This window comes from Saccharopolyspora halophila (assembly GCF_039531955.1).
Lineage (GTDB): Bacteria > Actinomycetota > Actinomycetes > Mycobacteriales > Pseudonocardiaceae > Saccharopolyspora > Saccharopolyspora halophila.
The window spans coordinates 1-55,725 of the sequence record NZ_BAAARA010000010.1; the positions used below are offsets into that span (position 1 = coordinate 1).

Here is a 55,725-nt window from a genome sequence, read left to right on the forward strand (position 1 = left end):
GGCCGAGTACATCGGTGTGGACGTCGAGGGCCCGTACAAGCCCGAGCACTACCGCTACTGAGCTGAGACCGGCCGTGCTCCTCTCCGGTCCTCCCACCACTCCCGGGGAGGAGCACGGCCGGTGCCGATCGCGCCGGCTGCGAAACGGCGCGGTACCCGTGCAAGGTAGGCGGTAGTAGGCACCCCGGCAATGGGGCCGGGGTGCCGCCGCTTGCCTCGTGCCGTCCTGGCAGGGGGCGCGAATTCGTTCGCGCGGAGGTGTCAGACCGCCGGGGTGCGCGCGGTGGACCCGCGGACGACGAGCTCGCTGGCGAAGCACCTCTTTCGCGCCGCGAGCCCGCGATCTTCGACCCGTTCGAGCAGCAGATCCACTGCGGCGCGGGCCATTTCGGCGATGGGCTGGCGGACCGTGGTGATGTCGTAGGAATCCCAGGCGGTCAGCGCGATGTCATCGTAGCCGACCACCCACACGTCGTCCGGGACCCGCTTGCCCGCGGACACCGCGCCGTCCACGGCGCCGAGCGCGGTGAGGTCGTTGGCGCAGAACACCGCGGTCGGCGGGTCGTCGAGCGCGAGCAGCCCGCGCATGGCGGCGCGCGCCATGTCGTGGGCGAAACCGCCCGGGACCACGAGGAATTCGTCCAGCGCCTGGCCGAGTTCGACCAGGCGGTCCCGGAACCCGTGCTCGCGGTGGCGCGCCGTGCTGGGTAGTTCCGGCCCCGCCAGGAAGCCGATCCGGCGGTGCCCGGCCGCGATCAGGTAGTCGGCCACCGCGCGGCCGCCCCCGGTGTTGTCGGTGGTGACCTGATCGCAGTCCAGCTCGTCGAGCCCCCGGTGCAGCAGCGCGATCGGCTCGCCGCGCTCCACCGCCTCGGCCAGCTGCGCGGAGGCCTCGGTGACCGTGGTGAAGATCAGCCCGTCCACCGTTCCCTCGTCCAGCGATTCCAGCGCGCCCGCGCCGTCCGGGCCGTTCCACAGCACCATGCGCTGGCCCGCCGACTTCAGCGCTGTCGAAACCGCTTCCAGCAGCTGCGGGTAGAAGGGGTTGGTGATGTCGGCGACCACCACGCCGATCGTCGAGGTGCGTCGAGTGCGCATGGTCCGGGCCGCGGCGTGCGGGCGGTAGCCGGCCTCGCGCATCGCCTCCAGCACCTTCTCGCGGGTCTGGGCGGCGACGCGGTCGCTGTCCTGCAGGACTCGCGAGACCGTCATCTGCGAGACGCCGGCCAGCCGCGCCACATCCCGGCTGGTGACCACCGGTGACCTCCAAGGGGTTCTGGATCGAGGGAGAGCGATCCGTGGGTTTACGTAAACATCGTAGCGCGCCTACCGTCTATGTGTACGTAAACATGATGGAGGTTTCAGCATGGCGTTCGCCCTCAAGGCCGCTCCGACGAGCTCTGCGGCCACGACCACGTCATCGCCCGATGTGCAGGAGAAGGTCGCGGCGATCGTCGAGGACGTCCGCACTCGCGGCGACGAAGCGGTGCGCGAGCACTCCGCCCGCTTCGACGACTGGGAACCCGAGTCCTTCCGGCTCTCGCGCGCGCAGATCGACGAGATCGTGGCGCGCGTTCCCGAGCAGGTCATCGCCGACATCGAGTTCGTCCAGCAGCAGGTGCGCGGATTCGCCGAGAAGCAGCTGGAATCGATGCGCGAGATCGAGGTGGAGACGTTGCCCGGAGTCGTGCTCGGGCACAAGCACGTCCCGGTGGCCGCGGCGGGCGCCTACGTCCCCGGCGGGCGCTACCCGCTGCTGGCCTCGGCGCACATGACGATCCTGACCGCCAAGGCCGCTGGCGTGCCCCGCGTAGTCGGCTGCACTCCGCCGATCCGCGGCGAGGTTCCCGACGCCACCGTCGCGGCCATGCACCTGGCGGGAGCCGACGAGATCTACCTGCTGGGCGGCGTTCAGGCGGTGGTCTCGATGGCACTGGGCACCGAGACGATCGAGCCGGTGGACATGCTCGCCGGCCCGGGCAACGCCTTCGTCGCCGAGGCCAAGCGTCAGCTCTACGGCGAGATCGGCATCGACCTGTTCGCGGGCCCGACCGAGATCCTCGTGGTCGCCGACGAGCACGCCGATCCGTTCGTGGTCGCGGTGGACCTGCTCAGCCAGGCCGAGCACGGGCCGGACTCGCCCGCGGTGCTGATCACCACCTCGGAGGGCCTGGGGCGCGCGGTGATCGAGCACGTCGACGCGCTGCTCCCGGGAATGCCCACCAAGGACAACGCGGAACCGGCCTGGCGCGACCACGGCGAGGTGCACGTGGTCGCCGACCTCGACGAGGCCTACCGGCTGGCCGACACCTACGCCAGCGAGCACGTGCAGATCCTCACCGAGCACCCGCGCGAAGCGCTGGAGAAGATGCGCAACTACGGCGCCCTCTTCCTCGGCGAGGGCACCTGCGTGTCCTACGGCGACAAGGTGATCGGCACCAACCACGTGCTGCCCACCCGCGGCGCCTCCCGCTACACCGGTGGTCTGTGGGTCGGCAAGTACCTCAAGACCGTGACCTACCAGGAGGTCACCGACCCGGCGGCCAGCGCCGACCTCGGCGAGGTCTGCGGCCGGGCGGCGCGCGTCGAGCTCTTCGAGGGGCACGCCCGCTCCGGCGACGTCCGCGCGGCGAAGTACGGCGAAGCCGAACTGCCCTGGGCGCCGGGCGTTCCGGCCGGATCCTGATCACGTCCGTTCGGCACCTTCGCGGCCGGGCTCATCGCCCGCCCGCTGGGCGGTTTCGCGGCCGGGCCCTTCGGTGACGCCGCTAATGGCGACCAGCCTGATCATGTGGTCCGGCGGGGCGTCCTGGAGCGCGGCGGTCCTGATCGCCGCCGCGCGCTGATCGCGGCCGCGTCGATGGCCGCCGCTCCGGAGACCCGTCGCCGCGATCTGGTCACTCCCCGGGAAGGAGAGCGCGAACCCGTGGCTAGTGCGTGAAGACGCCGATGCCGTTGGCGACCTGGCGCTGCTCGCCGTCCGAGGGGACGTTGCGAACGGTGGCCAGGTCGTCGCCGGGCGCGCGCACGGCCATGGTGCTCGAGCCGCCGCCGTCGAGGTTGACGCCGTCGGTGGCGCCGAAGGAGGTCAGCAGCTCGGCGACCTCTCGAAGGCTCATGCCGGTGCTGGCTTCCGAGCGGCCGTCGACGACCACCAGCCGGACCTGCCTGCCATCGGCGCTGATGCCCGCGGCCGTGCGCGGGGCGAGCTCGCCGTCGAGGCCGGGCAGCGGTGCGCCGTCGCGCAGGATCGGGGTGGCTCCGACGGCGAACTCCAGCTGGGGAGCTTCGGCGGGGACGAGCTTCGTGCGCACCGAGACCGGGTCGCCCGCGTCCAGCGTTTCCAGCTCGTCCGCGCCCTGTTCGCGTCCGACCAGCACCACTGAGTCCTCCGGGATCGGGCCGGTGCCCGGGCGGTCGGCCTCGGACTCGACCACGCCGCGGTGGACCACGACCTCCTCGGTGCGCTCGCTGCACGGGGCGGACCTGTCCTCATCGGTGCCGCAGACCGCGCGCGCCCGGGATGCGGTACCCCAATCATCGGTGAACGCCCCGACGCCGCCCACCGGCAACGCGTACTGGTTGAGCCCGGCGACACCGATGGTTCCGCGCGGGCCGACGGCGGTCCCGCTGAGATCCAGGTGCGCGATGCGGGCGCGGCCGTCCGCGCCGAGCGCGAGGACGTCTTCATTGGACGTTCCCGCGGGCAGTGCCGGACCGAAGCGCTGGCCGTCCGGCACAGCGCCCTTCAGGGCTCGTCCCTCGGCGATCTCCGGTCCGGTCGACGAGCTCGTCGGCCGGATTCCCGGGTGCTCCTCGGCGATGTTGAAGAAGTCCCCGTTGACACCGGCGACGGCGCCGCGGGCGTTGGTGAGGTCGGTTACCTCGTCCTTGGCGGCGACCGAACCCGGGTGCAGCAGGCCCAGATCGACGTGCGGGTCGGACAGGTCGACGCTGATCACGTGGCCGCGCACCGGACCGTGCGAAGTGGACAGATCGAACGGCCGGTAGGTGACACCGGCAGCGATGGGAACCGCCTCGTCGCCCGCCGAGGCCGCGGGCAGCGGGAGGACCGCGAAACCCACGGCCAGTGCCGCGGTGAACGCGCGAAGTCGAGCCGGGACGGAGCTCATCACCGGGATTTCCTTCCGCCGGGGGCATTCCGCGATCGATCGGACACACGCAATCACCCGGCGGTGAACGCGCGGTGTTCGCCGGACCAATGCCTCGTGCTCGTCGCGAACACGCTAGGCGACGGAGCGATGACCGTCCGGCACCGACCCGCGCCCGGAGCGCGTGCGGGCGCGAAGGTCCCAGGTGACCTGGCCCGCGAAGAGCGCAGCGGGCTTGATCTGGGCGGTGCGGGTCCGGCAAGCTTGGCTTGCAAAACGGGCGGGTCGGGGGTCCGGCGTTGAAATGCTGGGCAAGGCGTCCGAAGGGAAAGACGCGGACGTCCTGGAGGCCGTTAGAAGATGCTCACCCCTGATGACGTGCGCAATGTCGTCTTCAGCGGGGCGTGGCGCAAGGAGCGCGGCTACGACGAGGCAGAGGTCGACCGGTTCCTGGCACGTGTCGAGGCAACGCTGCGCGGCAAGCGGCTGGTCACCGCGCGCGACGTGCTGACCGCGGAGTTCAGCCCGCGCAAGAAGGGCGCCCGCGCCTACAAGAAGTCCCAGGTCGACCGGTTCCTCGACAAGGTCGCGCTGACCCTGATGAAGCTCGAGGTGCGCGACGAGGACGGAGCACCGCGCAGGCACCGCCTGGCCTCCGACGGCCACGAGCAGCCCTCCCGGGGTGAGAGCGCCGCGCCGCGGCGCCGGCAGGCCGATCCGCCGGCGGACGGCACCGAGCAGTTCGGGCCGGAGCCACCCGCTCCGGAACTGCCCGCCGCTGAGGAGGGCGCCGCGCGACCGCGCAGGCCGGAGCGGCCCGAGGCGGACACGCGCAGACAGCTGCCGCAACGCCGTTCGGCCCAGCCCCGGCAGTCCTCCGACAGCGGGCCGATGCCCGCGCAGCCGCCCACCGCCGCGCCGCCGGCGCAGCCACCTGCTGTCGCGCCCGCGCAGCCGCCCGCGCCCGCTGCGCCGGCGACGTCCTCCGGTCCGGCGCAGGCGCCCCCGGTTGCGCAGCCGCCCGCGGCAGGCGCGGCCTCCGCGAGCGAACTGGTCCGCGACCCCGCTCGATTCGGTGCGCTGGAGCCGGCCAAGTCGCCGAGCACCGCGCTGGACAAGGGGGAGGTCGACGCGTTCATGGACCGCGTGCAGGCGACGCTGCGCGGCGCGGACGCGATCAGCTCCAAGGACGTGCTCGGTGCCCGGTTCAACCCGCCCGCACCGGGCATGCCGGGCTACGACAAGGAAGGCGTGATCGCCTTCCTGAAGGTCATCTCGGTGAGCATCCAGAACCTGACCTCCCGCAACATGCGGCCGGTCGATCCGGCCGCGGGCGCAGCGCGGCAGAACGGCAGCGGTCAGGGGAGCGGACGTCCCCCGCCGCCCGCGGCCGATCAACGCCCCGCGTCGACGAACATGCGACCGGCGGCCGGTGCCGCGGCGCAGCAGGCGCCCGGGACGGGTCAGGCCGGCTCCGGGGCGTTCCCGGCGCAGATCAGCGGCAACCTGCGGACCGGGCAGCAGAACCCGGCGGGACGACGCGGCTGAACTCGCACGTCCGCGACCGCGAGCGGTAGCGTGGCGGCCGTGGACGGTGCGCGAACCAGCAAGCTGCGGCGCTATTGGGACCGGTCGGCGCCCTCCTACGATCGCGCGATGGCCTACTTCGAGCGCTTCCTGGCAGGCGACAGCCGCCAGTGGGTGTGCTCGCGGGCGCACGGCCGCGTGCTGGAGGTCGCGATCGGCACCGGCCTCAACCTGCCCGCCTATCCCGCCGAGGCGCGGCTGACCGGGGTGGAGTGGAGCGGGCAGATGCTCGAGCGCGCCGCGCGCCGCGCGCGCGACCTCGGGGTGGACGCGAACCTCCTGGAGGGCGACGCCCGAGCGCTTCCGCTCGCCGCCGACTCGTTCGACACCGCGGTCTGCACCTTCTCGCTGTGCGCGATCCCGGAACCCGAGCGGGCGATCGCGGAGCTGCACCGGGTGCTCAAACCCGGCGGAACTCTGCTGCTGGCCGATCACGTGGCGAGCACGGCCTGGCCGGTGCGCCTCGCGCAACGCGCCGCGGAACTCATCACGGTTCCGGTCGGCGGTGAGCACTTCCTGCGCCGTCCCTCGGCTCAGCTGCGATCCGCCGGGTTCGACATCGCCGAGGCGGAGCGCTTCAAGCTCGGCATCATCGAACGCCTCGCGGCCCGCAAGGCCGAGTGATCAGACGCTGATCTCGGTCTTCCAGGCGGCCTTCTGCCCCGCGGTCGCGAACGACGCGTCGAACGAGTTGCGCGCCAGGGTGGCGAACTGCTGCTCGGTCATGCCCAGCTCGCTGCGCAACGCGGCGAAGTTGTCGTCCAGGTAGCCGCCGAAGTAAGCGGGGTCGTCGCTGTTCACGCAGGCCAGCAGGCCCTCGTCGAGCATCTTCGGCAACACGTGCTCGGAGAGCCGGTCGATCGCGCGCAGCGCCACGTTCGACAGCGGGCACACGGTCAGCGGCACCTGCTCGTCGCGCAGCCGCGCCACCAGCTCGGGGTCCTCCATCGCGCGGATTCCGTGGTCGATGCGCTCGACTCCGAGCACGTCCAGCGCCTGGCGCACGTACTCCGGATCTCCCTCCTCGCCCGCGTGCGCGACCCGGTGCAGGCCCTCGGCGGCGGCCAGCTCGTAGACGTCCTTGAACGGTGCCGGTGGGAACCCGACCTCGGCCGAGTCCAGGCCGACGCCGATGAACCGGTCGCGGAAGGGCAGCGCCATGCGCAGCGTCTCCATCGCGGCGTCCGGCCCGAGATCGCGCACGAAGCACAGGATCAGCTCGGCCGAGATGTCCGAGTCGCCCAGGGCGCTGGTGATGCCGTCGAAGATCGCAGCCAGCGGAACGTCGTTGCGCAGGTGCACCTGCGGGTCGAAGAAGATCTCCGCCCGGCGCACCCCACCTCGCCCGGCCCGATCGAGGTAAGCGCTGGTGAGGTCGTAGAAGTCCTGGCTGGTGCGCAGCACCGGCAGGTTGTCGTAGTAGAGGTCGAGGAACGACTGCAGATCGGCGAAGGAGTACTTCGCGCGCAGCTCATCGAGGTCGCTCGTCGGCAGCGCGACGCCGTTGCGCCTGGCCAGCCCGACCAGCATTTCGGGTTCGAGCGTGCCTTCGATGTGGATGTGCAGTTCTGCCGTCGGCAGCATCGGTCCTCCCCTCGTCACCGGTTCGAACCTACCCGCCGACGTTTCGCATCGCGGTATCAGGGTTCCCCGCGGATCTCGGTGTAGGTCAGCCCGTCGCTGGTCGCGGGGTCGCCGACGAGCTCGCGGGCGCCGGTCTGATCGAGATCGGAGCAGGCCACGAACGCGCCGTCGACCAGGAGTGGACGGCGGATCTCGCCCTTGGCGGCGTAGGCGAGGACATCGCGGGCGAGGCCGCCGCCCTCCAGCTCGACGCGTTCGGGGCCGTGCAACCGGACGAGGCGGTAGCGGACGTCCCGGCCCTCGCACTCGTCGAGCGCGCGGCGTTGTTCCGGGGTGACGAGCCACACCGCGTGGTTCTCGACCACGCCGGGAGCCGAGACCAGCACCGCGGGGCGCTGGCCATCGCGGGCGCGGACACCGGAGGCCCAGACCGCGGACAGGCCCGTGCAGCGCGCGGCGAGCACCACCGCGGGGCCGGTGAGGCCGAGCTCCTCGCGCAACCAGGTGATCTTGCCGGGGCAGGCGTTGGAGCCGTAGGCCAGCACCGGGACTCGCCGCGACAGCGGCTCGGCGCGGTGCGCGGACAGCCAGTCGTCGAGGCACTCCGCCCCGACGCGCCACCCGGACGCGGTCGCGGCCGGGTGCGCGCGGTGGCCGGAACCGCCGAGCTCGACGAAGGAGTACCCGGGCCGCGCTCCGGGATAGGGGTCGGCCGGGTAGTCCGCGTCGGCGAAGTCGGCGGGGTTCGACATCGAGATCCGAGCATGCCCAGCGCGGTCTTGCGGTGCAACGGGTTTGGCGGGTTTTGCCGACGAGTTCGGTCGCTTAGGGTCCGAGCGGGGGAGCCGGTGCGACGAGGAGGTCGTTGGTGGCAGTGGTGGAGACGGTGCGCGGGCAGGTGCCGGTGGAAAGCCTGGGAACCGTGCTGATGCACGAGCACGTGTTCGTCCTCAACGAGGAGATCCGGCGCAACTACCCGGAGCTGTGGGACGAGGAGGAGCGCGTCGCCGACGCCGTCCGGAGGCTCACCGAGCTCAAGGAGCGCGGCGTGGACACCATCGTCGATCCGACCGTGCTGGGCCTGGGCCGCGACATCGAGCGCGTCGCTCGGGTGAACGCCCAGGTCGATCTCAACATCGTGCCCGCCGCGGGCCTCTACACCTACGACTCCGTGCCGTTTTTCTTCCGCATGCACGGCCCCGGCACCATGCTCGGTGGCGACGATCCGATGGTGGACATGTTCGTCAAGGACATCACCGAGGGCATCGCGGGCACCGGGATCAAGGCCGCGTTCCTCAAGTGCGCGATCGAGGAGGAGCTGACGCCGGGAGTCGAGCGGGTGCTGCACGCGGTCGCGGAGGCGCACCTGCGCACCGGCGCGCCGATCACGGTGCACACCAGTCCCGCGCACGGCACCGGGCTCACCGCCCAGCGGGTGCTGCGGGAGCGCGGCGTGGATCTCGGGCGGGTCGTGATCGGGCACAGCGGTGACACGACCGACACCGACTACCTGCGCGAGCTCGTCGACAACGGTTCCTACATCGGCATGGATCGCTTCGGGCTCGACGTGCTGCTGCCCACCGATGATCGCGTGGCGACCATCGCCCGGCTCGCAGGGGAGGGCCTGGCCGAGCGGATGGTCCTGGCGCACGACGCCTCCTGCCACATCGACTGGTTCCAGCCCGGAGTTCTCGAGCACGCGGCGCCGAACTGGCACTACACGCACATCCACGACGTGGTGCTGCCCGCGCTGCGCGAAGCGGGTGTGACCGAGCAGCAGCTGACCACGATGCTCGTGGACAACCCCCGCCGCTACTTCGGCTGAACCTGAGGGGATGTTTCGGTTCGGAGTTTGCGCGGCGGTGCGGCTGTCCTCGCCCGGCGATGTTCGAGAACCCGCGGCGGCTGAGTCCGTTCAATATGCAGCTGCCGCCGCGTGTTGAACGGCCCCCTTCGCGGAGCGCCCGCCGTCCGATGGGTGCTCCTCGCGCAGCCGCGCCGGCCGGAAACTAGGGTTCGGGTGGCGTGGTTGGAGGAAGCTGTTGATCGGTATCGATGAAATCGAGGCGGCGGCGGGACGCGTCGCGGACCAGGTGGTGCGCACCCCGGTGGTCGAAAGCCCCGGGCTGTCCGGTCTGCTGGGCGTTGCCGTGACGGCCAAGCTGGAGTTGCTGCAGCGCACGGGTTCGTTCAAGGCGCGTGGTGCGGTGGCGAAGCTGCGGGCGCTGAGCCCGGACGAGCGGGCCGCGGGAGTCGTCGCGGTCAGCGGTGGCAACCACGGCATCGCATTGGCCGTGATGGCCGGGGCGCTCGACGTCAAGGCGACCGTGGTGATGCCCCGGTCCGCGCCCGCGCGGGCGGTGCGCTTGGCCGAGGAGGCCGGTGCGACCGTGCGCGTCGCCGACGACATGGCCGAGGCGTTCTCGCTCACCGAGCGGTTGCGCGACGAGGGCAGCACCCTCGTGCACCCCTTCGACGACGAGGTCGTGATCGCCGGTCAGGGCACGGTCGGTCTCGAATTCGCCGACGACGCGGGCGAACTCACCGATGTGCTGGTCTCGATCGGCGGTGGCGGCCTGATCTCCGGCGTGGCCGCCGCGCTGCGCCACCTGCGCCCGGGAGTGCGGGTGTGGGGAGTGGAGACCGAAGGGGCCGAGGCGATGACCTCGGCGCTGCGGGCCGGGGGACCGGTCCCGGTGGAGCTGTCGTCCATCGTGTCCACGCTGAGCGCTCCGGCGGTCTCGGCGATCACGCACGAGCACGTGTCCACATTGGTCGAGGGCGTGGAGGTCGTCTCCGATGCCGACGCGGTGCGCGGAGTTCTCGAGCTCGCCGAGCACGCGAAGGTCTGGGCCGAACCCGCGGCGGGTTGTCTGCTGCCCGCCGCGCGCCGGGTCGTCGACTGGGTGGGGCCGCAAGCGCGCCTGGGCCTGGTCGTCTGCGGTGGCAACACCACGCCCGCGGACGTGCAGTCCTGGGCGCAGCGCTTCGACCTGACCTGAGCTCCCTTCAGGGGCTGACAGTTTTGCCTATAACTGTCCGGACATTTCGGGCGCCGAGAGCTTGCAGTTATAGGCAAAACTGTCAGTGCTCTCGGGTGGCGCCCGGTGGTGGGCGGGGCTAGGTCTCTTTCGGTTTGGCGCGGAGGTGGGCTCGTTCGCCCTGCTTGCCGAACAGGCTCAGGAACTCCACGGCCTGCGCGTCGGCGCAACCGAACCAGTGCGGAACCCGGGTGTCGAACTCGGCGGCCTCGCCGGGGGAGAGCAGCAGGTCGTGCTCGCCGAGCACGAGGCGCAGCCGTCCGTTGAGCACGTAGAGCCACTCGTAGCCCTCGTGCGTCTGCGGATCCGGTTCGCCGCGTTCGGCGTTCGCCGGAATGATCAGTTTGAAGGCTTGGATGCCGCCCGCGCGACGCGTCAGCGGCAGCATCGTCATGCCGTGCCGCTGCACCGGGCGCAGGTGGATGCGGGGATCGCCGGTCGGCGGCGCGTCGACCAGTTCGTCCAGGGTCACGCCGTGCGCCTTGGCCAGCGGCAGCAGCAGTTCCAGGGTCGGCTTGCGCGAGCCCGATTCCAATCTGGACAACGTGCTCACCGAGATGCCGGTCTCGCCGGACAGTTCCGTCAGGGTCGTCGCGCGTTGCTTGCGCAGTGCGCGCAACCTCGGACCGACGGCTTCGAGCGACTGCTCGGACTCGTCATCCATGCCGCCAGCTTGCCACCCCGGCAACCGGGATTGCCACTGCGGGCGAGCGGAGCCGGCCATCGGATCGGAGCCCCGGCCGAGAACGCCCGCGGACTCACGGATCGCGGTAGATCTCGTTGTAGCGCGAGCTCCTGCGCGCCCGTTCGTCGGCGTGCGCGGCCTCGCGGGTGGCCCTGCCGGTTCCCAGCGGATAGCCGTGCTTGTAGAGGCGGTACTCGCAGGTGTGCTCCATGTAGGACAGCGAGTACCACACCGCCAGGATCACCCCGCCCAGGATCGACATGGCCCGGATCCACAGCGGCCCCGGCAGCAGCAGGAACAGCAGCCCCGGGGAGATCTGCACCAGGCTCCGCGCGGTGTGCCGCAGCGCCCAGGTCCGGCAGGTGACGTCGTGCAGCACCCATTCGCGGAACCGCTCGGGGAGGCGGCCGCCGAACGCGTACCACAGCCAGCGCAGCGGGTCCGGGCGCTTGGGGCGACTACCGGTCACGGACGACTCCTCAGCTGGCTCGGCAGGGCGCGGCTCGACGGCATTGCTTAGCGCACTAACAATTAGCGTACCTGCGCTACGATGTCGACCGTGACCGACCTCGACCTGGGTGAAGACCCGCTGGCCCTGGACCGCCAAGTCTGCTTCGCGCTGTCGGTGGCCTCGCGCAACGTGATCGCGCTGTACCGGCCGCTGCTGGCTCCGATGGGCCTGACGCACCCGCAGTACCTCGTGATGCTGGCCCTGTGGGAGACCGCGCCGCGATCGGTCAAGGACCTCTGCGAGGTGCTGCACGCCGACGCCGCGACGCTCTCGCCGCTGCTCAAGCGCCTGGAAGCGATCGGCTACGTGGTCCGCGACCGCAGTCGCAGCGACGAGCGGCGCCTCGAGGTCGACCTCACCGGCAAGGGGCGCGAGCTGCGGGCGGAGGCGGAGAAGATCCCGTACCGGGTGGTCGAACTGCTCGGGATGGACCTCGCCGAGCTCGAGCAGCTCAACGCGGGTCTGACCCGGGTGATCGCGGCGTCGCGCACGGCGCTCGACGAGCGGTGACCGGCCCGGCCACCGCACGACCGGGCCGGTTCGGGCTCATCGCCGGAACGGGCCGGTGACCTCGTAGGTGATCCCGTCCTCGCTGCGCCCGGAAGGGCCGCGCTGCGAGGAGAAGTAGAGGCGCTCGCCTGCCGGGTCGAAGGCCACGCCGCAGAGCTCGGACTCGGACTGCCCGCCGACCCGCAGGAACGGAGCCACCACGTCCTCGGGCGTGATCACGCAGATCTCCATGTTGCCGCCGTCCTCGGCGACGTAGAGGTCACCCGCGGGAGTGCCGGTGATGTTGTCCACACCGGTCAGCGGGGCGTCGTCGGTGAGATCGTCGTCGTAGACGACCTGCAGGGCGTTGGCCGCCGCGTCGTAGGCCCAGACCCGGTTGTCGCCCTTGGTGGTGAAGAAGCAGGTGCCGTTGCGGTAGTAGGCGCCCTCGCCGCCGTCGAAGGTCTTGGCCTCGGCGACCTGGTGCCGGGTGCGCACCACCGCCGCGGTCGGGTCGGGCACCTCCACCCAGGCCAGGGCGCCGTCGGACTCGGTGAGCACCTGCAAGGTCCCCGCCGACATGGCCTCCCAGGTCTCGGGGACGAAGCGGTAGAAGTTGCCGTCCGGCTCGTCCTCGGTGAGGTAGACGACCCGGCGGTCCGGGTCGGCGGCAGCGGCCTCGTGCTTGAGCCTGCCCATCGCGTCGCGGCGGATCGCCTCACCGCCCCACGGGTCGGTTTCGAAGACGAAGCCCCGGTCGGTCTCCTCGCAGGACAACCAGGTGTTCCACGGCGTCGCGCCGCCCGAGCAGTTGTCCGTCGTACCGGACAGGATCGGGTAGGCGTCGGTGATCGTGCCGTCGGCGGCGAAGCGCACGGCGCTGACCCCGCCGGTTCCGGCGCCCATCTCGGAGTTGGAGACGTAGATCCAACCGTCGCCATCGGTGAAGCAGGCGCCGCCGTCCGGTGCGCCGTGCCAGACGTGCGGGGTGCCCTCTACGGCCTGACCGGTGCGGGCGATGACGCGGCTGGTGAAGCCCTCGGGCAGTTCGAGTCCGTTCGCGTCCGCGGGCAGCAGCGGGCCGTACGGGCTCGGCCCCGCCTCGGCGGGGTAGGCGATCGCTTCGCGGGTGACGCTGAAGCCGAAGGCGACGGCCGTGCCGCCGGCCACGGCGGCGCGCAGGAAAGTGCGGCGTTCCACGGGTTTCCTCCCGGTTTCGAGGTGGATCGACGTCGTTCGGGGGCGAGCGGGGTGACCGTATTGCGAACGCCCGTGCCCGATCACCGCGAATTCGATGAACAACATCTGTCCGATCGGCGAACCTGATCCCGTTTCCCGCGCGACCCGCGACATCCGCTCGCCCGGTACCGCCGGTTTCGTGGATGATCGGGAACAACCGCAGGTCGATTTGACAAGACCCTTCACCTGATCGGGAGCGGCGGTCAGGCGGGATTAGCCTTGCTGTCGACCGTGCGAGTTACCGGGAAACCGGTGAAGATCTCAAGGGGAGCTGACCCGAAGGGATGGCAATCAGGATGGACGAGGAGATCCGCAACCGGCTGAACGAGGTCCGGCAGCTGGCTGACGAGCTGCACCCGGAGAGCATCGAGGCCGAGATCGGGCGGGCGCGGGTGGAGGCCTACCAGGCAGGGATCAAGTTCGCCGCCGACTTCATCGAGCACGGTCCCCAGGAGCGCGAGCGTCCCCAGGCCGACATTCCGACGCCTCGGTACTAGGCTTCCGGTCCTGCCGGGTTGCGGCGATCGGTTTCGATCGGTTGGCCGCGCCCGAACGGCCGGAGGTAGAGTGCGGGGCCTGCTGCGGAGCGCGGGTTCGGGGCGAATGTGGGGTGCGGGCGATGGTCACCGGCAAGGTAATCCGGTTCGACGAGGTGCGCGGGTACGGCTTCGTCTCGCCGGACTCGGGCGGTGAGGACGTGTTCATCCACGTCAACGACTTGACCTTCGACAAGCGGCTGATCGCTCCCGGCGTGGTCGTCGAGTTCGACCCGGAGGACTCCGACCGCGGCCCGAAGGCCTCCAACGTGAGCATCGTGCGTTCCACGGCGACCGCCGGCGGCGCGCCCGAGGAAGACCTCTTCGACGTGCTGCCCGCCAAGGAGTTCCACGAGGTCATCACCGAAGCGCTGCTGACATCGGCGCCGAGCATGACCGCGGAGCAGATCCTGCAGGTGCGGCAGAAGCTCACCCAGATCGCAGTCCGGCACGGCTGGGTCGACGCCTGAACGGTCCGATGCGGACCGTCAGAACGCGGTGCGGAACACCCGCATCCAGTTCTCGATCGCGGCGACCTTGCCGAGCAGCCCGTAGTAGCGCCGCACCGAGGGATCCGGAGCTCGGTGCGTGTCGGTGAGCACCCCGACGTCGGTGATCTGCCGCAGGCCGGGGGTTTCGGCGATGATGCCGGGGTAGTCCCGCTGCGAGGTCAGGTAGGCGGGGGCGCGGTGCCACCGGGGGAAGCAACGCTTGAGCACCCGGGATTTGGCGGCCACCCACGGCGCGACCCCGTCGAAGACGATCTCGCCGGTGGTGCGGTGCTCCGTCAGGCGGCGGAACAGCTCCCGGTTGGCGGCGGGGGACAGGTACATCAGCAGGCCCTCGATGATGACGAGCGTGGGCCCATCCGACGGTAACTCGCGCAGCCAGCGCGGATCGGTCGCGGACCCGGCGAGCATCCGATACCCGTCACCGTCGGCGTAGAGCCTGCGCCGAAGTTCGACGACCTCCGGCAGGTCGATGTCGAACCAGCGCACCCCGGAGCCGGGGGCCAGGCGGAACGCGCGGCTGTCCAGTCCGCAGCCCAGGTCGATCACCGCGGCGTCCGCGTGCCGGCGCAGGAACCCCGCTGCGAGGTCGTCGAACCGGTTGGCGCGCAGGGCGACCGCGTAGCAGTCGTTGGCGAGCCCGCGCTTGGCGAGGCGGCCCCAGTCGTAGTCGATGCGCCGGACCGCCTCGGCGGCGTAGCGATCCCCGAGCACCGGGGCGGGCGAATTCGCGTCCAGCGCGCGCAGGTGCAGCGTCCTGAGCATGGTGGCGCGCACGTCGGTGAGATCCATTCCGCTGCTGGCCATCTCGCCCCCGCGTCCGGTGTCGGCCGATCGACGGTACGGCCGGGCACAGCGCGCGGGCAATGCTCAGCGGACGGCGAGCAGGGTTGCCGCGGTGATCTCGCGCAGCTCCTCGGCCGTGGTGGGGAAGACCGTGCGCGGCGTTCCGGCTGCGGCCCAGACGCGCGGGTGCTCGGCGAGGGCCGCGTCGACGACGGTGGGCAGCGGCCGCGGGTGGCCCACCGGCGCGACGCCGCCGATGACCTGCCCGGTGGCGTCGCGCACCTGCTCCGGGGTGGCGCGTTCGAGTTCGCCGCGCCCCCATCGCCGGGCCAGCGCCTTCTGGTCGACCCGGTGGGCGCCGCTGGTGAGCACCAGCACCGGTTCCTCGTCGGAGATGAAGACCAGGCTGTTGGCGATGGCGCCCACCTCGCAACCGAGCGCGGCGGCGGCGTCGGCGGCGGTGCGCGTGGAATCGGCGAGCTCGCGCACGGCGCCGCGCACTCCGGCGGCCCCGAGCACGGCGGCGACGTGTCGGCTTCGTTCGGGCGGGGAAGTGGTCATCGCGCCTCGCTCGTTCTGTTCGCGGAACGTCGCCGATGCTAGCGGTTCGGCGGCTTCGAGTCAGTCGGGCCGCGCGACCGTTCCCGAAATTTAGATAGCATCTATTGCTTCAGTGCGGAGTGAAATAAATCCCCGGTGCGCGGTGCGGGCAGAACGGCGGGGAGGGTCAGCTCGGCGACGGCAGCTGCTGCTCGACTCCGCGCAGCGCGGTGAAGGGGTCGCCGACGGTCGCGATGCGGTCCAGCACGGTGCGGATGGTCCAGCGGTCCGGTGCGAGCTCGGGATCGTCGAGCTCGTCCCACTCGAGCGGGACCGAGACCGGGGCTCCGCGGCGCGGGCGGGCGCTGTAGGGCGCGACCAGGGTCTTGCTCTGCACGTTCTGCGTGTAATCCAGCCTGGCCAGTCCGCGGCGCTGCGCTTTCGCCCACTGCCACGACACCAGCTCCGGCACGACGTCACCGACCGCGCGCGACACCTGCTCCACCCAGGCGCGGGTTTCGGCGTAGGTGTAGCGGGGTTCGACGGGTACCCAGATCTGGATGCCGCGTTGGCCGGTGACCTTCGGGCGTGCCGTGACGCCGAGGTGCTCCAGCGCGCTGCGGTGCAGCCGGGCCAGCACCAGCACGTCGTCGAAGCTGGTGTGCTCGCCCGGGTCGATGTCGAAGAGCGCCCAGGTCGGGTGGTCGATGTCGTCGATCTTCGAGGTCCACGCGTGCAGTTCCAGCGCCGCGTAGTTGGCCAGCCAGGCCAGGGCCTCCGGGCTGTCCGGAACGATGTAGGACTGGGCGTTGTCGGGGCCCGGGTCCGGGTGGTGCCAGCGGCGCAACCAGTCCGGGGCGTGGCTCGGGAACTCCTTGTGCCAGAAGCCGGACTCGCCCACGCCGTTGGGGAAGCGGTGCGAGTTCAGCGGCCGATCGACCAGATAGGGCAGCATCACCGGGGCGATCAGCGCGTGATAGCGGATCAGGTCCCGCTTGGTCACCGGTTCCTCGTCCGCGCGCCCGGCGAAGAGCACCTTGTCCAGGTTCGTCAGCGCCAGGTCTCGTCCGCTCAGCCGCCAGGTGCCCTTCTTCCCGAGAGCGCCGAGCGCGGCCAGCTCCTCGCCGCTCGGCCCTTGCCAGCGCAGCCGGACCTCGGCCCGTTCGGGTGGGAGCTCCGAATGCCACTGCGCGTCGGGATTCGGTGCGACCTCCTCGTTGGTGCGGCCGCTGCGGACGGACAGCGGGTGCTGCTCCGGGTCCCAGCCGGGCTCGGCGTGCTCGTCCTTCTTGTGCAGCAGCAGCCACTGCTGCTCGCCCCGCCGCACGAGCACGAACCGTCCGCTCAGCTTGCGGCCGTGCAGTTCGAAGTGCAGCGTGCCCTCGGCCAGGGCGGCGGCGGGATCGTCCTCGCCGGGAGTCCAGGTGCCGCGGTCCCACACGATCACGTCCCCGCCGCCGTACTCGCCCGCGGGGATGGTGCCTTCGAAATCGGCGTACTCGAGCGGATGGTCCTCGACGCGCACCGCCATCCGCCGCACCGCCGGGTCGAGCGTCGGGCCCTTCGGGACCGCCCAGCTCAGCAGCACGCCGTCGTGCTCGAGTCGGAGGTCGTAGTGCTTGCGGCTGGCGCGGTGGCGCTGCACCACGAAGCGGTTGCCGGGCCCGTCCGCCTCGCGGGTGCCGCGCGGCTCCGCGGTGCGGTCGAAGTCGCGCTTGCGCCGATACGGGGCCAGCCGCTCGGAGTGGGTCTCGGGCATGCGCCACCTCCAGTGCCGACAGCGTGGCACGGCCGGCAGGGCCGGTGCAGGTCATGGCGCTGACCGGCGAATCGGGCCGGGACGCGTGATGATCGACGCAGAATTTCCGGCCGCCGGTTGATTCGGGGATGCGCCGCCGTAGGGCAGAATTAGTTGAAAACGAAAGGAGTTTGCCGATGCCACAGCCAGAGGGCGCCGAGCTGGAAGCCATCCGGGCGCGTCGCGACAAGCTGCGCGAGCAGTACCTGCTGCCGGGGGCGAAGCGTCCGTCGCCCACCGTCGGAGGGTTTCACCACGTCGCGCTGATCTGCTCCGATGTCGAGCAGACGATTCGCTTCTACCAGGAGATCCTGGGATTTCCGCTGGTGGAGCTGGTGGAGAACCGGGACTACGCGGGATCGAGCCACTTCTTCTTCGACGTCGGCAACCGCAACCTGCTGGGCTTCTTCGACTTCCCGGGTCACCCGCACCCGGAGTTCTCCGAGACCATCGGTGCGGTCCAGCACATCGCGCTGTCGACGACTCCGGAGAACTTCGAGGCCGCCCGCAAGCGTCTCGACGGCAACGGGATCGAGTACATCGGTCCGGACCGGGGAGTGCACAACAGCCTCTACATCCGGGATCCCAACGGGGTGGGACTGGAGTTCTACCGCGAGGAGCTCGCGGTGTTCGAGGGGCACCGCCTGCTCGAGGAGTGACGTGCCGCCGCGTGCGGCGCGCGCCGCACGCGGCGTCCAGCGGTGATGCCACCGCTAGACTGGCGGCGTGAACTTGCTGCGCGGCGCGCTGGGCGTCGGAGAGGACCAGGCGCTGGAGGTCGCAACCGCGCACGCGATGCTGCGCCGCGTCAGCGATGGCGAAACGGGGCCCGCGTTGCGGGTGTACCGCCCGGAGGCCCGGGTGGTCGCGTTCGGGCGCCGGGACAGCTTGTTGTCCGGCTTCCCCGATGCGGTCGCCGCGGTGCGCGACGCCGGTTTCACCCCGGTGCTGCGCGCGCCCGGCGGTCGTGCCGTGGCCTACACCGAGCGTTCGCTGGTCGTCGACCACGCCGCCCCGGACGTCGAAGGGCTGGCGGCGATGGATCAGCGCTTCGTGGGTTACGCCGAGCTGTGGTCCGGGGTGCTGGCCCGCCACGGGGTCGACGCCCGGGTCGGCGCGGTGCCGGGGGAGTACTGCCCCGGCGCGCACAGCGTGAACGCTCGCGCGCGCGTGAAGCTCGTGGGCACGGCGCAGCGCATGATTCGGAAGGCGTGGTTGTTCAGCGCCGTGGCGATCTTCGACGACGCCGAGATCCTCCGCCCGCTGCTGGCCGAGGTCTACCGCGCTCTCGGGTTGCCGTTCGCCGGCGATTCGGTCGGTTCGGTGGCCGAGGAGGTTCCCGGCCTGACGTTCGACGCGTTCGAGCGCGATCTAGTCGACGCCTACGCCGGGCGCTTCGACCTGGTCCCCGCCGAGCTGCCCGAGGAGCTCCGCACCCGCGCCAAGGCCCTGGCCGACGATCACCGGGTCGACGCCTGAGCTGACCGCTGCGGCCTTCCGGGGCCGCCGGGGTGTGACGGGCATCGATGGTTTCCGGGCCCCTTGCGCCTGCGTGGACCCTACCCCCAGGGGGTAATACGATCCAGTGGGCGCGTTGCTTGCCCGGATACCCCATGGGGGTATATTTTCAAATGGTGTCGGCCCGTTGTCGGCGGGCCGCAGGGCTCGAGAAAGAGGTTCGGCGATGAGTGAGACGACCTACCAGGTGACCGGCATGACCTGCCAGCACTGCGTGGCCTCGGTGACCGAGGAGGTCGGCGAGATCGAGGGCGTGACCGAGGTGAAGGTGGACCTGCCCACCGGGGCGGTCACCGTCGTCGGTTACGCCGGGCGGGACCAGGTCCGGGCCGCGGTGCAGGAAGCCGGCTACGAGCTGGTCGCCTGAATCCCCCAGCGAGCTCGCCGCGCGCGATCACCCGCGGCGCGGCGGGCTCGCCCGATGAACGCGCACGAGGAAGGACCCGGGCATGAGCACTGCGCACGGCACGGAGCGGATCGCCGCAGCGCGGCCGATCGAGTTGGACATCACCGGCATGACCTGCGCTTCCTGCGCGAATCGGATCGAGCGCAAGCTCAACAAGGTCGGCGGTGTCTCGGCGAGCGTCAACTACGCCATGGCCAAGGCGCGGGTCAGCGCGCCGGATGACGTGGACCCGCAGCAGCTGGTCGAGGTCGTGGAGAAGGCGGGCTACGGCGCTGCGCTGCCCGCCGCGGAACCGGAGGAAGCCGCCGAGGAGCCCGCCGACGAGCTCAAGCGGCGACTGCTGGTGACCCTGGTGCTCACGGTGCCGGTCGTGGTGCTGGCGATGGTCCCGGTGCTGCAGTTCACCTACTGGCAGTGGATCTCGCTCGTGCTGGCCGCGCCGGTCGTGGTCTGGGGCGGCCTGCCGTTCCACCGCGCGGCGTGGACGAACCTGCGCCACGGGGCGGCCACCATGGACACCTTGGTGTCGATGGGCACCCTCGCGGCGTTCGTCTGGTCGCTGTACGCGCTGCTGCTCGGTGACGCGGGCATGCCCGGCATGACCCACTCGTTCTCGCTGATCGTCTCACGCGCGGAGGCCGCCGACTCGATCTACCTGGAGGTCGCGGCCGCGGTCACCGCCTTCATCCTGGCGGGCCGCTACTTCGAAGCCCGCGCCAAGCGGCGTGCGGGAGATGCGCTGCGCGCGCTGCTGGAACTGGGCGCCAAGGACGTGGCGGTGCTGCGCGACGGCCGCGAGGTCCGCGTCGGCACCGACGAACTCGTCGTCGGTGATCGTTTCGTGGTCCGGCCCGGCGAGAAGATCGCCACGGACGGCCTCGTCGAGGACGGCAGCTCCGCGGTGGACGCCAGCATGCTCACCGGCGAGTCCGTCCCGGTCGAGGTCGGGCCGGGCGAGTCCGTGGTCGGGGCGACCGTCAACGCGGGCGGTCGCCTGGTCGTGCGGGCGACGCAGGTGGGCTCGGGCACGCAGCTGGCGCAGATGGCGAGGCTGGTCGAGGAGGCGCAGGCCGGGAAGGCCCGGATCCAGCGGCTGGCCGACCGGGTGTCGGCGGTGTTCGTGCCGATCGTGATCGGCATCGCGCTGGTGTCCCTTGCGGGCTGGTTGCTGGCCGGGCAACCGGTGACCGCGGCGTTCACCGCGGCGGTCGCGGTGCTGATCATCGCTTGCCCGTGCGCGATGGGTCTGGCGACCCCGACGGCGCTGCTGGTCGGCACCGGGCGCGGTGCCCAGCTGGGCGTGCTGATCAAGGGTCCGCAGGCGTTGGAGTCGACGCGCAGGATCGACACCGTGGTGCTGGACAAGACCGGCACGGTCACCACCGGCCGGATGCAGCTGCTCGAGGTGCACACCGCCGATGGCGTGGAGCGGGCCGAGGCGCTGCGGGTGGCCGGAGCCGTGGAGGACGCCTCCGAGCACCCGATCGCTCGCGCGATCGCCGCGGGGGCCGAGCGGGAGATCGGCGAGCTGCCCGCGGTGTCGGGCTTCGGCAACCTCGAAGGGCTCGGGGTGCGCGGCACCGTCGACGGGCACGAGGTGCTCGCGGGCCGGGCCGCGCTGCTGGAGGAGCGCGAACTGGGACTGCCCGAGGGGCTCGGTGCGGCCAAGGCCGCCGCGGAGGCCGAGGGACGCACGGCGGTGGTGCTGGCCGTCGACGGCGCCGCGTGGGCGGTGCTCGTGGTGGCCGACACCGTCAAGGCGTCCTCGTCGCGAGCGATCGCGCAGCTGCGCGAGCTCGGGCTGACTCCGGTCCTGCTCACCGGGGACAACACCGCAGTGGCCCGCTCGGTGGCTGCCGAGGTGGGCATCGACGAGGTCGTCGCCGAGGTGCTGCCGAAGGACAAGGTCGATGTGATCACCCAGCTGCAGGGCCAGGGCAAGGCCGTGGCGATGGTCGGCGACGGGATCAACGACGCGGCCGCGCTGGCCCAGGCCGACCTGGGGATGGCGATGGGCACCGGCACCGATATCGCCATGGAGGCCGGTGATCTCACCCTGGTGCGCGGTGACCTGCGCGCGGTGGTCGACGCGATCCGGTTGTCCCGGCGGACGCTGGCCACGATCAAGGGGAACCTGTTCTGGGCGTTCGCCTACAACGTGGCGGCGCTGCCGCTGGCCGCCGCGGGCCTGCTCAACCCGATGATCGCCGGTGCGGCGATGGCCTGCAGCTCGTTGTTCGTGGTGGGAAACAGCCTGCGGTTGCGCGGTTTCCGCGCTGCGGCGCAGTAGCTCGCGCCTTCGAGGAATCGCCCCGGTCACGGCCGGGGCGATTTCTGCTGCCCGTCCTTCCCGAGTCCGGCGGGATGGGCGTACGGTGGCGATGAACGAACGAACAAAACGTTCATTGATTCACACCAGGAGGCGGGATGCCCGCGGCGTTCAGCGAGGAGGACAGGGAGCGGATCACCGAGCTGCTCCTGGAGCGCGGCCGTGAGCTGTTCACCACCCGAGGTCTGGGCAAAACATCCCTGGCCGAGCTCGTCGAGCCCGCCGGGATGGCCAAGACCAGCTTCTACGCCTTCTTCGACTCCAAGGAGGCGCTGTACCTGGAGCTGCTGATGCGGCAGGCGCCTGAGGTCACCCGCTCGTTCCGGGAAGCGCTCGCGGCGGCCGGAAGCGCCCGCGAAGGCGTCGAGAGCATCATCCGCGAGGGCGTGCGAACCGCCACCGGCGACCCGCTCTACCGCAGGCTGCTCAGCCACCCCGAGGAGCTCGCCGCGGTGACCCGCAAGGTCGGGCCGGAGGAGGCGGAACGGTCCCGGCCCTACGTCCTGGAACCGATGCTGGAGTTCATCCGGCGAGCCCAGGAGCGCGGGGACATGACCGATGCCGATCCGATGGTGATCGTCGGCGCGATCCAGGCGGTTTCCTACACGGTCGTGCACGCCGACGAACTCGGCCCGAACTACCCGCAGATCCTGGAGCTGCTGACCACCAGCATCGCCAAGGGCTTGACCACCGAGGAGTCGCGATGACCGACGTGATCGAGGTCGCCGGACTGGACTTCCGCTACTCCCGGGGCAAACCGCCCGCGGTGCGCGGGATGGAGTTCGCCGTCGGGAGCGGCGAGATCATGGGCTTCCTCGGCCCCAGCGGGGCGGGCAAGTCCACCACGCAGAAGATCCTCACCGGCCTGCTCGGCGGCTACCGCGGCGTGGCGGCGCTGTGGGGCAGGTCGCCGCGGCAGTGGGGCGACGAGCTCTACCAGCACATCGGTGTGTCCTTCGAACTGCCGAACCACTACCGCAAGCTCACCGCGCTGGAGAACCTGCGGTTCTTCGCCTCCCTGCACGATCGGCCGACCAGGAATCCGCTAGAGCTCCTGGAGGCCGTGGGATTGGCCGACGCCGGCGGCACGCGGGTGGGGGAATTCTCCAAGGGGATGCAGATGCGGCTGGGTTTCGTGCGCGCGCTGCTGCACGACCCCGGGTTGCTGTTCCTGGACGAACCGACCTCGGGGCTGGACCCGCGCAACGCGCGAGTGGTCAAGGACCTCGTGCTCGAGCACAAGGCCCGCGGCACCACGGTCTTCCTCAGCACCCACGACATGGCCACCGCCGACGAGCTCTGCGACCGGGTCGCGTTCGTCGTCGACGGGCACATCGCGGTGCTGGGCAGCCCCACCGAGCTCAAGATCGCCCGCAGCGAACGCCTGGTGCGCGCGGCCTACCGCGACGGGAACGGCCTGCGCGAGGTCGATTTCGACTTCGACGAGCTCGCCGATGACCCGGAGTTCCACCGGATGCTGCGCGAGGAGCGCGTGGAGACGCTGCACAGCCGGGAGGCCGACCTCGACGACGTGTTCCTGGAAACGACCGGACGGAGCCTGCGATGAGTCGACTGCCCGTCGCGCTGCGCATGGAAATGCTGCTGCAGCGGCGCTACAAGTTCCTGCACGCCGCGGCCTTCTCGGCCCTGCTGTGGATCGCGGTGCTGCTGCCAGTGCCGCCGGAGACCCGCGCGATCCTGGAGCCCTACATCGTCTTCGGCGACCTGGGCATCGTCGGGTTCTTCTTCATCGCGGCAGCGGTCTTCTTCGAGAAGGACGAGCGCACTCTCGGCGCGCTGGCCAACAGCCCACTGCGGTTCCGGGAGTACCTGGTGGCCAAGCTGATCACGCTCAGCGGGCTTTCCGTGCTGCTGTCGGTGCTGGTGGCCACCGCGACCCGCGGGCTGGACTACCACCTTCCGCTGCTCGTGCTCGGTTCGGCGCTGGGGGCGTTGCCGATGCTCGTCGCCGGGTTCTGCTCGGCGTTGCCGTTCGCCTCGGCCGGGGACTGGTTCCTGCTCGGGATGGTGCCGCTGACCGTGCTGATGGCCCCGGTGTTCCACTACGCGGGTGTGTTCGAGTGGCCGGTGTTCTACCTGCTGCCGACCCAGGGGCCGCTGCAACTCATCGGCGCGTCCTTCGGCCAGAACGGGATCAGCGGGCCGCAGCTGGCCTACGCCGTGGCCTATCCACTGCTGTTCTCGGCCGCGTGCCTGCCGCTCGCGCGGCGGATGTTCGTCCGCCACGCGCTGTCCGGTGCGGGGGTCGCGGCATGACGCGCGCGCTGGTGGGCAAGGATCTGCGCGGCCTGCTGCGCGAGCCGTTGCTGATCGGGCTGCTGATCGCCCCCGTGGCCTGGACCTTGATGGTCCGGCTGCCGTTGCCCGCGGTCTCGGTGATGGTGCGCGAGCGCTTCGGGCTCGAGCTCGGCGACTACCACGCGCTGATCCTCACCGGGTTCCTCGTGCTGACGGCTCCGGTGGTCACCGGCGGTCTCGCGGGGCTCATGGCCCTCGACGAGCGCGACGAGGGAACGCTGCAGGCGCTGCGGGTGAGTCCGCTGCCGATGTCGGTCTACGTGCGCTACCGCGCGGGCGCGGCGCTGGTGCTGACCACGGTCATCACGCTGCTGACCACGTGGGGCACCGGTTTGCTCCCGGCGGCGGCCGTGCCCGGCACGCTGCTGGTCGGCGTGCTCGGCGGGAGCTGCGCGCTGCTGGTGGCCTTGCTGCTGCTGGGCTTCGCGGGCAACAAGGTCGAGGGCGTCGCGATCATCCGCGCCCTCGGCCTGCTGCTGGCCGGCGTCCCGCTGGTGCCCTACTTCCTGGACCCGGCCTGGCAATGGCCGTTCGGGATCGTGCCCACCTACTGGCCGTCGAAGACGTTCTGGGTGGTCTTCGACGGTGGTACCTGGTGGCCGTACCTGGCCATCGGGCTGGCCTACAACGCGCTGCTGGTCTGGCCGCTCTACCGGCGCGTGCGAGGCCACCTCTAGGCATGTCCGGGAACTGCTCTGCTCGGTGCGCGGGCGGCGGAACCCGAGCGGCTCGGCGGAGCCGGTGGTGCGCGATGACGAGCGCGCCGGATGCGTAGCGAGTTCGGGGACTGCCATGGTGGCCTTCCTGCGCTACAACGAAGGCATGTCCAACATGGTTACGCTGCAACCGGGGCAGGTCGAATCCTCGGACAACGGTGAGCGCTTCGGTCGCTCGCAGGGCGGGCACCTGGTGCAGTTGCGCAGGCGCCGGTCCGAACGCGGATTCGTGGTCACCGTCGACGCCGATCCGCGGCCGGAGGTGCCCGCCGAACTGCTCACCCACGAGTGGGGTGCGGCCAACGCGGCCTTCGACCGGCTGATGCGCGAGTACTGACCCCTCGCGCGCGGTTTCGCCGCAGGAGCGTACGGGTACTCCGCTGAGGACCCGTAATCCGCGGTGAGAGGGGCGATCATGACTACTGCGCGCGACATCATGCACGCCGGTGCCGAATGCATCGGCGAGGACGAGTACCTGGACAAGGCCGCGCGGATGATGCGCGATCTGAACGTCGGTTCACTGCCCATCTGCGGTCGCGACGACCGGCTGCACGGCATCGTCACCGACCGCGACATCGTGCTGCGCTGCTGCGCCGAGAACCGTAACCCGGCCGAGGTGCCGGCATCCGAAATCGCCCAGGGGACACCGCACTGGGTGGACGCCCGCGCCGACGTCGGCGAAGTGCTCGAGACCATGGAGGGTCACCAGGTGCGTCGGGTACCGGTGATCTCCGAGCACCGGCTCGTCGGCATGATCAGCGAGGCCGACCTGGCCAGGGCGCTGACCGACGACCAGCTCGCGCACTTCGTCGAGAGCATCTACGCACGAGGCTAGCTGGATCCGGCGACCGCGCTCCCGGCCGCTTATCCTGCTCGGCAGGCGCAAGGATGACCGAGCGCGGGAGCTAGCAATGAGCACACGGGTGTTCGTGGTCGACGACCACGAGGTGATTCGACGCGGCGTCGCCGCGCTGATCGGAGCAGAGGACGACCTCGAACTGGTCGGCGAGGCGGGCACCATCGCCGAAACGCTGGCCCGGGTGCCCGGGCAGGAACCCGACGTAGCCGTGCTCGACGTGCGCCTGCCCGACGGCAACGGCGTCGAGCTGTGCCGCGAGCTGCGGTCTCGGATGCCGGAGCTGCGGTGCCTGATGCTGACCTCCTTCGACGACCACGAGGCGCTGATGGACGCGATTCTCGCCGGCGCCTCGGGGTTCGTGCTCAAGGGCGTGGTGGCCGAGGAACTGGTCGGGGCCATTCGCACGATCGGCGCGGGCCGGTCGCTGCTGAGCCAGCAGAAGACCCAGGCGATGCTGGACTGGCTGCGCCAGCAGCAGGAGCAGGCCGACCCGCTGCGAGAACTCACCGAGCGCGAGCGCGAGGTCTTCGAGCTCGTCGGCGAGGGCATGACCAACCGCGAGATCGCGGGGCGGATGTTCCTGGCGGAGAAGACGGTCAAGAACCACGTCTCGCAGGTGCTGGCCAAGCTCGCGATGCGGCACCGCAGCGAAGCCGCGGTGCTGGCCACCGAACTGCGCATGGATCGGGATTCGCGCAACCGCTGACCGAACTAGCCCGCGCGGCGGGAGGTCGTCATGTCGTCACAACCGCCGGAACGGGACGAGGCCGCCCAGGCGCTGGCCAGGCTCGTGCCCGCGTTGCGCGAGCTGCGCGATGGGAACTTCCGGCGGCGGCTGGTCGCTTCCGGGCCGGCCGCGGAGGCGGCCGAGGTCTTCAACGAGCTCGCCGAGCGAAACGGGCGCCTGCTCGCCGAGCTCGATCGCCTCGGCAGTGCCGTCGCGCGCGGGGAGTGGCAGGTCGAGCCGATCGACCTCGGTCCGGCGCACCAGGGCCGCTGGGGCGATGTCGCCGACGCGATCAACGACGTGGGTGCGGGAATCTCCGCTCAGCTGCGCGAGATCGCCGATGTCGCCAGGACGGTGGCCGCGGGAGATCTGAACCGGCAGATCACCGTCGAGGCCTATGGTGAGATGGGCGAGCTCAAGGACACCATCAACGGCATGGTCGACCGGTTGTCGGCCTTCGCGGGCGAGATCTCCCGGGTCTCCCGCGAGGTCGCCAGGGAGGGGCGGCTCGGCAGCCAGGCCGAGGTCCCGGGCGCCGAGGGCGTGTGGCGCGGGCTGGTGGACTCGGTGAACTACATGGCCGACAACCTCACCGTGCAGCTGCGCAGCATCGCTCAGGTCGCCACCGCGGTCGCGCGCGGCAACCTCACCCAGAAGATCGATGTGGACGCGCGCGGGGAGATCTTCGAGCTCAAGAGCACGATCAACACGATGGTCGACCAGCTCTCGGCGTTCGCCTCGGAGGTCACCCGCGTGGCCAGGGAGGTGGGCACCGAGGGCAAGCTGGGTGGTCAGGCTCGCGTGCACGGGGTCGCCGGAACCTGGCAGGACCTGACCGACAACGTGAACATCATGGCCGACAACCTCACCGGCCAGGTGCGCAACATCGCCGAGGTGACCAAGGCCGTGGCGCGCGGCGACCTGTCGAAGAAGATCGACGTGGACGCGCGCGGGGAGATCTTGGAGCTCAAGAGCACGATCAACACGATGGTCGACCAGCTCTCGGCGTTCGCCTCGGAGGTCACCCGAGTGGCCAAGGAGGTGGGCACCGAGGGCAAGCTGGGCGGTCAGGCCGAGGTGGCCGACGTCTCGGGCACCTGGCGGCGCCTGACCGAGAGCGTGAACAGCCTCGCGGGCAACCTCACCACGCAGGTCCGCGCGATCGCGCAGGTGGCCACCGCGGTCACCGATGGCGATCTGTCCCAGCAGATCACGGTGGACGCCTCCGGGGAGGTCGCCGAGCTCAAGGACAACGTCAACGCCATGATCGGCAACCTGCGGGAGACCACCAGGGCCAACCGGGACCAGGACTGGCTCAAGACCAATCTCGCCCGGCTGTCCGCGCTGATGAAGGGCCAGCGCGACCTGGTGGAGCTCGCGCAGCTGATCATGTCCGAGGTCGCGCCGCTGGTCTCGGCGCACGCCGGGGCGTTCTTCCTCGCGCGCACCACCGACGAGGGCAAGACCGTCCTCGAGCACGCCGCCGGCTACGGCCGCGTGGTCGACGAGCAGGAGCCGCTTCGATTCCGGCTGGGCGAATCACTGGTCGGCCAGGCGGCCGCGGACCGGCGCACCGTCGTCGTGCAGGAGGCTCCGCCGGATTACGTGCGCATCGGTTCCGGGCTCGGCTCGGCGTCCCCGAAGCAGCTGGTCCTCCTTCCGGTGCTGTTCGAGGGGGAGGTGCTCGGCGTCATCGAGCTGGCGACCATCGAGAGCTTCGGCCCGGTGCACCTGGACCTGCTCGAACGCCTCCGGGAGACCATCGGCATCGAGGCCAACACCATCATCGTCAACTCGCGCACCGAGGCGCTGCTGACCGAATCCCAGCACCTGACCAGCGAACTGCAGGCGCGTTCCGACCAGCTTCAGGAGCAGCGCAGCGAGTTGCAGCGCTCCAACGCCGAACTCGAGGACAAGGCCGCGCTGCTGGCCAGCCGCAATCGCGACATCGAGAACAAGAACCTCGAGATCGAACAGGCCCGCCAGGAGCTCGAGGACCGGGCCCGCCAGCTCTCGCTGGCGTCGGCCTACAAGTCCGAGTTCCTCGCGAACATGTCGCACGAACTGCGCACGCCGCTGAACAGCATCCTGATCCTCGCCAAGCTGCTGGCCGACAACATGGGAGGCAACCTCACCGAGGAGCAGGCCGATCTCGCCAGGACCGTCCACCAGGCGGGCAGCGACCTGCTGCAGCTGATCAACGATGTCCTCGATCTGTCCAAGGTGGAGGCAGGTCAGATGCGGCTGCTGTCCGAGGAGGTCGAAGTCGGCGAGCTGGCGGGCCAGCTCGAGCAGCTCTACCGGCCGCAGGCCGCGGACAAGGGGCTCGAGTTCAACGTGGTGGTCTCGGCGTCGCTGCCGCCGAGCCTGCGCACCGATCGCAACCGGCTGGAGCAGGTGCTGCGCAACCTGCTGTCCAACGCGATCAAGTTCACCGACACCGGCGTCGTCGAACTGCGCATCCGGCCCGCGCAGCCCACCGAGGTCCAGCTGCCCGAGCTCCGCGGAGCCCGGCAGCGAGTGGTGTTCACCGTTCGGGACACCGGCATCGGCATCGCGGCCGACAAGCTCGACCACATCTTCGAGGCCTTCCAGCAGGCCGACGGCACCACGGTCCGCAAGTACGGCGGCACCGGGTTGGGCCTGTCCATCAGCCGCGAGTTCAGCGAGCTGCTCGGCGGTGAGCTCCAGGTCCGCAGCGAGCCGGGCCAGGGCAGCAGCTTCAGCCTCTACCTGGCGAGCGAGCCGGGTCCATCCGGGGAAACCGAGGGCGAATCCGGCACCGGCTCGGGCGAGGTCGAACAGCCTCCGCTGCCGCGCGCGCCCACCGAGGCCGAAAGCAGCATGGACGTCGCCGTGGAGGGCATCGACCCCCCGCCGTCGGCCACTGAACCCAAGGCCCCGCCGGAGCGCCCGCGGCTGTCCGGCACCGCCCGGTTCAACGGGGAGAAGGTGCTGGTCGTCGACGACGACGAGCGCGGTCTGCGCGCGATGCGCACCCTGCTGGAGCAGCACGGCCTGCAGGTCGTGCACGCGGGCAACGCCGTCGACGGGCTGCAGGCGCTGCGCGAGCACGGCGACATCCTCGTCGTCCTGATGGACGTGATGATGCCGAGCCTGGACGGCAACGAAACCATCCGGCTCATCCGCGAGATGCCGCGCTACCGGGACCTCGCCATCATCGCCGTGACCGCCAAGGCGATGCAGATCGACCGGGAACGCAGCCTCGCCGCAGGAGCGACCGCTCACCTGACGAAACCCGTCGACGCGGACCGCCTGTTCGAGCTCCTCTCCGAGCACCTGCCTGCCGGCCTGGCCACCGAGGGCTGACGCGACTGCGGCCGAGTGCGCGTTGTGCACTTTCACGAACCGAGTATTGCGTGATTCGCGCAGACGTCACTATCGTGCTACCAGACCCGACGGAGGGTGGTTCGTCGGGTGGCCCGGCGAACAGAAGAGCAGGTGATCATGGGATCGCGAGTCCTGGTCGTGGCTGACGACCTCAGCGGTGCCGGTGATTCCGGAGTTCCGTTTGCGTTGCGCGAAATGCGCACCTTGTTGGCTCTGGACGACACCGGAGACGCCGAGGTGTTCGTCGCCGACACCGACAGCCGGCATCTCGAATCCGACCTGGCCGCCAAGCGCGTTCAGGAAGCGCTGCACGGGCACGCCGCAGGTCGTGTGCTGTTCAAGAAGCTCGATTCGACGTTGCGCGGCAACGTCGCGGCCGAACTCCGCGCGGTCCTGGAATGCGCGCCGAGCGCCGGGGTGCTGCTGTGCCCGGCCTCGCCGGCGACCGGCCGCACCGTGCTCGGCGGCGTCGTGCACATCGACGGAATTCCGTTGCACCACACCGATTCCTGGGCGCTGGAGAACGATCCCGCACCGGAGGACATCGCCTCCGCGCTGGACGGGCTGCGGGTGCGCCACGTCGCCCTGGCCTCGGTGCGCGGCAAGCCCGCGCAACTGCGCGCACGCGTGGCCGAGCTGCTGGGCGAGGCCGATGTCGTGGTCTGCGACGCGGTTTCGGAGGCAGATCTGCGGGCCGTGGTCGCGGCGGGTTCGTCGGCCCCGACGCAGCCGGTCTGGGCGGGATCGGCGGGATTGGCCGACGCCCTCGCCGAAGAGCTGCGCCCCGGTGGCGACATCGAACCGCCGCCGCCGATCGACGGCCCGGCGCTGGCCGTGGTCGGCAGCGCCCACCACGCCTCCCGCGAACAGGCGGACTACCTCGCCGAGCACTTCGCGCACACTCGCAGACTGGACGCGCGCGACCTGGTCGACGCCGATGCCGCCGCGCTGGCCCGGCTCGCCGAGTCGCTGGGGGAGGATCTGGCCACCGGCGACGTCCTGGTCACAGTGGACGGTCCGGTCGATGCGAGCCTTGCTCGCGGGCTGAACTCCGCGCTGGGCGAGGTCTGCGCCCCGGCAGCCGAGCGCGCCGGGTTGCTGGTGCTCACCGGCGGCGAGACGGCACGGGCGGTGCTGAGCCGCCGCGGCGTGAGCGGCCTGCGGCTGCTCAACGAGCTCGAACCCGGAGTGGTGCTCTCCCGGACGGTGGAGCCCCAGCCCGGCTACATCATCACCAAGGCGGGCGGTTTCGGGACGCCGGATTCGCTGCACCGCGCCGTGAACGCGGTGCGGGGAAAGGTGCTCGCCGCATGAGCCTTCCGACCATTGCCGTCACCATGGGCGATGCCGCAGGCGTCGGCCCGGAGATCGTCGTCCGGGCGCTGTCCTCGCCGGAGCTGGGCGGGCTCGCCCGTTGCGTCGTGATCGGCGATGCGGGCCGGCTGACCCGTGCCGCGGAGCTCTGCGGTGTCGACGCGCGGATCAAACCCGTCGCCGACCCCGCGGAGGCCACCGGCCAGCCGGACGTCATCGAGGTGCTGGATCTGGATGTCGTGCCCGGGGACCTCCCGTTCGGGCAGCTGTCCGAAGCCGCCGGTGAGGGCGCCTACCAGTACGTGGCCAAGGCCGCCGAGCTGGCGATGGCCGGTCGCGTGCAGGCGATCTGCACCGCGCCGCTGAACAAGGCGGCGCTGCACGCCGCCGGGCACCGCTACCCGGGTCACACCGAGCTGCTGGCCGAGCTGTGCGGTGTGCCCGAGGTGTCGATGATGCTCTCCACCGGGCAGGTGCGGGTGATCCACGTGACCACTCACGTCGGTCTGCTCGACGCGGTCGAGCGGATCGAACCCGGGCTGGTGGAGCGAACCGTGCGCCGCGGTCACCGCACTCTGGTCGACTCCGGTGTCGCCGCGCCGAGAATCGCGGTGTGCGGCATCAACCCGCACGCCGGGGAGAACGGGCTGTTCGGGCGCGGCGAGGAGGAGGACAAGATCGAGCCCGCTCTCGCGGAGTGCCGTGCCGACGGCATCGACGCGCAGGGGCCGCTGCCCGCCGACACGGTGTTCTTCCGCGCAGGTCGCGGTGATTTCGACCTGGTGGTGGCGATGTATCACGACCAGGGGCACGGGCCGGTGAAGATCCTCGGCCTGGAGGCCGGGGTGAACATCACCGTCGGACTGCCGGTCATCCGCACCTCGGTCGATCACGGAACGGCCTTCGACATCGCGGGTACGGGCGCTGCCGACGCGGGAAGCATGCTGGAGGCGCTGCGGCAGGCCGCGACCCTGGCCACCCGGCCCTGAAATCGCGCCCGGTTCTGGGAGGATCGCGGCGTGGGCACCGATTTCGGACACCGGATGACCGCGGGCAAACGGCGCGCGCTCATCGAGCGCCTGGTCACCGAGCAGGGCGCGGTGCAGGTCGAGGAGCTGGCCGACGCCCTGTCGGTCACGTCCTCGACGATCCGCCGCGACCTGTCGCTGCTGACCGAGCAGGGCAAGCTCGCCCGCACCTACGGCGGCGCGATGCCCGCCACGACCGGAGAGCCCTCGCTGGGCCAGCGAACCGCGCTGGCCAATGCCGAGAAGGACCGCATCGCGCGCTGGGCCGCGAAGCAGATCGCGCCCGGTGACACGGTGCTGCTCGATGCGGGAACGACGACCGGGCGGTTGGCGCACCACCTGCGCGAGCACTCCGGGCTCACCGTGGTGACCAACGGCATCTCCGTGCTCACCGAACTGGTCGATGCCGACGCGGTGCAGGTGATCGGTCTCGGTGGGGAGATGCGGCACATCAGCCAGGGCTTCGTCGGCCCGCTGGCCGAGCTGACGTTGTCGCGGATCTCTGCCGACAAGGTCTTCGTCGGCGCCGACGGTCTCGATGCCCGGCTGGGCATCTGCGAGGCCAGCCTGCTGCAGACCCGGCTCAAGGAGCAGATGATCGCGCGGGCTCGCGAGGTCTACGTGCTGGCCGATCGCAGCAAGCTCGGCGCGGCCCCGTTCAACGCCTGGGCGCCGTTACCTGCGACGTGGACCCTGGTCACCGACGATGAGGCACCCCCGGCGGCCCTAGCGCCCTTCCAAAGCCTCGCAGGCGCCGAACTCGTCACGGTCTGAAGCCTCTCGCGCCCCTGCGAGCCCGCAGCGGACGTGACAGTTTTACCTAAAACTGTGCGGGCATTTCGGGCGCCAGGGCGCACAGTTTTAGGCAAAACTGTCACGACTGAGCCCCATGTCCGGGTGATACCGTTCGGTCGGCTAATGGATCGTGGTTCGGGAGGTAGTCGGGTGAGGCGATGAACGGCCGGATCGCGCTCTACGTCGGCGGTCTGCTCGGCCCCTTCGGCGGTGGTGTCGTCGCGGCCATGCTGCCCGAGCTCGGTGGGACGTACGGCATCTCGCCAGGGCTGGCGGCCAGTTCGATGACCGCCTACCTGCTGCCGTTCGCGGCGATCATGCTCGTGTCCGGGAACCTGGGCGAGCGGTGGGGCACCGGTCGCACCATCCGCTGGGCGTACCTGGCCTACGGGGTGGCCGCGCTGCTCGGGGCGATCGCGCCGAGCTTCTGGCTGTTCCAGGGCGCCCGAGCGCTGCAGGGCGCGGCCAACGCCTTCACCACGCCGCTGCTGCTGGCCAAGGTCGCCGAAGGCACGCCCAAGCACCGCCTCGGGCGTGCGCTGGGAACCATGGGATCGATGCAGGCGATCGGGCAGACCTCGGCACCGCTGGTGGGTGGCCTGGCCGCCGAAAGCGCCTGGCAGCTGGCGTTCGTCGGCCTGGCCGTGGTCTCCGCCGGGCTGGCGCTGAACCCGCTGCCACCGGATCCGGCCGGGACCGCGCGGAGTCCCTCGACGCTGCGCGACGCGTGGCATCCGGTGGTCGTGCTGGCCGGAGCGGTCTGCGCGGTGGCCTGGATGTGCTCGGCCGGACTTCCGTTCCTGGTGTCGTTGCGCCTCGACGACGCCTTCGCGCTCTCCTCCGGCGCGCGCGGGCTCGTGCTGACCGGGTACGGCATCGCAGGTGTCCTGGCCGCCCGGCTGACCGGCGGTGCGGTGGACCGGTTCGGGGAACGCGCCGTGGTCATCACCGGGCTGTTGATGGCCGCGCTGGTGGTCGGTTCGGTCGGCGTGCTGACCTACCTGCCGCTGGTGGTGGCCGTCTGGGCGCTGGCCGGTGCGTGCGGACAGCTGATCCTGGTCGGGATCAACTCCACCGTCCTCGGCCGGGCCAGGGGCGGTGGTGGCGCGATCTCGGTGGTCACCGCGTGGCGCTTTCTCGGCATGGCCGCCGCCCCGGCGGCCTTCACCGCGCTGTATCGGTACGACGCCGCGCTCGGATTCGGTTTGCCGGCGCTGCTGATGGTGCTGACCATTCCCGTTGTTGCCGTTTTCTGGCCTGCGGCGAAACGGGAACGATGACCTCTGCAGGGTGTGTCGTCGAAGGTCGAGGCAGTCATCACGGGTTGATGAGAACGCAGTTCCAGCGAAATTCGTCGCGCACGGTTCATCGCGTCACCAGAATTGATTCACCAACTGGTGATCGGATTTGTGGCACCCTCCGACTCGTCCGCGAGAGCGAGAGGACGAGTCCATGCGCATTACCCGACGGAAACCCCTGGCACTGTTATGCGGAGCCGTGCTCGTGGCGGTGCCGACGACGGCCGCGGCGGCGGCACCGGCCCAGACGGCCGCGCCGGCCAGCGCTGCGGACTACTACCAGGACGCGGTCGGCAAGACCGGCCCGGAGCTGGAAGCCGCGCTGCACGGCATCATCAGCAGCGACGTCACGACGCTGAGCTATTCGGACGTCTGGGACGCGCTGCAGGTCACCGACGAGGACCCGAACAACAGCGGCAACGTCGTGCTGCTGTACTCCGGCCGGTCGCAGAGCAAGGCCGAACACGGCGGCGACGCGGACGAGTGGAACCGCGAGCACGTCTGGGCCAAGTCCCACGGCGACTTCGACACCGTGCCGGGCCCGGGCACCGACGTGCACCACCTGCGGCCCACCGACGTCACGGTCAACTCCGACCGCGGCAACAAGGACTTCGACGCGGGAGGGGCCGAGTCCGAGGAGGCACCGGGCAACTTCACCGATGACGACTCCTGGGAACCCCGCGACGAGGTCAAGGGCGATGTGGCCCGCATGATCTTCTACATGTCGGTGCGCTACGAGGGCGATGACGGGTTCGCCGACCTGGAGGTCAACGACCAGGTCGACAACGGCAGCGCCCCGAACATCGGCAAGGTCTCGGTGCTGAAGCAGTGGCACGAGCAGGACCCGCCGGACGCCTTCGAGCAGCGCCGCAACGAGGTCATCTACACCGACTTCCAGCACAACCGGAACCCGTTCATCGACCACCCGGAGTGGGTCGGCGAGATCTGGTGACCGGTAGCGCGACCGCAGGCCGGGTCGTCAGCCGACCACGCCGTCGGCGGCCAGACCCGCGTAGACGGCTTCGCTGACGGTCTGCAGCGACGACATCGGCCGGATCATCACGGTGAAGGTGGTGATCCGGTCGTTCTCGTCCAGGTGCAGCAGGTCGATGCCCTCGACCTGCTTGCCGTTGACCACCGTGCGGAAGTGCAGCACGTGAGCACCGGTCTCAGTCCCGTCGGGGGCCTCGCCGCGGCCGGGGAAGTCGCCGACGTAGCGGAAGTCCTCGAACGTGCGCTGCAGGACGCGGAACAGCGCCCGGACCGTGTCGATGCCCTCGAACGGCTTGAACTTCACCGGGCTGTAGAAGCGGATGTCCTCGGCGAACAACTCCACCGCGGCGTCGAAATCGCCCGCGTCGATGGCCGTCCGGAAGCGTGCTGCGGCGTTCACGATGCCTCTCCTCCGTCGTTCTCGAGCGCTTTGATCGACTCGTCGCACCACGACAGGAACGCCTCCTCGACGCGCATCCCGCCGAGCAGCACCAGGTACTGGTGCAGTTCCCTCCCGGTCAGCCGGGCGGGAACGGGGAAATCGCGCTGCTCGAGGGTGCGGTAGAGCTCCAGCCGTTCGGCGTGCATGTCGCGATGCCTGGTCATCTCGGCGATGACCTCGGCCGTGTTGCCGAAGGAGGCGCCGCGCAGCTTGACCGACAGGTCGTTGCGAGTCGTCGAGGAGGGCGTGGCCGGCTCGCCGATCCACCGGGCCAGCTCGGCGGCGCCGTCCTCGCTGACCCGGTAGACCTTCTTGTCCGGCCGCTTGTCCTGCGCGACCTCGTCGCAGTCGATCCAGCCCGCGTCGACCATCCGCTTGAGGCTGCGGTAGATCTGCTGATGGCTGGCCGCCCAGAAGTACCCGATGGACTTGTCGAAGCGCCGGGCCAGCTCGTAACCCGAGCCGGCTCGTTCGCGCAGCGACACCAGGATCGCGTACTCCAGGGACACCTTCCGGGCCTCCTTCTCGCGGCTCAGCTCGTGATCGTCCGCGCCAGCCGGTCGCCGATGAGCTCGCGCGCCTGCCCGGTGATCCGGGTGACCAGCTCGTCGACGGTCGGCACGTCGTCGATCAGGCCCTGGACCATACCCGCGCTCCAGATGCCCAGTTCGGTGTTGCCCCGCTCGTAGACCTCGCGGCCGCGCGCACCGGCGACCAGCTCGCGCACGTCCTCGAAACCGGCGCCCGCGTCGAGCTTCTCGACCACTTCGCGGCTGACCGAGTTGCTGGCCACGCGGGCGGTGTTGCGCAGCGGGCGGAAGATCAGCTCGGTGTCGCGCTCACCGGCCCGGGTGATGTGCTGCTTGACCTCGTCGTGAATCGGCGACTCGGCGGTGCACATGAAGCGGGTGCCCATGTTCACGCCGTCGGCGCCGAGCGCGAGCGCGGCGACCAGCCCGCGCGCATCGGCGAAGCCGCCGGAGGCGATGATCGGGATGCTCAGCTCGTCGGCGGCCCGGGGGATGAGCACCAGTCCCGGGATGTCGTCCTCGCCGGGGTGCCCGGCGCACTCGAAGCCGTCGATGCTGACGGCGTCCACGCCCAGCTGCTGCGCCTTGAGCGCGTGCCGGACGCTGGTGCACTTGTGGATGACCTTGACGCCCGCGGGCTGGAACGCGGCCAGCTGCTCGGCGGGGTTCGATCCGGCGGTCTCCACGATCCCGACGCCGGACTCGATGATCGCCTGCCGGTACTCGGCGTAGGGCGGGGGAGTGATCGTCGGCAGGATCGTCAGGTTCACGCCGAACGGCTTGTCGGTGCGGTCGCGGCACCGCTCGATCTCCTTGACCAGGTCCTCCGGAGTGGGCTGGGTCAACGCGGTGAGCATGCCCAGCGCACCGGCGTTGGCCACGGCGGCCACCAGCTCGGCGCGCCCGACCCATTGCATCCCGCCCTGCACGATCGGGTGCTCGACGCCGAACTCCTCGGTGAACCTGGTCCGAAGCACGATGCTCACTACCTTCCTCGCTCCTGCGCGGTGCTCGCCGACGCGAACCGGCGCCGGCGAGGCGGACGCTACTATGCACCTGGTTGCAATGCAACGTGTTGCATATCGTTCCCGTCGCTCACCCGCGCTGCGACGCGGGCCGGTCGGCCGGTCGGCGCGAGGCCTTCCACGAGCGCGCATCGTGCTGGACAGCTGGGACGGACCCGGCTCCTCGATCGGGAAGTGCCCGCGGCCCCCAGCGCAGCATCACCGGCCGGGTCGGTGCGGCCACGCGGCCGGGGCAGCGGATGCTGTTGGCTGGCGGCGTCCACTCGTCCGCGGCCGGATGCACCGGGGTGCGCGGAACCGCGTCGGCGCAGGACGCGGATTCTCCTGCCGCGCCAGCTCCACCAGGTCGAGCGCGGTGCGGTCACCGCCGCCCGATACCGCCCCGCCGGCAGGAATCGCGTAGTCCTCGATGTCCACCGCCGAGCGCCCAGCGACCGCGCCGGGCGGGCCGGGGGAGCGGGCCGGATTCGCCCGAATGGCGCTGAACGACTGCGGCAGCCCGTGTTTCGGTCGAAGGCGGGTAGCCGGGACCGCAACGGCGGCGTGCGCTGCTGTGGGGCGTGCCACTGCGCCCGCGTGGATGCGTGCTCCGCGCGCGGCCGGATGATCGAATGTTGCGAAATCCGCAGCAGGAAGGGGGAACTCGGTCGATGAGCAAGAAGACCTGGTCGTCGGTGGTGGCCGCGGCATTACTCGGGTTGATGTGGGTCGTCTTCGAGTCGGGCCTGTTCGACCAGGACGTCAGCTCGGCCAGCGGACCGGCCGCCGATCAGGTGGATCAGCTGAAGGTCGCACCGGCGGCATCGATGGACGGCTACTCGCGAGACCGGTTCGACCACTGGAACGCGCAACCCGAGGCGGGCAAGAACTGCAACACCCGGGAGGCGGTGCTGGCCCGCGACGGCGAGAACGTCCGGACCGACAACCGCTGCCAGCCGACCTCGGGATCCTGGACCAGCTCCTACACCGGCGAGAAGATCACCGACGACTCCGAGGTCGACATCGACCACATGGTTCCGCTGGCCAACGCCTGGCGCAGCGGTGCGAACGAGTGGACCGACGCCGAGCGCGAGAAGTTCGCCAACGACATGAACTCGCCGCAACTGGTGGCCGTGGACTCGAGTTCCAACCGCAGCAAGGGTGACCAGGACCCGTCGACCTGGAAGCCCTCGGCCGAGGGGCAGTGGTGCGACTACGCGGGCGATTGGGTCGAGGTCAAGAACACCTACGACCTCACCGTCACCCAGGCGGAAAAGCGGGCACTGCACGAAATGCTCGCGACCTGCGGCTGACGATCGGGCGCCCTCCGTCGAGGGCGCCCGTTTCTCGTCCGGCTAGCGGAATTCGGCGCACGACTCGCCGGGACGTCGAGGCGGGCGCGGGTCTGGTCAGGGCTCCTATCCTGTCCCGCATGGCGAAGTACTTCGACGTGCACCCGGAAAACCCGCAGCCGCGGTCGATCGGGAAGGTGGTCGACATCGTGCGCAACGACGGGTTGATCGCTTATCCGACCGACTCGTGCTTCGCGCTCGGCACTCAGCTGGGCAACAAGGAGGGGATGGAGCGGATCCGCACCATCCGCGACCTCGATGACCGGCACCACTTCACCCTGGTGTGCGAGAACTTCGCTCAGCTCGGCCAGTTCGTGATCATCAACAACGCGGTGTTCCGCGCGATCAAGGCCGCGACTCCGGGCGAGTACACCTTCATCCTGCCCGCCACCAAGGAAGTTCCGCGGCGGCTGATGCACCCGAAGAAGAAGACCGTCGGCGTGCGCATCCCCGATCACGTGGCCGCCCAGGCGCTGCTGGCCGAGCTCGGCGAGCCGATGCTGTCGAGCACCTTGCTGCTGCCCGGGGAGGAGGACCCGATGACCCAGGGATGGCAGATCAAGGACGAGCTCGACAACGTCCTGGACGCGGTCATCGACTCCGGCGACTGCGGTGTCGAACCGACCACCGTCATCGACTTCTCGGGCGATGAACCGGAGATCGTCCGCCGCGGCGCGGGGGACACCGCTCGGTTCGAATAGCCGCCCGGCGTGCGCGAATGCAAAAGATCGCCGAAAACGGCCGCGCGCGGGGTGCCGAACTCGTAGCTTGGCGCACCTGCACGGTCTAGCCAAGGAGTCCTGATGGCGCTTCGGGTGATCGACTGGACGGCGTTGGCCGTCGACGCGCGTTCCGGCCCGGCCGGTCTCGCCGCGCTGATCAGCGGGCTGCTGGTGCGCGGCGAGCTGCGCGCGGGCGACCGGCTGCCTTCCGAACGCGACTTCGCCGAGCTGCTCGGCGCCAGCCGCGCCACGGTGCGCGAGGCGATCCACGAACTCGAGCTCAAGGGGATCGTGGATCGGCGACGCGGTCGCGGCACGGTGATCGCCCCGGCGAGCGGTGTCGTCGACGGGCTGCTCGGCACGCTGGACACGGGGCAGCGCGGGTTGCACGACGTGCAGGACCTGCGCGCGACGGTCGAGCCCGCGATCGCCTCCCGCGCGGCCGCGCGGGCGACCAGGGCCGACCTCGCCCTGCTGCGCGAGATCCTCGAGGAGTGCGAAACCGGCCGCAGCGCCCGGCGGGCGGCCGAGCTCGACGAGCGGTTCCACTCCGGCGTGGCCCGCGCGGCGCGCAACCCGCTGCTCGCCGCGCTGGTGGAATCCGGTGCGGAGCGGATCAGGGAGGCGCGCGGTAGGGCGCACCGGATCGCGGTCGCCCGGCGCGACTCGCACGCCGGTCACCAGCAGGTGCTGCGCGCCATCGAGGCGGGTGATGCAGCGGCGGCCGCCGCTGCGATGAGCGCGCACCTGCGCTACGCCTCCACCCGGCTGGCCTGAGCCGATCAGTCGCGGGAGAGCCGGATGCCCTTGGCCTCCAGCCGCGGGATCACCTCGGCGGCGAAGTGCTCGAGTTCGTCGAGGTAATCGACGAACGACAGGGTCATGCCCGTCAGGCCGGCCGCGGCGTAGCGTTCGATCTGCTCGGCCACGTCGTCGGGCGAGCCGATCAGCGGACAGGTGCCGTGGCCGGCCGCGAAGCGCGGCCGGAAGCTCGCGAGGACCTCGTCGGTGAAGGCCTTGGAATACATCCCCTGCAACCTCATGAGCTCGTCGACGGCCTCCCAGTCGGCGTTCTCCTCGGCGTAGTGCCGCAGGTACTCCTCCGCCTCCGCGCGCGTGGGCCTGCACACCACGAAGGCCGGAGCGAGCACGCCGACCCGCCTGCCGTGGTCGCGCTTCGCGGCGGACTCGAGCTCGGCGACGACCCCGGCGCCGTCGTCGGGGTCGCGCAGACCGGTGAACACGAGGTCCGCGTTGCGCGAGGCGAACGCCCTGCCCTGCGGGCTGGTGCCCGCGTTGATCAGGGGGAGCGCGCCGCCGACCGGTTTCGGTGCCGATTCCACGCCCCGCAGGTCGAAGAACCGGCCGGGCAGGTCGAACCTGCCCTCCTCGGTCCACAGCGCGTACACGTGATCCCACCACTCCTGGGCCAGCGCGTAGCGCTCCTCGTGGGATTCCGGCAGTTCCAGGCCCATCGCCCGGTACTCGGGTTCGTTCCACCCGGCGACGATGTTCAGGCCCGTCCGCCCCTGTCCGATCTGATCGAGCGTGGCGAGCTGCTTCGCGCTGACCACCGGGTGGTTGAACGCGGTGTGCACGGTGGTGAAGATCGAGACTCGACTGGTCGCGGCCAGCAGGGCGGCGGCCCAGGGGATCGGCTCCAGCACGCTGTGGTGGAACTCGGAGCTGCCCTGGTACCCGATCCAGCGCGCGATCGGCAGGATGAAGTCGATGCCGGTGCGGTCGGCTAATCGCGCCAGTTCGAGATTGCCGGACCAGGTGGCCGGCCACCTCTCGGCGACCGTGGTGGCCGCGAGGCCGCCGGAGCAGTTGGGGGAGAACAGGCCGAGCTTGAAATCGCGTCCGTCGAGCAGGTTGTGGGACATGCGCCTCCCATCCGAGCTGGTGCGACCAGTGCACCTGGAGGGACGTGCGGCGACAAGATCCGTGGCACAAGCTTGACAAGATCACTTCCACACAGGACCGGATTTCGAGTCGGCGGCGACCAGCAATCTCGACGGAAAATGTGTCGCCGATCACGCCACGGCGGAGTGATCCTCGGCGACATCGGGCGCGCGGGCGTGTAGTGTTCAGGTTGGTCGTATTTTTCTGGGGTCGTGTTCGCGCACACTCGCAGGATGTTGATGCGAGCGTGCGCTTTCTGGTTGTAGCTGGACAAGTTGCCGCGTTCGATCAGCGGCCCGGGTGGTTGCGCAGTGTGATCGCTCGTTGTAGTACCGGCTCCCAGAAGGAGAGAGCAAGAATGGCACAGGGAACCGTGAAGTGGTTCAACTCGGAAAAGGGCTTCGGCTTCATCGCCCCCGATGACGGTGGCCCGGACGTTTTCGTCCACTACTCCGCCATCGACGCCCGTGGCTTCCGGAGCCTCGACGAGGACCAGAAGGTGAGCTACGAGGTCAGCCAGGGCCCGAAGGGCCCGCAGGCGGCCGACGTTCGCGTCATCTGAGGCACGGCGTCCACTTCTGTCTGACGGTCTCCTGCCGGTAGGCGCGAGCTCGAAGACAAGCAGTTGATTCCGGAGTGCTCCGCGCGGTTCGTCCGCGCGAAGGACTTCAACGCGAGGCTCCGCATCCGAGGGTGCGGAGCCTCTGCGCGTTCCGGGTGGGTTTCCCGCTGTCCGGACTAGGGCCTGCGCGCTCGTGAGGCACCGATCAGAGCTGTGACCAGGAGGAACAGCGCGATCACCGTGATCGTCGCGCCCATCCGGTGCAGGCCGGCGTCGGTCGGGGTCACGCCGAGCGTGAGGACCAGGACCGCGGCCGCCAGGTTGGCGCCCACGTACTGCGAGGTGCGGTAGAGGCCGGAGGCGGCGCCCATGTGCTCGGACGGCGCGAGCGCGTACATCGCGCGCTGGTTGCCCATGTTGTTGAACCCGTTGGGCAGGCCCAGCACCGCGGCGATGGCGAGCAGCAGCGGGATCGGCGATCGCACGTCGGGCACCACCAGCAGCAGGCCGCCCGCGCACAACGCCGCGCTGCCGATCACCAGCGACGCCCACGGCCCGCGCGTGCGCTGCAGCCGCGTGGACAGGATCGTGGAGAGCACACCGACGGCGGGGATCGGCAGCATCACCAGGCCCGCGCCCATCGGTCCCAGCTCGCGCGCTTCCTCGAGCCACTGCGGGATGCCGTAGAAGACGCAGTAGAACGCGGTGTAGGTGACGATCGTGCGCAGGTAGGTCAACGACAGCGCGCGCTGCCCCAGCAGGCGCATGTCCAGGAACGGCTCCTGCCTGCGCAGGCTCCACCACGCGGTGGCGATGCCCGCGGGCACCGCGACGATCAGCCACCACCACCGCACGACGTCGGCGAGCGAGAGCAGCCAGAACATCAGCGCGGTCAGCGCGACCGTGAACAGCAGCATGCCCACGGGGTCGATCCGCAGCAGCGCGCCGAGCCTGCCGGTGCGCTCCAGCGGCGGGTCGGCCGGCCCCCAGCGCAGCATCACCGCGATGCCGATGAGCACCATCGGCACGTTGATCCAGAACACGCCCGGCCAGCCGAGCGCGCCGACCAGCAGTCCGCCGAGCGTCGGCCCCAGCGCGACCGTGACCTGCGAGCACACCGCCAGGGTGGCCAGCGCGTTGCCGGATCGGGCGCGCAGCTCATCGGCGGCGCGGCGCACCATCGCCACCCCGCACGGGTACTGCGCCGCGGTACCGATGCCGATCAGCACGCGGCAGACCACCAGCAGGGGGATGTTCGGCGCGAACGGAGCGGCGACCGAGGCCAGGCCGACCAGGGCGAAGCCGGCGAGGCTGGCGCGGCGCGCCCCGAACACGTCGGCGATCCGGCCCATCGCCGGTGAGGCCACCGCGGTGGCCAGGTACAGCGCGGACACCAGCCAGGTCACCGAGGTCCCGGCGTCGAAGGCGCCGCGGATCCCCACCAGCGCGACCGCGATCATCGAGGAGTTCAGCGGTTGCAGGACGGTGCCGAACGCGATCGGCGTGATGAACCCGGACGGGAGCTCGCGCGAAGTCGTCGTGCGTTCAGCGTTGCTGTCGTTCTGAGCAGATGCTGTCGACATGGTTCGTCAGTCGAGCGCGCTCTCGGCGAGCCGGTCGTGCAGCCGAGCGGCCAGCACCAGCAGCTCCCGTTCCACGTCGGTGAGCTCGTCCATCGCCTGCGCGAGCCATGCCTCGTGCCTGCTGCGGTCGGCCAGCACCCGCTGCTGGCCCAGCTCGGTGATGCGGATCAGCGTCGCTCGCCGGTCCACCTGATCGGGGGTTCGCTCGGCCAAACCGGCGTCCAGCAGGTGCTGGACGATGCGTGCCATCGTCTGCGGCGCGACGCGCTCGGCGGAGGCCAGCGCGCTCGCGGTGGCCGGGCCATCCCGCTCGAGTCTGCCCAGCACCGCGAACCTGCTCGGCGTCAGCTCGCCGGGCTCCCGCTCCGCGCGCAGCCGCCGAGCCAGGCGCTGCACGCCCAGGCGAACCTCGGAAGCTTCCCGCGTGCGTTCCGAATCGGTGCTCACAAATTAAGCATAGCTGGCTAATGAGAGTGGTGAGGCCGCCCCGGGCGGCTTCGCGGGGCAGGGAGCGGTCAGGCGCGCACGCGTCGCAGTTCGGCGGAGACGTGCGGCGTCATCGGCTCACCGACCATCTCGCGGCTCTCGGCGTAGTCGAGGGCGTCGTCGTCGCGCAGCGCGTAGCTGCGACGCGCGGCGCTGACCTGCTTGGCGGTGTCGGTCGGCAGCACCGAATCGGTGGTGAACTCCCACCGCCGCTGATCGACGTGGCCGTAGAACACCTCGAGAATGCCGGTGGCGTGACTGAGCAGCAGTTCCAACCTGCCGTTCGCACCGGGACGCCACCAGCCGGTCTCCCACGCCGCCGGTCGCAGCACGTTGCCATCGGCGTCGAGCAGCCACGCCTTGGCCTGGTGCCGCAGGAACGGCCTGCCGTCGTGCGAGATGGTCACCTGCTGGCCGAAGCGGTACGGCCCGTTGATCGTCGGGTAGTCGACTTCGCCCCGGCCGCGCCAGATCCCGACGAGCTCGCCGATCGGCGAACAGGCCTCGTGCAGCGGCGGACCGCTGTTCGGGTCGGCGGTGTCGGCGGGGATCGGCGGTTCGGTGAACTCCTCGAAAGCAACCACGCCCGCAGCCTATGCGGTCCTCCGGGCCGAGCGCTGGAAATCCACAGTGGATGGTTGTGCCGCGCTGCGCGAGCACGTCGGCACCGGCGCGGTCGCCGGCGTTTCGGCCGCGAACATCGGGGGAGAGGTCTGTACCTGACCGCCGCGCGGCGGATCTCGCCGCCCGAGCGGGTGACTTTCGGTGGTGGATGCGAACTGTCGCTATGCGAGAACGGCGCCGGCCGGGTGAGCTGCATCATCGCCCGGTCGAGAGGACCAGGCGCTGCGTGCGCGCCATGACCGCGAGGGGTCCTTCCCGGGTGGGCGGTCGCTACGCCATTCGCGGGGACGACGGTGACTCCGCGTTACCATCCGTGGTCAGGGGGTGGCGTGGTGGCTCGAGTTACGGCCCGTTATTGTTGACGCAATAGCGCTGGTACCCGGCGAGTTCAGCATGGCTAGCGGACTCAAAAGTTCTGCCGGGGCCAATCGGTCGGGCGCTTTTCGGGAATGAGGGAACCTCCAATGCTGCGAGCTGTCGGAACGTTGGCCGTCGTCGGTGCCGGAGTCATCGGCTTTTGGGTCGGGTACTTCCTGGACGCTCGGCGCAACCCCGCCGAGCTGTTCGAAGGCGAGCCCGCGATGGCCGCTTGATCCGCGCTCGGCCCACGATCGCCCGGGCTGGAGCGACTCGGCGCGCCTGGTGCCGCGAGGTGCCGACGACTCGCTCCGGTTCGCGATCGACACGCCGGTTACCTCTCGTCGAGAGGTGGTCTTTAGGCTCTGCGGGGACTGTCCGGCGAGGTTGAGGTGGGCGAGCGCGTGGGTCGGCCTTCCACAGGGACGCAACGGCGACGAACCAGCGTGAGCGCGCGCCTCTGCGCCGCCGTGCTCGGTCTGATCTCGGCCGCGCTGGCCCTGGCGGTGCCGTTCCTACCGGTGAACTTCGACGTCAGCACGCTGCGCTGGCCCACCGCCGAGGGCACGCGGTCGGTATCCGCGCCGCTGGTGAGCCAGGCGCCGATGTGGCTCACCGCGAACGTGCCGTGCGCCTCCGCTCGCGATCTCGACCTGCGCAGCGAAGAGCCGGGCGTTCTGGTGGCGACCAACGCCCCCGAAGCCGATTACGGCCGGGCCACCGGGCTGAGCCTGCGCGTCGACGACGGGCAGCTGCAGGTCTGGTCGCGCGGTGAGGAGATCGGTGGTGGACCGGTCCCGGCGGGCGACTGCGCGATCACGCTGCGCGCGGACGCCGCGGGCACGCATGCCGAAGCGGGCGGAGCCCCGCTCGCCGCGGTCGAGGGCGATCAGCGGCCGCAGGTCACCGGCATCTACTCCGAGCTGGACGGGCGCACCGACGACGTGCGCGGCCTGGACGTGCAGATCCGCCCGGACAACCGGTTCGACAGCACGCCCACGCAGCTCAAGACCGCGGCGATGGTGCTGTCCGTGCTGTGCTTCCTGGGCTCGATGTTCGCCTTGCGCGGCTTCGAGGCTCGCAAGCCGGTGCGGTTGGCTCCGCGGAACTGGTGGCGTCCGGACGCGCGGGACGTCGTGGTGTTCGGCGGCTTGATCGCGTGGTGGCTGATCGGGGCGATGACCGCCGACGACGGTTACATCCTCACGATGCTCCGCGCGGCCGACGACGCCGGGTACGTCACCAACTACTTCCGCTGGTTCGGCAACCCCGAGTCCCCGTTCGGCTGGTTCTACGAGTTCTACGCGCTGTGGGTGCAGGTATCGAGCGCGACACCGTGGGTGCGATTGCCCGCGCTGTTCCTCGGTGCGACCAGCTGGCTGTTGCTCAGTCGCGGCGTGCTGCCCAGACTCGGCCAGCAGATCCGGCTGAGCCGCTCCGCGGGCTGGGCGGCGGCCGCGGCGTTCCTGGCGTTCTGGCTGCCGTACAACAACGGGCTGCGGCCAGAACCGGTCGTGGTGGCGTGCTTCCTCGCCTCGATGTGCCTGGTGGAGCGTTCGGTGGCGACCGGCAGGCTCACCCCGGCGGCGTGGGGTCTGCTCGTGGCCGGGCTGGGACTGGGCGCGAATCCGCACGGCATGGTCGCGGTGCTGCCGTTCCTGGTGGCCGCGAAACCGCTGCTGCGGATGGTGTGGCGGCGCATCCGCGAACGCGGTGCGCTGCCCGTGCTGGCCCCGCTGCTGGCCGCGGGGCTGCTGATCCTGATCGGGGTGTTCTTCGACCAGACGCTGCGCACGGTGCTGGACTCGGTCGCGCTCAAAACGGCGTTCGGTCCGGACAGCTCCTGGTACGAGGAGCTGACCCGCTACGAGAAGCTCTTCGACAAGTATCCGGACGGCTCGCTGACCAGGCGGTTCCCGGTGCTGCTGCTGATCCTGTGCATCGTGGGCAGTGGCGTGGTCCTGCTGCGGCGGCACCGCATCCGCGGCGCCGCGCTCGGTCCGAGTCGTCGGATGCTGAGCATCGCCGTGCTGTGCTTCGCGGTGCTGGCGGCCACGCCGACCAAGCACACCCACCACTTCGGCGTGCTGGCTGGCATCGGGGCGGTGCTGGCGGCGCTGACCGCCGTGGCCACCAGTGCCGCGGTGCTGCGATCCAGGCGGAACCGGGCGGCGTTCTTCGCCGGGCTGATGTCGGTGTGCGCTTTCTCGGTGACCGGGACGAACTCCTGGTGGTACGTCTCCGAGTGGGGCGTCCCGTGGTTCGACAAGGCACCCAGCATCGATGGCAGGCAGGCCAGCACGGCGTTCCTGCTCGCGGCTTTCGCCGCGTTCGTGGTGGCCGTCGTCGAGCACGTGCGCCACGACGAACCGCCGGTGCGCACGCCCGAGGCCCGGCGCCGGGCGCTGCGGTTCGGCGCGGCGCCGCTGACGCTGATCTGCGCGCTGTGCGTGGCCGGTGAGGTCGGGTTGTTCGTCAAGGGCATCGAATCCCAGCGCGGCACCTACAGCCTCGGTGCCGACAACATCGCGCAGCTGAGCGGCGAGAGCTGCGGTCTCAGCGATCACGTCCAGGTCGAGGCCGATCCGCGGCGCGGTCTCCTCGCGCCCGCGAGGGCGCAGCCGCGGGTGAGCACCGATATGTCGGTTCCCGCCGACTACCTGCGCTCGCGTTCGCACGGTTTCCACCGCTCCGGCTTCCCGGATGACCTCGCCCCGCGCTACGGGTACGGCGACGACGCCACTCCCATCTGGGGCACCTACGCCGAGGAGCCCTCGGCGACCGGTGAGATGCGCTCGGCCTGGTACGACGTCCCGCGGGGTGGTGATCGGCCGGTGGTGCTGCAGTTCGCGGGGTCTTCGTCCGGTGCCAACTCGCTGCGGGTCGAGCTGGGCGTGCAGGACGCCGGTGGATTCCGGGTGACCGGGCACCGCGATGTGGTGCGCAACGGCGGGTGGCAGGACGTCCGCCTGCAGGTGGGCGAGGTGAACCGGATGCGTGTGGTGGCCACCGACCACCGCACCGACGAGAACGGTTGGCTGGCCTTCAGCGTCCCGCGCGTTCCGGTGTTCGGGAACATGACCGACGTGATCGGTGCCGACCGGACGTTCGTGGAATGGCCGGCCGCGCTGGTGCACCCCTGCCTGGAACCGATGCGGTTGCACGACGGCGTGGCCGATCTGCCGAGGTTCCGCGTCGCGGGCGGCGGCATCATGCGCGACATGGGCCAGTCCTGGTCGGCGCCGTCCGGGGGTGGCCCGTTCGGCTGGCTCAACGTAGCGGCCAGCTACCGCGAGCTCCCGACCTACCTCGCGGGCGAGCCCTCCCGGGATTGGGGAGCTCTCTACGTCGTCGATCCCTACCACGCGCGGGCATTGCCCGCCCGGGCCGCGCTGCACACGCACCGGGAAACGAGGTGGGGCAACTGGCGAGCGGGTCCGCTCTACGATGCTGACCCGCTTCCGGGGCCGCCGTTGAACTCCCGTGGTCGCGACGACGTGACCCCGGTTCGCCCGGCCGACCCGGGGCCGCACACCTGATCGTCCCGATTGTGTGAGAGTGGCCATTCCGGCACCTCGGATGCGTCCGAGATCGCTTAGGATCGCTAACCGAGTGGGGCGCTCCCGAGCATCGCGGCTCGCGGGATGGCGCCGGTTTCGGCTCCACATTCGGTGACGCGTCGAACTGGACGCGAACACCGCGCGCCTCCGCGAAGTGTCGAACCTTCGACGAGGAAAGAGCAGATGACTCGCGCGCGTCCACGTCCGGTCTCCGGTCCCGGGCCCGGCGCCATCGGCGGCGGAGGCGAGATCTCGTGTCCGGTGTGATGCAGGGATTCGGCGTCATCGGCGCCATCGTGCTGGTCGGCTACGTGCTCGGCCGTACCGAGGTGCTCGGGGACAACGCCAGGGACGTGCTGGCCAAGCTCTCGTTCTACGTCGGCACGCCGGCGTTGCTGATGCAGATGCTGTCCGAATCCGACGTCTCGGTGCTGTTCTCCACCCCGTTGCTGGTCACGGCGCTGAGCACGTTCGCGGCCGCCGGGTTGTTCGTGCTGATCGGGTTGTGGCGGAGCTGGAACGTGCGGCGCACCACCATCGGCGCGCTGTGCTCGAGCTACGTCAACGCGGGCAACCTGGGCATCCCGATCGCGGTCTACGTGCTCGGGGACGCGAGCCTGGTCGCGCCGGTGATGCTGTTCCAGCTGCTGGTGATGACCCCGATCGGTCTCACCGTGATCGACGCGACCCAGGACGGTGCGCGCGGTTCCGCGCTCGGGCGGGTGCTGGCGCCGTTCCGGAACCCGATCGTCATCTGCTCGCTGATCGGCGTCGGGCTCTCGGTGAGCGGGACGCGCATTCCCCAGCCGGTGGCCGAACCGCTGACGCTGCTGGGCCACCTGTCGGTGCCGACCGTGCTGCTGGCCTTCGGCATCTCGCTGTGCGGTTCGACGTTGCCCGCCGGGGGAGCCGAGCGGTGGCCGGTGCTGGTCTCGGTCGGGCTGAAGTCGTTCGCGCACCCGGTTATGGCCTATTCGATCGGGGCGGGCCTGTTCGGGATGAGCGGTGCTTCGCTGTTCGCCGCCGTGGTGATCTCGGCGCTGCCCGCCGCGCAGAACCTGTTCGTCTACGCCTCCCGCTACAACGTGGGCGTGCGGCTGGCGCGGGAGTCGATCCTGCTGTCGACGATCCTCTCGGTTCCGGTGCTGTTCACCGTGACCGCGCTGCTGGGCTGAGGAGATTTTCGGTTTGCCGTTCGCGTGGTGGTGCGGGTGGCCGAACCTCGGACGCCGTCGGGCACCGGGATCCGCGACTCGAGCAGCGACTTGCGCGGCGCTGCGGCTGTTCTCGGCCGGCGACGTCCGAGAACCCGCCGCGGCGCCGACTGAGTCCCGCACCGCATGGGCTCCGCCGCGTGCTGGAAGGACCCATGAGCGAGCCGTTCGCGAAGCGGACTCGCGCGGCGGTGTGGGCCGCATACCTGACGCGGCCGGTCCTCACGTTCCCAGCGGCGGCGGGGTCCGGGTGGTGATCTCCGGCAGCGGCCCGTCGTGCGGTTCGACGTCGACGTGCGCGTGCTGCCCGGCGCAGCCCTGCGACAGCCGGGAGGACGGCAGGTCCGCGGTGAGCACGTTCGGATTGCCGTGCGCGCACACCGTCGCCCCGTCCCGCTTCGGATCGGGCTTCGGATCGAACCAGGCGCCGGTGGGCAGCACCACCACGCCCGGGCGAACCCGGTCACTCAGCCGCGCGCCGGCCAGGCACGCGCCGCGGTCGTTGAACAGGCGCACCACGGCTCCCTCGGTGATGCCGCGGGCGGCGGCGTCCTCGGGATGCAGGGTGACCGGTTCCCGTCCGTCCACCTTGGACTCCATGCTGGCGGCGCCGACGTCGCCCTGGCTGTGCAGCCGGGTCGGCGGTTGGTTGGCGATCAGGTGCAGCGGACCACCGCGCGGGTGCTGCGGTTCGAGCCAGGCCGGGTGACCGGGGCAGTCCGGGTAGCCGAAACCGTCGACGGTGGCGGAGAACAGCTCGATGCGGCCGCTCGGGGTGTGCAGCGGGCTGGAGTCGGGGTCCTGGCGGAATCGGCGCAGCGGCGGCTGTTCGGCGACCTCCGGCAGCTCGATGCGGCCGAGCTCCCAGAATCGCTCGAAGCGGGGGACTTCCAGCCCTTGATCCAGCAGGGAAGCCCGCCAGGACTCGTAGAGGTGCTCGAGCCAGCCGCGCGCGCCGCGCCCTTCGGTGAACGCGTGCCGCGCGCCCAGCCGGTCGGCCAGCGCGGTGAAGATCGAGTAGTCATCGCGCGACTCGGCGTAGGGATCCAGGACCCGGTGCATGGCCGTCAGGTGCGTGTCGCGCCGTCCCGCGCCGAGGTCCTCGCGTTCCAGCGTGGTGGTGGCGGGCAGCACCACGTCGGCGTGCCGGGCGGTGGCGGTCCAGTGCGTCTCGTGCACCACCACGGTCTCCGGGCGGGCGAAGGCGCGGCGCAACCGGGTGAGGTCCTGGTGGTGGTGGAACGGGTTGCCGCCTGCCCAGTAGACGAGCCGGATGTCCGGGTAGGTCCGGGTCTGGCCGTTGTACTGGAACTCCTCGCCGGGCGAGAGCAGCAGGTCGGCGATGCGCGCGACCGGGATGAACGCGCGCACCGGGTTGGCGCCCTGCGACAGCGTGGGCAACCTGAGCAGCGGGCCGGAATCGCCCATTTCGGCCATCGAACCGTAGCCGTGGCCGAAACCGCCGCCGGGCAGCCCGATCTGACCGAGCATCGCCGCCAGCAGGATTCCCGCCCACACCGGTTGCTCCCCGTGCTCGGTGCGCTGCAACGACCAGGTGACGTTCACCAGCGTGCGCCCACCGGCCATCCGCCGGGCCAGCTCGCGGATGTCGGCCGCCGGGATCTCGCAGATCTCCGCGGCCCACTCCGGGGTCTTGGCGACCCCGTCCGGATCACCGCGCAGGTACCCGGCGACGACCTCGAAGCCGGTGCAGTAGCGCTGCAGGAACGCGGTGTCGTGCAGGTCTTCGGCGAGCAGCGTGTGCGCCAGCGCGAGCTGCATGGCCACGTCGGTGCCGGGAGCGATCGAGTACCAGCGGCCGCTGGCCGGGATGTCGGCGCCGAGCGGGCTGATCGCGGCGACCTCCACGCCGGGGTCCGCGGCCGCGGCCGCGCCGGTGTGCCGGGTTACCCCGCCTGGGGTGACCGAGAGGTTCTTGGTGGGCAAGCCGCCGAAGGCCACGATCAGATCGGTGTTGTCCCGGATGGTCTCCCAGCTGTCGGCGTATCCCAGGACCGACGAGACGGTGCCGACCACGTGGGGGAGCAGCACCTGCGAGGTGCCGAAGCTGTAGTTGTTCCTCGACGCCGTGTACCCCCCGATGGTGTTGAGGAACCGGTGCAACTGGCTCTGGGCGTGGTGGAAGCGCCCGGCGCTGCTCCACCCGTAGGAGCCGCCGAAGATCGCCTCGTTGCCGGACTCGCCGCGCACCCGGTCCAGCTGCGCGGCCACCAGGTCCAGCGCGGTGTCCCAGTCGACCTCGACGAACTCCTCGTGGCCGCGATTCGCGCTGGGCCCTGGACCGTTGTCGAGCCAGCTGCGGCGGATCGCGGGACGGGCGACGCGGGTGGGGTGCCGGGCGCTGCCCTCGACGTTGCGCAGCAGCGGGGACGGTGCCGGGTCCTCCGGGTGCGGTGCCACTCTGACGTCGCCGTCGGCATCGGTGGTGGCCTGGTAGGCACCCCAGTGCGAGGTCGTGGGCACCCAGCGCTCGGTCATGCATTCCTCCTCGCCAGCCGGACCCGCGCCGACCAGCGATTTCGAGTACATCACCGGTGCGCGGACCGGTCAAACCAATCCCGCGCGAGCGCGCGACGGCGCGCGTTCCGACGTCGAAACCGGTTGCGAAGTCCGGTGATCGACCCGGTTTGAAGTCCGCCACCCGGTCAGGCGAAAGAGGCGTCGACCACCACCTGATCGGGTGCGGTGCGCACCGACAACCGACCGTCCGGCCCGCCGCACAGCAGCACCGGGTCTCCGGCGAAGACCGGCCGGTTGAGGCGATAGGACAGTTCGCGCACCGGGTGCTCGTGTCGCCTGGCGAGCTCGGCGAGCTTGAGCACCAGCAGCGGACCGTGCACCACCAGGCCGGGATAGCGCTCCACGTCGCGGCAGTAGGGCGCGTCGTAGTGGATGCGGTGCGAGTTCGCGGTCAGCGCGCTGAACCGGAACAACCGGACGGGATCGCCGACGAACGGCTCCTGCCACGGCGCCTCCGAGGCCGGGGCCCGGGTGGGACGCGTCGCGTGCGGATCCTTCGCCGCGCTCTCGCCGCTGCGGTAGACGTAGTCCTGCTCCTCGGTGAGCCGCAGCTCGCCGTCCTGCCGGTACTCGCTGCGCACCGTCACGAACACCATGTCGCCGGACCTGCCCCGCTTGGCGACGACCTCGCCCAGCTCCGAGCGCCGCTCGGCGGGCGTGCCCAGCCGCAGGGGAGCGGTCACGCTCAAGCGTCCGCCCGCGAACATCCGCCTGCGATCCGGGATCGGTGGCAAGAATCGTCCACTGATCGGGTGGCCGTCCTCGCCGAGCTCCGCGTGCTGCGGCCAGTCCAGGAAGTGGACCCAGTGCCACAGCGGGGGCAGTTCGTCGGCCGGGGCCGCCGAGGTGCCCAGCGCCGCGGCCAGCGCCCGTGCCTGTTCGAGGGCCAAGGTGTCGTGCTCCACCAGCGGCTCGGGCCGCCAGCCGGTCAGACAACCGCTCAGCTCGGGCACCGCAACCTCCTTCAGCGAAACCGTTCGAAGGTGGAACCTGCGAACGTGAGCAAGTCTGTGCACGCCGGGCGGCGGCGTCAATGCGCGCAGCGGGCGGCCCCGAGTCATCGCGGCCCGGCGATCGCCGGTGGGCGCCGAACCGGGTGACGCCGCGATGCGCGAGCCGCTTTCCGCGGGCTGGCCGGCCGATGACGAAGGAGCACCTCGATGAGCGCAGTGGACACCCTCAGCGACGATGAGCAGCTCGTCGTGCGCACGGTGCGCGAGTTCGTCGACCGGTCGGTCAGGCCGGTGGCGAGCGGACTCGAGCACAGCGATACCTACCCGCACGAGCTCATCGAGCAGATGAAGCGACTCGGGATCTTCGGGTTGGCCGTCCCCGAGGAGTACGGCGGCAACGAGGTCTCGGCGGCCTGTTACGTGCTGATCACCGAAGAACTCGCCCGCGGCTGGATGAGCCTGGCGGGAGCTATGGGCGGGCACACCGTGGTCGCCAAACTCCTGCTGCGCTACGGCACCGAGGAGCAGAAGCAGCACTACCTGCCCAAGATGGCCACCGGTGAGGTCCGCGCGACGATGGCGCTCACCGAACCGGGCGGTGGATCGGACCTGCAGGCGATGACCACGACCGCCCGCCGCGACGGCGGCGAGTACGTGATCGACGGCGCCAAGACCTGGATCACCAACTCCCGCCGCTCGCAGCTCATCGCGCTGCTGTGCAAGACCGACCCGGACGCGGATCCAGCGCATCGGGGGATCTCGATCCTGCTGGTCGAGCACGGGCCCGGCCTGACCGTCTCGCGCGATTTGCCCAAGCTCGGTTACAAGGGCGTGGAGAGCTGCGAACTGTTCTTCTCCGGCCACCGCGCGCCCGCCTCGGCGCTGCTCGGTGCCGAGGAGGGGCGCGGTTTCGCGCAGATGATGAGAGGCCTGGAGACCGGGCGCATCCAGGTGGCCGCCCGGGCGCTCGGCGTCGGCAAGGCCGCCCTGGACGACGCGCTGAGCTACGCGCGCGAACGCGAGAGCTTCGGCAAGCCCATCTGGCAGCACCAGTCGGTGGGCAATCACCTCGCCGACATGGCCACGAAGCTCACCGCTGCCCGGCAGCTCACCCTGCACGCTGCCCGCGAATACGACGCGGGACGGCGGGTGGACATGGAAGCGGGCATGGCCAAGCTGTTCGCCTCGGAGGCGGCCATGGAGATCGCGCTCGACGCCATTCGCGTGCACGGCGGGCACGGCTACTCGACCGAATTCGACGTCGAGCGCTACTTCCGGGACGCGCCGCTGATGATCGTCGGGGAGGGGACCAACGAGATCCAACGCAACGTCATCGCACGACAACTCATCAACAGGGACGAGTGGTGATAAGGGGTCCTTGCAGTATGCGGCGAAGCCGCTGTTTCAAGCGTGGGACTCAGCCGGCGCCGCCGCGGGTTCTGACGCGTCGTGTGGCGAGGACAGCCGCGTAGGCCGCTACTCAAGGAGCGGATCCCGCAGCCACGCGGCGCGTCAGGTTCCGCCACCCGCACCGCCACGCACCCGGCACACTGAAATACCTCCCTATAATACTGTCGCTGGTGACGCTCTGTTGCTGCCGTCGGGCTCTCGGCGTTGGCCGTCAGCGCAGGTAGACGCGGTGGGGGTCGACTTCTTCGCGAAGGCGGTGGAGTTCCGGATCGGTTGGTGCGGGGATCGTGGTGAGGTCCTCGGCCACCCGCAGGTCCCAGCCCGTTCGGGCGCGGACCTGCTCGACCGTCACGCCGGGGTGGATGGCCACGAGTTCGAGCTCCTCGCCGACTCCTCCGCGAGCCAGGATGCCGAGCTCGGTGATCACGCGGGTGACACCCGCGCCGCGCGGGCGGATGCCGTCGGCCAGGGCGCGATCCGGCCCCGGGGAGGTGCAGAAGTCCAGCTCGGCCACGAACGAGCGCGGGTCGTGCCGTCGCATCACCACGAAGACCTCACCGGAGTTGGCCATCACCTCCATTGCGCCACCGGAGCCCGGCAGCCGGACATCGGGCGAGTGCCAATCGCCGATGACCGAGGAGTTGAGGTTGCCGAACCGGTCGATCTGCGCCGCGCCGAGGAACCCGACGTCGATGCGCCCGCCCTGCAGCACGTAGCCGAACAGCGCGGTCATCGGCAGCACCGCCTCCGAGTCGGTGATCAGCACCGAATCGGCGATGGTCTCCGGCAGTCGCGCGGGATGCGCCCCGCAGACGCCGGACTCGTAGACGATCTCCACCTCGGGCGCGACCGTCAGCTGCGCCAGCGACACCGCGAGAGTCGGTAGCCCGATGCCGGCGAACACGGTGTTCGCGCCCGCGAGCTCGCGGGAGGCGACCGCCGCCAGCAACTCCGATGAAGTCGCCCCGCTCGAGTCCGCAGTGGACATGAATCCTCCCCGTGGTCAGAGCCGTCGCCCGTAGTTGACCGGTTCGCTCCAGGCCTCCCCGGCCGCGAGCAGGTCCCAGTGCTGGGTGCCGAGCTTGGCCAGGTACTCGTGGTGGTCCTCGGTGCCGCGCACCCATTCGTCCAGCCAGTCCCGCAGCCGCTCCGGATCACCGCTGATCCGGGACCACTCGCGGTAGAACTCGCCGTCGCGGTCGTAGTAGCCCTGCACGAACGCCGGATGCGCGCCGCCGGGGCACTCGACGACCGCGTCGACCGCGTGCGCGGGGATGGCCGTCCGGTTCGGGTCGGAGCGGACGACCTCGTCGGCCACGATCTCCTCGACGACCACGATCGCCCGCTGCGCGGCGTAGACCGCCTCGGCCTGGATGCCGGTCAGGCCCCAGATCTGGGCGTTGCCGAACC

At 70.6% G+C, this 55,725-nt stretch carries 54 protein-coding genes and 1 pseudogene (1 of these 55 only partly in view); 34 read left to right on the forward strand and 21 right to left on the reverse strand.

Annotated elements, in window-relative coordinates:
- Positions 1 to 61: adenosylhomocysteinase (locus ABD289_RS25455; RefSeq protein ID WP_486374880.1), on the forward strand; the 61-nt coding region annotated here is incomplete at its 5' end.
- Positions 62 to 261: 200 nt separating this feature from the next.
- Here the strand turns inward: ABD289_RS25455 and ABD289_RS15625 are convergent.
- Positions 262 to 1,257, reverse strand: coding sequence for a LacI family DNA-binding transcriptional regulator (locus ABD289_RS15625; protein ID WP_344132429.1), 996 nt, complete (start codon positions 1,255 to 1,257; stop codon positions 262 to 264).
- 109 nt (positions 1,258 to 1,366) lie between these two features.
- Between ABD289_RS15625 and hisD the strand changes: the two genes are divergently transcribed.
- Positions 1,367 to 2,686, forward strand: coding sequence for a histidinol dehydrogenase (gene hisD / locus ABD289_RS15630; protein WP_344132432.1), 1,320 nt, complete (start codon positions 1,367 to 1,369; stop codon positions 2,684 to 2,686).
- A 244-nt stretch (positions 2,687 to 2,930) separates the two neighbouring features.
- Here the strand turns inward: hisD and ABD289_RS15635 are convergent, their stop codons facing one another.
- Positions 2,931 to 4,133, reverse strand: coding sequence for a phosphodiester glycosidase family protein (locus ABD289_RS15635; protein WP_344132435.1), 1,203 nt, complete (start codon positions 4,131 to 4,133; stop codon positions 2,931 to 2,933).
- Positions 4,134 to 4,472: 339 nt separating this feature from the next.
- On the opposite strand from ABD289_RS15635, the gene ABD289_RS15640 reads away from it, so the two are divergent.
- Together ABD289_RS15640 and ABD289_RS15645 are read left to right on the forward strand one after the other, a co-directional pair.
- Entirely contained in the window at positions 4,473 to 5,660 is a 1,188-nt protein-coding gene (locus tag ABD289_RS15640; protein ID WP_344132438.1) for a DivIVA domain-containing protein, read from the forward strand.
- Positions 5,661 to 5,699: 39 nt separating this feature from the next.
- Positions 5,700 to 6,323, forward strand: a complete 624-nt coding sequence (locus ABD289_RS15645) for a class I SAM-dependent methyltransferase (protein ID WP_344132441.1) — start codon at positions 5,700 to 5,702, stop codon at positions 6,321 to 6,323.
- Here ABD289_RS15645 and ABD289_RS15650 read toward each other — a convergent pair whose 3' ends face one another.
- On the reverse strand, positions 6,324 to 7,283 hold the full coding sequence (locus ABD289_RS15650) for an adenosine deaminase (protein WP_344132444.1): 960 nt from the start codon (positions 7,281 to 7,283) through the stop codon (positions 6,324 to 6,326).
- Positions 7,284 to 7,339: 56 nt separating this feature from the next.
- Positions 7,340 to 8,035: a gamma-glutamylcyclotransferase gene (locus tag ABD289_RS15655; RefSeq protein WP_344132448.1), complete on the reverse strand. Its 696-nt coding sequence runs from the start codon at positions 8,033 to 8,035 to the stop codon at positions 7,340 to 7,342.
- 116 nt (positions 8,036 to 8,151) lie between these two features.
- Here ABD289_RS15655 and ABD289_RS15660 point away from each other — a divergent pair, with 116 nt between their 5' ends.
- Both ABD289_RS15660 and ABD289_RS15665 read left to right on the forward strand, forming a co-directional pair.
- The gene (locus ABD289_RS15660) at positions 8,152 to 9,108 is read left to right on the forward strand and encodes a phosphotriesterase family protein (protein WP_344132451.1); all 957 of its coding nucleotides are present in this window, start codon (positions 8,152 to 8,154) and stop codon (positions 9,106 to 9,108) included.
- Between the two features lie 217 nt (positions 9,109 to 9,325).
- Positions 9,326 to 10,285, forward strand: a complete 960-nt coding sequence (locus ABD289_RS15665; RefSeq protein WP_344132454.1) for a threonine ammonia-lyase — start codon at positions 9,326 to 9,328, stop codon at positions 10,283 to 10,285.
- A 118-nt stretch (positions 10,286 to 10,403) separates the two neighbouring features.
- On the opposite strand, the gene ABD289_RS15670 is transcribed toward ABD289_RS15665, so the two are convergent.
- Positions 10,404 to 10,988: a helix-turn-helix domain-containing protein gene (locus tag ABD289_RS15670; protein ID WP_344132457.1), complete on the reverse strand. Its 585-nt coding sequence runs from the start codon at positions 10,986 to 10,988 to the stop codon at positions 10,404 to 10,406.
- A gap of 94 nt (positions 10,989 to 11,082) precedes the next feature.
- Positions 11,083 to 11,478: a DUF5313 family protein gene (locus ABD289_RS15675; protein ID WP_344132461.1), complete on the reverse strand. Its 396-nt coding sequence runs from the start codon at positions 11,476 to 11,478 to the stop codon at positions 11,083 to 11,085.
- A gap of 81 nt (positions 11,479 to 11,559) precedes the next feature.
- Here ABD289_RS15675 and ABD289_RS15680 point away from each other — a divergent pair, with 81 nt between their 5' ends.
- Positions 11,560 to 12,030, forward strand: coding sequence for a MarR family winged helix-turn-helix transcriptional regulator (locus tag ABD289_RS15680; protein ID WP_425564696.1), 471 nt, complete (start codon positions 11,560 to 11,562; stop codon positions 12,028 to 12,030).
- 36 nt (positions 12,031 to 12,066) lie between these two features.
- On the opposite strand, the gene ABD289_RS15685 is transcribed toward ABD289_RS15680, so the two are convergent.
- Entirely contained in the window at positions 12,067 to 13,209 is a 1,143-nt protein-coding gene (locus ABD289_RS15685; RefSeq protein WP_344132467.1) for an alkaline phosphatase PhoX, read from the reverse strand.
- A gap of 323 nt (positions 13,210 to 13,532) precedes the next feature.
- Here ABD289_RS15685 and ABD289_RS15690 point away from each other — a divergent pair, with 323 nt between their 5' ends.
- On the forward strand, positions 13,533 to 13,745 hold the full coding sequence (locus ABD289_RS15690; protein WP_344132470.1) for a hypothetical protein: 213 nt from the start codon (positions 13,533 to 13,535) through the stop codon (positions 13,743 to 13,745).
- A 122-nt stretch (positions 13,746 to 13,867) separates the two neighbouring features.
- Entirely contained in the window at positions 13,868 to 14,254 is a 387-nt protein-coding gene (locus tag ABD289_RS15695; protein ID WP_344132473.1) for a cold-shock protein, read from the forward strand.
- A gap of 18 nt (positions 14,255 to 14,272) precedes the next feature.
- On the opposite strand, the gene ABD289_RS15700 is transcribed toward ABD289_RS15695, so the two are convergent.
- The 3 genes from ABD289_RS15700 to ligD form a co-directional block, all read right to left on the reverse strand.
- The gene (locus tag ABD289_RS15700; RefSeq protein WP_344132476.1) at positions 14,273 to 15,100 is read right to left on the reverse strand and encodes a class I SAM-dependent methyltransferase; all 828 of its coding nucleotides are present in this window, start codon (positions 15,098 to 15,100) and stop codon (positions 14,273 to 14,275) included.
- 63 nt (positions 15,101 to 15,163) lie between these two features.
- The gene (locus ABD289_RS15705; protein WP_344132479.1) at positions 15,164 to 15,640 is read right to left on the reverse strand and encodes a YbaK/EbsC family protein; all 477 of its coding nucleotides are present in this window, start codon (positions 15,638 to 15,640) and stop codon (positions 15,164 to 15,166) included.
- 166 nt (positions 15,641 to 15,806) lie between these two features.
- Positions 15,807 to 17,378 carry a non-homologous end-joining DNA ligase gene (ligD, locus tag ABD289_RS15710; RefSeq protein ID WP_344132482.1) on the reverse strand — a complete coding sequence of 524 codons (1,572 nt, stop codon included), beginning with the start codon at positions 17,376 to 17,378 and terminating at the stop codon, positions 15,807 to 15,809.
- Positions 17,379 to 17,554: 176 nt separating this feature from the next.
- Between ligD and ABD289_RS15715 the strand changes: the two genes are divergently transcribed.
- From ABD289_RS15715 to ABD289_RS15795, 17 genes and pseudogenes are all read left to right on the forward strand, one after another.
- Positions 17,555 to 18,076, forward strand: a complete 522-nt coding sequence (locus ABD289_RS15715; RefSeq protein WP_344132486.1) for a VOC family protein — start codon at positions 17,555 to 17,557, stop codon at positions 18,074 to 18,076.
- Between the two features lie 67 nt (positions 18,077 to 18,143).
- The gene (locus tag ABD289_RS15720; RefSeq protein ID WP_344132489.1) at positions 18,144 to 18,896 is read left to right on the forward strand and encodes a lipoate--protein ligase family protein; all 753 of its coding nucleotides are present in this window, start codon (positions 18,144 to 18,146) and stop codon (positions 18,894 to 18,896) included.
- 205 nt (positions 18,897 to 19,101) lie between these two features.
- Positions 19,102 to 19,302, forward strand: coding sequence for a heavy-metal-associated domain-containing protein (locus ABD289_RS15725; protein ID WP_344132492.1), 201 nt, complete (start codon positions 19,102 to 19,104; stop codon positions 19,300 to 19,302).
- 82 nt (positions 19,303 to 19,384) lie between these two features.
- Positions 19,385 to 21,631, forward strand: coding sequence for a heavy metal translocating P-type ATPase (locus tag ABD289_RS15730; protein ID WP_344132495.1), 2,247 nt, complete (start codon positions 19,385 to 19,387; stop codon positions 21,629 to 21,631).
- Between the two features lie 137 nt (positions 21,632 to 21,768).
- Positions 21,769 to 22,377 (forward strand): TetR/AcrR family transcriptional regulator, encoded by a 609-nt coding sequence (locus ABD289_RS15735; protein ID WP_344132498.1) that lies wholly within the window; start codon positions 21,769 to 21,771, stop codon positions 22,375 to 22,377.
- On the forward strand, positions 22,374 to 23,237 hold the full coding sequence (locus ABD289_RS15740) for an ABC transporter ATP-binding protein (protein ID WP_344132501.1): 864 nt from the start codon (positions 22,374 to 22,376) through the stop codon (positions 23,235 to 23,237). Before ABD289_RS15735 ends, ABD289_RS15740 begins: the two co-directional genes overlap by 4 nt.
- Complete coding sequence (locus tag ABD289_RS15745; RefSeq protein ID WP_344132504.1) at positions 23,234 to 23,947, forward strand: fluoroquinolone export ABC transporter permease subunit; 714 nt, start codon at positions 23,234 to 23,236, stop codon at positions 23,945 to 23,947. The genes ABD289_RS15740 and ABD289_RS15745 overlap by 4 nt, the downstream gene beginning before the upstream one ends.
- Positions 23,944 to 24,666 (forward strand): ABC transporter permease, encoded by a 723-nt coding sequence (locus tag ABD289_RS15750; RefSeq protein ID WP_344132507.1) that lies wholly within the window; start codon positions 23,944 to 23,946, stop codon positions 24,664 to 24,666. The genes ABD289_RS15745 and ABD289_RS15750 overlap by 4 nt, the downstream gene beginning before the upstream one ends.
- Before the next feature lie 145 nt (positions 24,667 to 24,811).
- The gene (locus ABD289_RS15755) at positions 24,812 to 25,042 is read left to right on the forward strand and encodes a hypothetical protein (RefSeq protein ID WP_344132510.1); all 231 of its coding nucleotides are present in this window, start codon (positions 24,812 to 24,814) and stop codon (positions 25,040 to 25,042) included.
- 78 nt (positions 25,043 to 25,120) lie between these two features.
- A complete protein-coding gene (locus ABD289_RS15760; RefSeq protein WP_344132513.1) occupies positions 25,121 to 25,540 on the forward strand; it encodes a CBS domain-containing protein in 420 nt (139 codons plus the stop codon).
- Positions 25,541 to 25,616: 76 nt separating this feature from the next.
- Positions 25,617 to 26,270 carry a response regulator gene (locus ABD289_RS15765; protein ID WP_344132516.1) on the forward strand — a complete coding sequence of 218 codons (654 nt, stop codon included), beginning with the start codon at positions 25,617 to 25,619 and terminating at the stop codon, positions 26,268 to 26,270.
- 273 nt (positions 26,271 to 26,543) lie between these two features.
- A pseudogene (locus tag ABD289_RS15770) lies at positions 26,544 to 29,621 on the forward strand (HAMP domain-containing protein); the annotation flags it as partial.
- Between the two features lie 138 nt (positions 29,622 to 29,759).
- On the forward strand, positions 29,760 to 30,956 hold the full coding sequence (locus ABD289_RS15775) for a four-carbon acid sugar kinase family protein (protein ID WP_344132522.1): 1,197 nt from the start codon (positions 29,760 to 29,762) through the stop codon (positions 30,954 to 30,956).
- On the forward strand, positions 30,953 to 31,945 hold the full coding sequence (pdxA, locus tag ABD289_RS15780; RefSeq protein ID WP_344132525.1) for a 4-hydroxythreonine-4-phosphate dehydrogenase PdxA: 993 nt from the start codon (positions 30,953 to 30,955) through the stop codon (positions 31,943 to 31,945). The genes ABD289_RS15775 and pdxA overlap by 4 nt, the downstream gene beginning before the upstream one ends.
- A gap of 30 nt (positions 31,946 to 31,975) precedes the next feature.
- On the forward strand, positions 31,976 to 32,758 hold the full coding sequence (locus ABD289_RS15785) for a DeoR/GlpR family DNA-binding transcription regulator (protein ID WP_344132528.1): 783 nt from the start codon (positions 31,976 to 31,978) through the stop codon (positions 32,756 to 32,758).
- Between the two features lie 179 nt (positions 32,759 to 32,937).
- Entirely contained in the window at positions 32,938 to 34,059 is a 1,122-nt protein-coding gene (locus ABD289_RS15790; RefSeq protein ID WP_344132531.1) for an MFS transporter, read from the forward strand.
- Positions 34,060 to 34,231: 172 nt separating this feature from the next.
- On the forward strand, positions 34,232 to 35,029 hold the full coding sequence (locus tag ABD289_RS15795; protein ID WP_344132534.1) for an endonuclease I family protein: 798 nt from the start codon (positions 34,232 to 34,234) through the stop codon (positions 35,027 to 35,029).
- A 27-nt stretch (positions 35,030 to 35,056) separates the two neighbouring features.
- On the opposite strand, the gene ABD289_RS15800 is transcribed toward ABD289_RS15795, so the two are convergent.
- The 3 genes from ABD289_RS15800 to ABD289_RS15810 are packed head-to-tail and all read right to left on the reverse strand — an operon-like array spanning position 35,057 to position 37,019.
- Positions 35,057 to 35,470, reverse strand: a complete 414-nt coding sequence (locus tag ABD289_RS15800; protein WP_344132537.1) for a nuclear transport factor 2 family protein — start codon at positions 35,468 to 35,470, stop codon at positions 35,057 to 35,059.
- Positions 35,467 to 36,021, reverse strand: a complete 555-nt coding sequence (locus tag ABD289_RS15805) for a PadR family transcriptional regulator (RefSeq protein WP_344132540.1) — start codon at positions 36,019 to 36,021, stop codon at positions 35,467 to 35,469. The genes ABD289_RS15800 and ABD289_RS15805 overlap by 4 nt, the downstream gene beginning before the upstream one ends.
- A gap of 23 nt (positions 36,022 to 36,044) precedes the next feature.
- Entirely contained in the window at positions 36,045 to 37,019 is a 975-nt protein-coding gene (locus tag ABD289_RS15810) for an NAD(P)H-dependent flavin oxidoreductase (RefSeq protein WP_344133624.1), read from the reverse strand.
- 698 nt (positions 37,020 to 37,717) lie between these two features.
- Between ABD289_RS15810 and ABD289_RS15815 the strand changes: the two genes are divergently transcribed.
- The 3 genes from ABD289_RS15815 to ABD289_RS15825 all read left to right on the forward strand — a co-directional run bounded on the left by ABD289_RS15815 (position 37,718) and on the right by ABD289_RS15825 (position 39,897).
- Entirely contained in the window at positions 37,718 to 38,359 is a 642-nt protein-coding gene (locus ABD289_RS15815) for an HNH endonuclease family protein (RefSeq protein ID WP_344132543.1), read from the forward strand.
- 119 nt (positions 38,360 to 38,478) lie between these two features.
- Positions 38,479 to 39,099, forward strand: a complete 621-nt coding sequence (locus ABD289_RS15820; RefSeq protein WP_344132546.1) for an L-threonylcarbamoyladenylate synthase — start codon at positions 38,479 to 38,481, stop codon at positions 39,097 to 39,099.
- A gap of 102 nt (positions 39,100 to 39,201) precedes the next feature.
- Entirely contained in the window at positions 39,202 to 39,897 is a 696-nt protein-coding gene (locus ABD289_RS15825; protein WP_344132549.1) for a FadR/GntR family transcriptional regulator, read from the forward strand.
- A 5-nt stretch (positions 39,898 to 39,902) separates the two neighbouring features.
- On the opposite strand, the gene ABD289_RS15830 is transcribed toward ABD289_RS15825, so the two are convergent.
- Positions 39,903 to 41,006, reverse strand: a complete 1,104-nt coding sequence (locus ABD289_RS15830; protein WP_344132553.1) for an LLM class flavin-dependent oxidoreductase — start codon at positions 41,004 to 41,006, stop codon at positions 39,903 to 39,905.
- A 377-nt stretch (positions 41,007 to 41,383) separates the two neighbouring features.
- On the opposite strand from ABD289_RS15830, the gene ABD289_RS15835 reads away from it, so the two are divergent.
- Positions 41,384 to 41,587, forward strand: coding sequence for a cold-shock protein (locus ABD289_RS15835; RefSeq protein WP_125088080.1), 204 nt, complete (start codon positions 41,384 to 41,386; stop codon positions 41,585 to 41,587).
- Between the two features lie 176 nt (positions 41,588 to 41,763).
- On the opposite strand, the gene ABD289_RS15840 is transcribed toward ABD289_RS15835, so the two are convergent.
- The 3 genes from ABD289_RS15840 to ABD289_RS15850 form a co-directional block, all read right to left on the reverse strand.
- Positions 41,764 to 43,170 (reverse strand): MFS transporter, encoded by a 1,407-nt coding sequence (locus ABD289_RS15840; RefSeq protein ID WP_344132564.1) that lies wholly within the window; start codon positions 43,168 to 43,170, stop codon positions 41,764 to 41,766.
- Positions 43,171 to 43,176: 6 nt separating this feature from the next.
- Complete coding sequence (locus tag ABD289_RS15845; protein ID WP_344132567.1) at positions 43,177 to 43,617, reverse strand: MarR family winged helix-turn-helix transcriptional regulator; 441 nt, start codon at positions 43,615 to 43,617, stop codon at positions 43,177 to 43,179.
- 68 nt (positions 43,618 to 43,685) lie between these two features.
- Positions 43,686 to 44,240 carry a heme-binding beta-barrel domain-containing protein gene (locus ABD289_RS15850; RefSeq protein WP_344132570.1) on the reverse strand — a complete coding sequence of 185 codons (555 nt, stop codon included), beginning with the start codon at positions 44,238 to 44,240 and terminating at the stop codon, positions 43,686 to 43,688.
- 504 nt (positions 44,241 to 44,744) lie between these two features.
- Here ABD289_RS15850 and ABD289_RS15855 point away from each other — a divergent pair.
- The 3 genes from ABD289_RS15855 (at position 44,745) to ABD289_RS15865 (ending at position 49,372) form a co-directional block, all read left to right on the forward strand.
- Entirely contained in the window at positions 44,745 to 44,873 is a 129-nt protein-coding gene (locus tag ABD289_RS15855) for a hypothetical protein (RefSeq protein WP_344132573.1), read from the forward strand.
- Positions 44,874 to 45,083: 210 nt separating this feature from the next.
- On the forward strand, positions 45,084 to 48,176 hold the full coding sequence (locus ABD289_RS15860) for an arabinosyltransferase domain-containing protein (protein WP_344132576.1): 3,093 nt from the start codon (positions 45,084 to 45,086) through the stop codon (positions 48,174 to 48,176).
- A gap of 275 nt (positions 48,177 to 48,451) precedes the next feature.
- Positions 48,452 to 49,372: an AEC family transporter gene (locus tag ABD289_RS15865; protein ID WP_344132579.1), complete on the forward strand. Its 921-nt coding sequence runs from the start codon at positions 48,452 to 48,454 to the stop codon at positions 49,370 to 49,372.
- 261 nt (positions 49,373 to 49,633) lie between these two features.
- Here ABD289_RS15865 and ABD289_RS15870 read toward each other — a convergent pair whose 3' ends face one another.
- Entirely contained in the window at positions 49,634 to 51,910 is a 2,277-nt protein-coding gene (locus ABD289_RS15870) for a molybdopterin-dependent oxidoreductase (RefSeq protein WP_344132582.1), read from the reverse strand.
- A 167-nt stretch (positions 51,911 to 52,077) separates the two neighbouring features.
- A complete protein-coding gene (locus ABD289_RS15875) occupies positions 52,078 to 52,905 on the reverse strand; it encodes an HTD2 family dehydratase (RefSeq protein ID WP_344132585.1) in 828 nt (275 codons plus the stop codon).
- Between the two features lie 207 nt (positions 52,906 to 53,112).
- On the opposite strand from ABD289_RS15875, the gene ABD289_RS15880 reads away from it, so the two are divergent.
- The gene (locus ABD289_RS15880) at positions 53,113 to 54,273 is read left to right on the forward strand and encodes an acyl-CoA dehydrogenase family protein (protein WP_344132588.1); all 1,161 of its coding nucleotides are present in this window, start codon (positions 53,113 to 53,115) and stop codon (positions 54,271 to 54,273) included.
- Positions 54,274 to 54,526: 253 nt separating this feature from the next.
- Here the strand turns inward: ABD289_RS15880 and ABD289_RS15885 are convergent, their stop codons facing one another.
- Both ABD289_RS15885 and ABD289_RS15890 read right to left on the reverse strand, forming a co-directional pair.
- Positions 54,527 to 55,303, reverse strand: coding sequence for a CoA-transferase subunit beta (locus ABD289_RS15885; protein ID WP_344132591.1), 777 nt, complete (start codon positions 55,301 to 55,303; stop codon positions 54,527 to 54,529).
- 15 nt (positions 55,304 to 55,318) lie between these two features.
- On the reverse strand, positions 55,319 to 55,725 hold the 3' portion of the coding sequence (locus tag ABD289_RS15890; protein WP_344132594.1) for a CoA transferase subunit A. It continues 556 nt past the right edge of the window; only the last 407 of its 963 coding nucleotides appear in the window; the start codon falls outside the window, past its right edge; the stop codon is at positions 55,319 to 55,321.

Excerpts from the sequence above, each read along its gene's own strand:
- ABD289_RS15830 (WP_344132553.1), bottom strand. The coding sequence starts at position 41,006 with ATGTCCCACAACCTGCTCGACGGACGCGATTTCAAGCTCGGCCTGTTC.
- ABD289_RS15730 (WP_344132495.1), top strand. The coding sequence starts at position 19,385 with ATGAGCACTGCGCACGGCACGGAGCGGATCGCCGCAGCGCGGCCGATC.
- ABD289_RS15705 (WP_344132479.1), bottom strand. The coding sequence starts at position 15,640 with ATGACCACTTCCCCGCCCGAACGAAGCCGACACGTCGCCGCCGTGCTC.
- ABD289_RS15760 (WP_344132513.1), top strand. The coding sequence starts at position 25,121 with ATGACTACTGCGCGCGACATCATGCACGCCGGTGCCGAATGCATCGGC.
- ABD289_RS15750 (WP_344132507.1), top strand. The coding sequence starts at position 23,944 with ATGACGCGCGCGCTGGTGGGCAAGGATCTGCGCGGCCTGCTGCGCGAG.
- ABD289_RS15680 (WP_425564696.1), top strand. The coding sequence starts at position 11,560 with ATGTCGACCGTGACCGACCTCGACCTGGGTGAAGACCCGCTGGCCCTG.
- ABD289_RS15695 (WP_344132473.1), top strand. The coding sequence starts at position 13,868 with ATGGTCACCGGCAAGGTAATCCGGTTCGACGAGGTGCGCGGGTACGGC.
- pdxA (WP_344132525.1), top strand. The coding sequence starts at position 30,953 with ATGAGCCTTCCGACCATTGCCGTCACCATGGGCGATGCCGCAGGCGTC.
- ABD289_RS15885 (WP_344132591.1), bottom strand. The coding sequence starts at position 55,303 with ATGTCCACTGCGGACTCGAGCGGGGCGACTTCATCGGAGTTGCTGGCG.
- ABD289_RS15725 (WP_344132492.1), top strand. The coding sequence starts at position 19,102 with ATGAGTGAGACGACCTACCAGGTGACCGGCATGACCTGCCAGCACTGC.
- ABD289_RS15815 (WP_344132543.1), top strand. The coding sequence starts at position 37,718 with ATGAGCAAGAAGACCTGGTCGTCGGTGGTGGCCGCGGCATTACTCGGG.
- ABD289_RS15745 (WP_344132504.1), top strand. The coding sequence starts at position 23,234 with ATGAGTCGACTGCCCGTCGCGCTGCGCATGGAAATGCTGCTGCAGCGG.
- ABD289_RS15855 (WP_344132573.1), top strand. The coding sequence starts at position 44,745 with ATGCTGCGAGCTGTCGGAACGTTGGCCGTCGTCGGTGCCGGAGTCATC.
- ABD289_RS15635 (WP_344132435.1), bottom strand. The coding sequence starts at position 4,133 with ATGAGCTCCGTCCCGGCTCGACTTCGCGCGTTCACCGCGGCACTGGCC.
- ABD289_RS15840 (WP_344132564.1), bottom strand. The coding sequence starts at position 43,170 with ATGTCGACAGCATCTGCTCAGAACGACAGCAACGCTGAACGCACGACG.
- hisD (WP_344132432.1), top strand. The coding sequence starts at position 1,367 with ATGGCGTTCGCCCTCAAGGCCGCTCCGACGAGCTCTGCGGCCACGACC.
- ABD289_RS15790 (WP_344132531.1), top strand. The coding sequence starts at position 32,938 with ATGAACGGCCGGATCGCGCTCTACGTCGGCGGTCTGCTCGGCCCCTTC.
- ABD289_RS15655 (WP_344132448.1), bottom strand. The coding sequence starts at position 8,035 with ATGTCGAACCCCGCCGACTTCGCCGACGCGGACTACCCGGCCGACCCC.
- ABD289_RS15870 (WP_344132582.1), bottom strand. The coding sequence starts at position 51,910 with ATGACCGAGCGCTGGGTGCCCACGACCTCGCACTGGGGTGCCTACCAG.
- ABD289_RS15825 (WP_344132549.1), top strand. The coding sequence starts at position 39,202 with ATGGCGCTTCGGGTGATCGACTGGACGGCGTTGGCCGTCGACGCGCGT.
- ligD (WP_344132482.1), bottom strand. The coding sequence starts at position 17,378 with ATGCCCGAGACCCACTCCGAGCGGCTGGCCCCGTATCGGCGCAAGCGC.
- ABD289_RS15640 (WP_344132438.1), top strand. The coding sequence starts at position 4,473 with ATGCTCACCCCTGATGACGTGCGCAATGTCGTCTTCAGCGGGGCGTGG.
- ABD289_RS15755 (WP_344132510.1), top strand. The coding sequence starts at position 24,812 with ATGTCCAACATGGTTACGCTGCAACCGGGGCAGGTCGAATCCTCGGAC.
- ABD289_RS15765 (WP_344132516.1), top strand. The coding sequence starts at position 25,617 with ATGAGCACACGGGTGTTCGTGGTCGACGACCACGAGGTGATTCGACGC.
- ABD289_RS15835 (WP_125088080.1), top strand. The coding sequence starts at position 41,384 with ATGGCACAGGGAACCGTGAAGTGGTTCAACTCGGAAAAGGGCTTCGGC.
- ABD289_RS15690 (WP_344132470.1), top strand. The coding sequence starts at position 13,533 with ATGGCAATCAGGATGGACGAGGAGATCCGCAACCGGCTGAACGAGGTC.
- ABD289_RS15670 (WP_344132457.1), bottom strand. The coding sequence starts at position 10,988 with ATGGATGACGAGTCCGAGCAGTCGCTCGAAGCCGTCGGTCCGAGGTTG.
- ABD289_RS15820 (WP_344132546.1), top strand. The coding sequence starts at position 38,479 with ATGGCGAAGTACTTCGACGTGCACCCGGAAAACCCGCAGCCGCGGTCG.
- ABD289_RS15775 (WP_344132522.1), top strand. The coding sequence starts at position 29,760 with ATGGGATCGCGAGTCCTGGTCGTGGCTGACGACCTCAGCGGTGCCGGT.
- ABD289_RS15740 (WP_344132501.1), top strand. The coding sequence starts at position 22,374 with ATGACCGACGTGATCGAGGTCGCCGGACTGGACTTCCGCTACTCCCGG.
- ABD289_RS15735 (WP_344132498.1), top strand. The coding sequence starts at position 21,769 with ATGCCCGCGGCGTTCAGCGAGGAGGACAGGGAGCGGATCACCGAGCTG.
- ABD289_RS15715 (WP_344132486.1), top strand. The coding sequence starts at position 17,555 with ATGCCACAGCCAGAGGGCGCCGAGCTGGAAGCCATCCGGGCGCGTCGC.
- ABD289_RS15650 (WP_344132444.1), bottom strand. The coding sequence starts at position 7,283 with ATGCTGCCGACGGCAGAACTGCACATCCACATCGAAGGCACGCTCGAA.
- ABD289_RS15880 (WP_344132588.1), top strand. The coding sequence starts at position 53,113 with ATGAGCGCAGTGGACACCCTCAGCGACGATGAGCAGCTCGTCGTGCGC.
- ABD289_RS15700 (WP_344132476.1), bottom strand. The coding sequence starts at position 15,100 with ATGGCCAGCAGCGGAATGGATCTCACCGACGTGCGCGCCACCATGCTC.
- ABD289_RS15795 (WP_344132534.1), top strand. The coding sequence starts at position 34,232 with ATGCGCATTACCCGACGGAAACCCCTGGCACTGTTATGCGGAGCCGTG.